The sequence below is a fragment of the Allobosea sp. CS1GBMeth4 genome (assembly GCF_900185715.1).
GTDB lineage: Bacteria > Pseudomonadota > Alphaproteobacteria > Rhizobiales > Beijerinckiaceae > Allobosea.
On record NZ_FYAS01000011.1, the window covers coordinates 115,344 to 159,280 of the forward strand.

Sequence of the window (43,937 nt, forward strand, 5' to 3'; positions counted from 1 at the left end):
ACGATCGGCGCCGATTGCGTGATCCGCGAAGGCGTGACGATGAATCCGGGTACCGAGGGCGGCGGCATGAAGACCGTCATCGGCGATCGCGGTCTGTTCCTCGCCAACTCGCATGTCGGCCATGACAGCGTGATCGGCCAGAGCGTGATCTTCTCCAACAATGTGATGTGCGCGGGCCACGTCACGGTCGGGGATTTCGTCATCGTCAGCGGCGGGACTGGCCTGCATCAGTTTGTGCGCATCGGCGACCATGCCTTCATCGGCGGCGGCGCGGGCGTGATGCTCGACGTCATTCCGTTCGGCATGGTGCGGGACAACCCCGCCCATCTGGCGGGTCTCAACCTTGTCGGGCTCAAGCGGCGCGGCTTCTCGCGCGAGCAGATCCACGAACTGCGCCGCGCCTACCGCCTGCTCTTCGCGGATGAGGGCACCCTCGCCGAGCGCGTCGAGGATGTCGCCGGAGAATTCGCGGAGCATCCGCTGATCCACGAGATCCTGGACTTCATCCGCGCCGGCGGCGACCGCGGCATCTGCGTGCCGCACGACGTGACCTCTCCGGAACGGTGAACGGCCCGGCCGACACGGCGGCCCCGCGCGGCCACCGCCGGCTCGCCGTCGTGGCGGGCCGAGGAGAATACCCGCTGCGCGTCGTCGAAGCAGCGCTGGCGCAGGGGGCGGAGGTCTATGTCGCGGCGCTCGCCGGCGCGGCCGATCCGTCGGACTATGCCGCCTACGATGTCGCGGAGTACCGGCTCGGGCAGCTCGGGCGGTTTCTGGACGAGATCAAGCGTCGCGGAATCGGCGAGATCGTCATGATCGGCGGGCTGCCGCGGCCGAGCTTCGGCGCGCTGGCGCCGGAATTGTCGACGCTGAAATACCTGCCGCATTTCGCCCGCGCCTTCCAGGGGGGGGACGACCATCTGCTGCGCGGCGTCGTCAGCTTCTTCGAAGGCCAGGGGCTGCGCGTGCTCGGGCCGGCCGACCTCGCTCCCGATCTCGTCGCGCCCGCCGGAGCGCTCGGGCGCCACAGGCCGACCGCCGGCGCGCGAGCGGCGATCGCGACTGGCTTCGAGCTGCTGGCGGCGCTCTCGCCCTTCGATATCGGGCAGGCGGCGATCGTCGCCGACCATCGCATCGTCGCCGTCGAGGCGGCCGAAGGCACCGATGCGATGATCGAGCGGATCGGCGCTCTCGTCGAGGCCGGGCGCCTCAAGCTCGGCAAGGGCGACGGCGTGCTGGTCAAGGCGCCGAAGCTCGGACAGGATCTCAGGGTCGACATGCCGGCGATCGGCCCGGACACGGTGACGCGCGCGGCGGCGGCCGGGCTCGCCGGGATCGCGGTCAGGGCCGGCAGTGTTCTGGTCGGCGACCGGGCCAGGCTGGCGACGCTGGCCGACGCTTCCGGCCTGTTCGTCGAGGGCGTGGCGTGACCCGGCCGTTCAGGCTCTTCATCGTCGCGGGCGAAGCATCGGGCGATGCGCTCGGGGCACGCTTCGTGGCGCGGCTGCGCGAGGTTCTGGGCGCTCGCCCGCTCGAATTGTCGGGCGTCGGCGGCGAGGCGCTGATCGCCGAGGGACTCCACAGCGTCTTCCCGCAGGAGGACATCGCCGTCATGGGCTTCGGCCCCGTCGTCGCGCGCCTGCCGCTGCTGCTGCGCCGGATGTCGGACGCGGCCCGTGCCGCTGCCGCCTTCGCGCCGGACCTGCTGCTCACCATCGACTCGCCCGACTTCAGCCTGCGCGTCGCGAAGAAAGTCCGGCGGTTGTCGCCCCATGTGCCGATCGCGCACTGGGTCTGCCCGAGCGTCTGGGCCTGGCGGCAGGGGCGGGCCCGGCGGATGAAGCCCCATGTCGACCGGATCCTGGCGCTGCTGCCCTTCGAGCCGGCTGCGCTGGAGCGGCTCGGCGGGCCGCAGACGGTCTATGTCGGCCATCCACTGATCGAACGGCTCGACGCCTACCGGCCCGGCCCGGCGGAGACGGCCCGGCGGAACGACACGCAATCCCCGACGATCCTGATCCTGCCCGGCAGCCGGCGCTCCGAGATCCGGCATCTGCTGCCGCCCTTCGGCGAGGCTGTCGCACTGGTCGCCGAACGGCTGCCGGGAGCGCGCTTCGTGCTGCCGGCCGTGCCGCGCCTGGTGGAGGCGATCACGCAGCTCGCCGCCGACTGGCGCGTCAAGCCGGAGATCGTGACCAGCGAGGCGGCGAAGCTGGCGGCGTTCCGCGAGGCGAGGGCGGCGCTGGCGGCATCGGGAACCGTGACGCTCGAACTGGCGTTGGCGCAGGTGCCGACGGTCGCGGCCTATCGCGGCGCCGCCTGGGAGGCGGCGCTGGCGCGGCGTCTCGTCAAGCTGCCGAGCGTGATCCTGCCCAATCTGATCATCGGCGAGAACGTGGTGCCGGAATTCATCCAGGACGAGGCCTCGCCGCGGGCCCTGGCCGATGCGGTCCTGGCCGCCATCTCCGGCGGCCCGGCCCGCGAGCGCCAGCTCGACGGCTTCGCCAGGGTCGAGCAGAGCATGCGCAGTGCCGGCCCGAGCCCGGCGGCGAACGCCGTCGCCGCGGCGCTCGCCCTCGTGCCGGACCGGGGCGGTTGAGACCCGGCTACTCGACGACCGCGCCCGAGGCCTTGGCGATCGGCGCCCATTTTGCCAGCTCGGCCTTGACGTGCTCGCCGAGCGCTTCCGGCGTCGAGCCGACGATCACCGCGCTGACATCCTCCAGACGCTGCTTCACATGGGCGTCCTTGAGCGAGTCGTTCGCGGCGGCGTTGAGCCTGTCGACGATCGGACGCGGCAGCTTGGCCGGTCCGAACAGCGCGTTCCAGGTATAGGTCTCGTAGCCCGCGAGGCCGCCCTCGGCGATGGTCGGCAGGTCCGGGAAGGAGGGGACGCGGTCCCTGGTGGTGACGCCGATGGCGCGCAACTGGCCGCTGCGGATGAACTGCGCCGAGGAGGGCAGATTGTCGAACATGATCGGGACGGCGCCGGAAACGACATCGTTCAGCGCCGGCCCGGCGCCACGATAAGGCACATGATTCATGCTCACGCCGCCGAGCGACTTGAACAGCTCGCCGGAGAGATGCAGCGGCGTCCCGACGCCGGACGAGGCGTAGGAGTACTTGCCCGGATTGTCCTTCAGCAGCTTCAGCACCTCCGGCACGGTCTTGGCCGGGAAGCTCGGATGCACGACCATGACGTTGGGCACCACCGCCAGCAGCGAGATCGGCGTGAAGTCCTTGACGGCATCGAAGGTCACGGTCTTCAGGATCGCCGGGTTGAGCGCATGGGTCGAGATCGTGCCGAGCAGCAGGGTGTAGCCGTCGGGCTGGGCGCGGGCCACCGCGGTCGAGCCGATATTGCCGCCGGCGCCGGCGCGGTTGTCGATCACGATCGACTGGCCGAGCAACTCGCCCATCTTCTGGCCGACGAGGCGGGCGACGATGTCGGTCGATCCGCCGGCGGCGAAGGGCACGATCAGCGAGATCGGCCGCGTCGGGAACTGCGCCTGCGCAAGGGCGGAACCGGCCGCTCCGGCGAGGGGCAGGGCGGATGCGCCGGCCAGGAAACCGCGGCGGCTGAGACCTTCGGCTTTCGACATGAATGCGAACCTCTGTTTCGGGGTCGGCACAGTAGCGCGTCGATCCGACGCGTCATGCGCGCGGAATGCATCAATCCCGCGAAACAATGAAGGCCGCGACGGGGCGTCGCGGCCTTCATTGGTCGGGATCGGATTGCGTCAGCGGCGGCCGATCGGAGTGTAGTCGCGCCGGGGAGCGCCAGTGTAGAGCTGGCGCGGGCGGCCGATGCGCTGGGACGGATCCTCGATCATCTCCTTCCACTGCGCGATCCAGCCGATGCTGCGCGCCAGGGCGAACAGCGCCGTGAACATCGAGGTCGGGAAGCCCATCGCCTTCAGGGTGATGCCCGAATAGAAATCGATGTTCGGATAGAGCTTCTTCTCGATAAAGTACTCGTCGTGCAGGGCGATGCGCTCGAGCTCGATCGCGACGTCGAGCAGCGGATCGTCCTTGATGCCGAGCTCGGCCAGAACCTCATGCGTGGTCTTCTGCATGATCTTGGCGCGCGGGTCGTAGTTCTTGTAGACCCGGTGGCCGAAGCCCATCAGGCGGAACGGATCGTTCTTGTCCTTGGCCTTGGCGATGTATTTCGGGATGTTGTCGACGCTGCCGATCTCCTCGAGCATCTTCAGGGCCGCCTCGTTGGCGCCGCCATGGGCTGGGCCCCACAGGCAGGCGACGCCGGCGGCGATGCAGGCGAAGGGGTTGGCGCCGGAGGAGCCGGCGAGCCTGACCGTCGAGGTCGAGGCATTCTGCTCATGGTCGGCGTGCAGGATGAAGATGCGGTCGAGCGCGCGCGACAGCACCGGATTGACCTTGTAGTCCTCGGCCGGCACGGCGAAGCACATGCGCAGGAAGTTCGAGGTGTAGTCGAGCGAGTTCAGCGGATACACGAAGGGCTGGCCGATCGTGTACTTGTAGGCCATCGCCGCCAGCGTCGGCATCTTCGCGATCATCCGCATCGAGGCGATCATGCGCTGCTGCGGGTCCGAGATGTCGGTCGAGTCATGATAGAAGGCCGACATGGCGCCGACCGAGGCGACCAGGACCGCCATCGGATGCGCATCGCGGCGGAAGCCCTGGAAGAAGCGGGCCATCTGCTCGTGCACCATGGTGTGGCGCGTCACGCGATAGTCGAAATCCGCCTTCTGCGCGGCGGTCGGCAGTTCGCCGTAGAGCAGCAGATAGCAGGTCTCGAGGAAGTCGCCATGCTCGGCGAGCTGCTCGATCGGGTAGCCGCGATAGAGCAGGACGCCCTCGTCGCCGTCGATATAGGTGATCTGCGACTCGCAGCTCGCCGTCGAGGTGAAGCCGGGATCGTAGGTGAACATCCCGGTCTGGGCATAGAGCTTGCCGATGTCGATGACCGACGGCCCGATCGAACCCGCTTTGACCGGCATGTCGACGGACTTGCCCTCGACGGTCAGCTGGCTGGTGTTTCCGCTCATGGATCCGATCCTTTCAGGCTCGTTCTTCAGTCATGTCCCGGTCGGACGGAAACGCCGGCCGCTTTTCGCATTCGGGCGTCATCCGAAACTCCCACGATGACGGCTCCATGACGGGAAGGTCCGAGGTCGGCAGGCGGGAAAGGTTCATCAGACTGATTTTGAAGCATTTTTTGTGCCGGCCCGGCAGGGGTGGTCGCCGGGCCGCAGCGCGTTGCTAGACCAATTCCGCGAGGCGTTCAACCGAGCGGTCATTAGCCTTTCCGACGCCTCAGGCCGCATCGGCGAGGCGCGCCAGCACCTCCTCGCGGCCGAGCACGGCCATCACGTCGAACAGGCCGGGCGAGGTGGTCTTGCCGGTCAGTGCCGCGCGCAGGGGCTGCGCCACCTGGCCGAGCTTGACGCCGCTCTCCTCGGCGAAGTCGCGGATCGCGCTCTCCAGTGGCGGCGGCGCCCAATCCGACACCGCCGAGAGCTTCTCCGCCAGTTTCGGCAGGCGCTGGCGGGCCGCGTCGTCGAGCAGAGCCGCTGCCTTCGGCTCGAGAGCCAGCGGGCGCGTGGCATAGAGATAGGAGGCGCTGTCGATGAGCTCGATCAGCGTCTTGGCACGCTCCTTCAGACCCGGCATTGCCGCCATCAGCTTCGCCTCCAGCTCCGGAGACGGCTCTGCGCCGATCCCGCGCGCCGGGCCGATCTCCGGCCAGATCGCCTTCAGCGCGGTCATCAATTCGTGATCCTCCGACTGGCGCATATAGAGGCCGTTGAGGTTCTCGAGCTTGGCGTAGTCGAAGCGGGCCGGCGAACGGCCGATCGAGGACAGGTTGAACAGCGAGACCATCTCCTCGGTCGAGAAGATCTCCTGGTCGCCATGGCTCCAGCCGAGGCGCAACAGATAGTTGCGCAGCGCGACCGGCAGATAGCCCATCGAGCGATAGGCATCGACGCCGAGCGCGCCATGCCGCTTCGACAATTTGGCGCCGTCCGGCCCGTGGATCAGCGGAATATGCGACATGCTCGGCACCGTCCAGCCGAGCGCCTGGTAGATCTGCGTCTGGCGGGCGGCATTGGTCAGGTGGTCGTCGCCGCGGATGATGTGCGTGACGCCCATGTCGTGATCGTCGACGACCACGGCGAGCATGTAGGTCGGGTTGCCGTCGGAGCGCAGCAGCACGAGATCGTCGAGGTTCTCGTTCTGCCAGACGACACGGCCCTGGACCTCGTCCTCGACCACGGTCTCGCCGGTCTGCTCGGCCTTGAGGCGGATCACCGGCTTGACGCCTTCCGGTGCGGTCGCCGGATCGCGGTCGCGCCAGCGCCCGTCATAACGCAGCGGCTTGCCCTCGGCGCGCGCTTTCTCGCGCATCTCCTCGAGCTCCTGCGGCGTCGCATAGCAGTAATAGGCCTTGCCGGCGGCGAGCATCTGCTCGGCCACCTCGCGATGGCGCGCGGCGCGCTGGAACTGATAGACGGTCTGCCCGTCCCAATCGAGGCCGAGCCAGGACAGGCCGTCCAGGATCGCGGCGATGGCGGACTCGGTCGAGCGTTCGCGGTCGGTGTCCTCGATGCGCAGCAGCATCTTGCCGCCATGGCGACGGGCATAGAGCCAGTTGAACAGCGCGGTGCGGGCACCGCCGATATGCAGGAATCCGGTTGGCGACGGCGCGAAGCGCGTGACGACCGTATCGCTCATGAAAGGAGGCTCCGGCGGAACGGGTGAGCGTGAGGCGAGGGCGACTTCGATGCGGGCCTCGGCCGGGGCTGACATCCGGCGCCGCCGCTGTAACATGGCTTGCCAGCCGCCGTTAAGAGCCTCCTGCGGGGAGGGGGCGCGATCGACGCGGCTGCGACGGGGGGACGGGATGCTCTCCTACGGGCCGGACGAGCGCCGTAGCCGGGTGCGTGCCGGCGCGCTGGCGCTGCCGGCGCGCCGGCGTCGCGTCGCCCTGGTCCCGGCCCTTCCGCTGCACGAATGGGGCGGCCGCCTCCGCCGGGCGCTCGCGACCGAGCACGAGCGGCGCCGCCTGTTCAACTGGCTGCCGGTCTGCATGGGCGCCGGCGTGCTGCTCTATTTCCTCGCCGACCGCGAGCCGGGCCCGGCCGGGCCCTTGACCGGCCTGGCGCTTTGCGCGCTGGCCGGGCTGCTGACGCGCCGGCGCCGCATGGTGACGGCGGTCTGCATCGCCGCCGCGGCGACCTTCGCCGGCTTCGCCGCGGCGACCTTGAGGACGGCGAGCGTCGCGGGCCCGGCGCTGGCGCGGAACCATGTCGGCAGGCTGACCGGCTTCGTCGAGACGCTCGAGCAGCGCGAGAAGGGGGTGCGCATCGTCGTCCGGGTCACCGATCTGCCGGGCGTCGAGCCGGCGCAGCGGCCGCGGCGGGTGCGCGTCAGCACGCCGATGACGACGCTGAGGCCCGGCGACCATATCAGCGCGACGGCGCGGCTCCTGCCGCCGCCCGGGCCGGCGCGCCCCGGCGGCTACGACTTCGCCCGCGACGCCTTCTTCCAGGGCATCGGCGCCGTCGGCAACATCGCCGGCAAGGTCGCGCTCGCGCCGGCGCCGGTCCCGATGCCGCGCCGGCTCGCAATCGCCGTGGCGATCGACCAGGCCCGCAACGGGCTGACCGAACGGATCGCGACCAGCGGAGGCGGGCAGGCGGGGGCGATGGCGGCGGCGCTGGTCACCGGCAAGCGCGGGCTGATCAGCGAGGAGACCAACAACGATCTGCGCGCCGCCGGCATCTACCACATCGTCTCGATCTCGGGCCTGCACATGGTGCTCGCCGCCGGCACGATCTTCTGGCTGGCGCGGGCGCTGCTCGCGCTGTCGCAGACGGCGGCGCTGCACTGGCCGGTGAAGAAGCTCGCGGCGCTCGCCGCCATGCTCGGCGCGACCGCCTATTGCATCTTCTCCGGCGCCGAGGTCGCGACGGAGCGCTCGCTGATCATGACGCTGGTGATGCTGGGCGCGATCCTGGTGGACCGGCCGGCGCTCAGCATGCGCAACCTCGCGCTCGCGGCGATGATCGTGCTGCTGCGCGAGCCGGAGGCGCTGCTCGGGCCGAGCTTCCAGATGTCGTTCGGAGCGGTGGCGGCGCTGATCGCCTTCGCCGAGCGCTGGCAGGAGCGGGCGCCGGATGCGGCCGCGGCCTCCTGGCCCTGGCCGCTGCGGCCGCTCTGGCTCTCCGCCATCGGCATCCTGACCACGACCATGGTCGCGACCGCTGCGACGGCGCCCTACGGCGTCTACCATTTCCAGACCTTCAACCCGTTCGGCCTGCTCGGCAACGCGCTGGCTCTGCCCTTCGTCTCGCTGATGGTGATGCCGGCCGCGGTCTTCGGCGTGCTCGCCTATCCCTTCGGGCTCGACTGGCCGGCCTGGGCGTTGATGGGTTGGGCCTCCGGCCTGGTGCTCCAGCTCGCGCACTGGGTCGCCGGCATCGAGCGCTCGACACTGGTGCTGCCGGCCTTCGGCCCGCTGGCGCTGCTCCTGTTCTCGCTGGCGCTGCTCTGGCTGACCCTGTGGACGACGGCGCTGCGTTTCCTCGCCGCCTTGCCGCTGGCCGGCGGGCTGGCGCTGGCCTCGGCGCCGTCCCGGCCGGACATCCTGATCGAGCGCGACGGCTCGGGCGTGCTGGTGCGCGGAGCGGAGGGCAAGATGGTGCTGGCCGGCAAGCCGAGCCGCTTCGTGCTGACGCAATGGCTGCACGCCGATGGCGATGCGCGCTCGCCGGACGACGCGGCATTACGCGAGGGGGCGGCCTGCGACGCCCGCGGCTGCGTCATCCGCCTGGCGGATGGCCGCAGCGTCGCCTATACGCGCGACCGTATCGCCCTGGTCGAGGACTGCCGCCGGGCCGATCTCGTGGTGACCTCGCTCTACTGGAGCGCGCCCTGCGCGGCCCGGCTGATCGACCGCAGCGCGCTGATCCGCGATGGCGCGACGGCCTATCATGCCGCCCGCGGCGGCTGGCGCGCCTATACGGCCGACGAGGTCACGCGCTTGCGCCCCTGGACCCGTGCCCGGCCCGAGACGCGGCCGGACACCCAATCCGCAGCCGCGCCGTCTCCGGTCACAGCAGAGCCGGCGCAGGATTCAGACGCGCTTCAGTAGCGCCGCATCAGGTTGACGAGCCGGCCCTGGATCTTGACCCGGTCGGGCCCGAGCACGCGCGTCTCATAGGCGGGGTTCGCAGCTTCCAGCGCGATCGAGGAGCCGCGCTTGCGCAGCCGCTTCAGCGTCGCCTCCTCATCGTCGATCAGGGCGACGATGATGTCGCCGGTATTGGCCGAGTCCTGCTTGCGGATCACGACGGTGTCGCCGTCGAGGATGCCGGCCTCGATCATCGAATCGCCGCGGACCTCGAGGGCGAAATGCTCGCCGCCGCCGAGCATGTCGGCCGGGAGGGATACGCTGTGGCTGCGATCCTGGATCGCCGAGATCGGCGTGCCGGCGGCGATGCGGCCCATGACGGGGATCGAGACGGTGGAGCGCCCGCTCTCCTCGCCGCCGCTCTGGCGCGGCTTCGCCAGGCCGGGCGCCGGCACCGGCGGGGTCTGGCCGAGCCCGCCCTGGACGACGGAGGGGTTGAAGCGGCCGCGCTGCGCCTGCGGTCCGCCGATTCCATCCGGCATCTTGATGACCTCGAGGGCGCGCGCCCGGTTCGGAAGCCGCCGAATGAAGCCGCGCTCCTCCAGCGCCATGATCAGCCGGTGGATGCCGGATTTCGAGCGCAGGTCGAGCGCGTCCTTCATCTCGTCGAAGGAGGGCGGTACGCTGGTTTCGCGCAGGCGCTCATGGATGAAGCGAAGCAGTTCGAACTGTTTGCGTGTCAGCATGGTCGCGCCGTTCGCCTCTCGGGCTGGAATCGAAACAAAGCGCGAACACCATACCCGTTCGCCTTGTGTTCCGCAAGGGTATCGATGCGATAAGAGCCTGTTCCATCCCAGGATTGTCATCCCGGGCGACCGAAGGGAAACCCGGGCTCCATTCCGGAGCCTGCCCAATAAAGGTTCGGGAATGGAGTCCGGATCGGCGCGGCGTCGCCGCTTGTCCGGGATGAGGCCGTCGGGATGTGACGTCTGCTATCGCTATCTCAACCGGATGACGCGGCAGGGATCGCCGGCCCTGGCCGGCTCGGCGAAGGCGGGGCGGATCAGCAGGGCCTCGGCGCGCGCCAGGTTCGCCAGCATCGAGGAGTCCTGCTTGGCGAAGGGCCTGACGCGCCGCTCGCCGTCGTGCACCTCGAAGGTCGCGCGCAGATAATCCTGGCGCTCGTCATTGCCCCGCAGGTCGGCAGCGAGGATGGCGGGCTCGCTGCGGTCGCGCTCGGGATCGGCGATGCCGAGCAGGGCCTCGACCAGCGGCATCGCGAAAAGATGGCCGCAGACGATCGAGGAGACCGGATTGCCGGGCAGGCCGAGCGCGACCATGGCGCCGAGCCGGCCCATCATCATCGGCTTGCCCGGACGCATCGCGATCTTCCAGAAGCCCAGTTCCATGCCCTGCGCCTTCAGCGCCGCCTGGACGAGATCATGCTCGCCGACCGAGGCGCCGCCGAGCGTGACGAGGACGTCGGCGCCGGCCCGGCGCGCCGCCTCGATCTTGCCGGCGAGGTCGGGGTGATTGTCACGGGCGATGCCGAGATCGAGCACGGCGCCACCGGCCTGCTCGACCAGCGCCGCCAATGCGAAGCTGTTGGAGGCGACGATCTGGTCGGGGCCGACCGGCTCGCCCGGCAGGACGAGCTCGTCGCCGGTGGCGAGGATCGCGACCAATGGCTTGCGGCGGACGGCGAGCGCGGGGTGTCCCGCCGCCGCGGCGAGGCCGAGCGCGGCGCTGTCGAGCCGGCGGCCGGCCGCGAGCAGGACCTCGCCGGTCTCGAAATCGAGCCCGGCCGGGCGGACGAACTGCCCCTTGCCCGCCGGCCTGGCGACACGGATGAGCGGCCCGCCCACGCCCTCGGCGTCTTCCTGGATCAGGATCGCGTCGGCGCCGTCGGGGATGGGGGCGCCCGTGAAGATACGCACCGCCTCGCCCGGGCCGACCGAGCCGGCAAAGCCGCGGCCGGCGGCGGCTTCGCCGACGACCCTCAGCTCCTGGCCAGCCTCCAGATCGGCGGCGCGGGCGGCATAGCCGTCCATGGCGGAATTGGCGAAGGGCGGCTGGGTCCGCAGCGCCGCGACGTCCGCGGCCAGGACGCGGCCGGCGCATTGCGACAATGGCAGCATCTCCCCGGGCGTCGGGCCGGGCACGCTGTCGAGCAGGGCCCTGAGGGCGACGGGGACGGGGGTGAGGCTCACGCTTCGCGTCCCGCGAGATCGTAGCGTCCGGACTTGCCGCCGGATTTGTGCACGAGCCTGACGCCCTCGATATGCATGGCGCGGTCGACCGCCTTCACCATGTCGTAAACGGTGAGGCAGGCGACGCTGACGGCGGTGAGCGCTTCCATTTCGACGCCGGTCTTGCCGGTGAGCCTGACCTCGGCACGGACGCGCACGCCCGGCAGCGCTTCGTCGATCGCAAGGTCGACCGCGATCTTCGAGAGCAACAGCGGGTGGCAGAGCGGGATCAGCTCATGGGCGCGCTTGGCCGCCATGATGCCGGCGATACGGGCAGTGCCGAGCACGTCGCCCTTCCTGGCCTCGCCGGCGCGGACGATCGCCAGCGTCTCAGGCAGCATCACGACCTGGCCTTCGGCGACGGCGACCCGCGCGGTCTCGGCCTTGTCGCCGACATCGACCATATGGGCCTCGCCCTTGTGGTCGAGATGGGTGAGGCGGCTCACGCCGCCACCTCGGCGGCCTGACCGGTCAGGAGCTGCCGGGTCGCGGCCGTGACGTCGGCCTGGCGCATCAGGCTCTCGCCGACCAGGAAGGTGTCGACGCCGCAGGCCTGCAGGCGGGTGATGTCGGCATGGCTGAAGATGCCGCTCTCGCCGACCAGAAGCCGGTCCTTCGGCACACGCGGCGCCAGCCGCTCGGTGACGGCGAGGTCGAGCTCGAAGCTGCGCAGGTCGCGGTTGTTGATGCCGACGAGGCGGGTGTCGAGCGCGAGCGCGCGCTCCAGCTCGGCCTCGTCATGGACCTCGGCGAGCGCCGCCATCCCCAGCGCCTTCGCCGTGGCGACGAGGTCGCGCGCGGCGGCGTCGTCGAGGGAGGCCATGATGATCAGGACGCAGTCGGCGCCCCAGCTCCTCGCCTCGAACACCTGGTAGGGCTCGAACATGAAGTCCTTGCGCAGGGCCGGCAGTCCGGAAGCGGCGCGTGCCCCGGCGAGATATTCCGGCCGGCCCTGGAAGGAGGGGGTGTCGGTGAGGACCGAGAGGCAGGCGGCGCCGCCTTCGGCATAGGCCCGCGCCAGCGCCGGCGGATCGAAATCGGCGCGGATCAGGCCCTTGGAGGGCGACGCCTTCTTGATCTCGGCGATCAGGGCCGGCCGGCCGGCGCGATGCTTCTCCTCCAGCGCCCTGATGAAGTCGCGCGCCGGCGGCTGGGCCGCGGCGCGCTTCTCGATCTCGGCCTGGGGAACCGCCCGGCGGGCGGCGGCGATCTCCTCGCGCTTATAGGCCTCGATCCGCTTCAGGATGTCCGACATGAACCGCCTCACGCATTGGAGCTGGCGACCAGGGTCGCGAGCGCGGCCCTGGCCTTGCCATTGTCCAGCACCGCATAGGCCTGCGCCAGCCCCTCGCCGAGCGCAGCCGCCCTGCCGGCGACGACGAGCGCCGCGGCGGCGTTGAAGGCGGCGATGTCGCGGAAGGCGTTCTTCGCGCCGCCGAGCACGTCCTGCAGCGCCTGGGCATTCTGCGCCGGCTCGCCTCCGCGCAGGTCCTCGGGCTTCGCGCGGGCGATGCCGACATCCTCGGGCGCGATGGTGAAGCTCTCGATCCTGCCGTCCCTGAGCGCGACGACGCGGGTCGGACCGGTGGTGGTGATCTCGTCGAGCCCGTCGGAGCCGTGCACGGCCCAGATCGTCTCCGAGCCGAGCGATCGCAGCACCTCGACCATGGGTTCGAGCCAGGTCTCGGAGAAGGCGCCGATCAGCTGCCGCCTGACGCCGGCCGGGTTCGAGAGCGGGCCGACCAGGTTGAAGATGGTGCGGGTGCCGAGCTCGGTGCGCACCGGCGCGACATGGCGCATCGAGGCGTGGTGGGCCGGCGCGAACATGAAGCCGACGCCGGCCTGTGCGATGCAGCGCTCGATGCCGGCCGGCTCCAGCCCGACCTTGACGCCGAGCGCGGTCAGCACGTCGGCGGCGCCGGAGCGCGAGGAGGCGGCGCGGTTGCCGTGCTTGGCGACCGGCACGCCGCAGGCGGCGACGATGATCGAGGCCAGCGTCGAGACATTGTAGGAGCCCGAGGCGTCGCCGCCGGTGCCGACGATGTCGATGGCGTCGGCCGGGGCCTCGACCGGGAGCATGCGCGCCCGCATCGCGCTGACGGCGCCGGCGATCTCCTCGGTGGTCTCGCCGCGCACGCGCAGCGCCATCAGGAAGGCGGCCGCCTGGGCGTTGGTGACCTCGCCGGAGAGCATGGCCTCGAATGCGTCGCGGGCCTCCTCGCGCGACAGCGAGGCGCCGGTCGCGACCTTGGCGATGAAGGGTTTGAAGTCGTCCATGGGAACTCGATCGATCAGGCTGTCGCGGAAAGGGCGGCTTTGTCGGATTGGCGCGACCATCGCTCGGCGAGATCGAGGAAATTGCGCAGGATCGTCGCCCCATGCTCCGAGGCGATGCTCTCGGGGTGGAACTGCACCCCATGCACCGGCAGCTCGCGATGCGACAGCGCCATGATCAGCCCGTCGCCGGATTCGGCCTCGATCGACAGTTCGGCCGGGCAGCTTTCCCTGCGGACGACGAGCGAGTGATAGCGGGTCGCCTCGAACGGGCCGTTGATGCCGTGGAACAGGCCGCGCGCCCGGTGCGTGATGGTCGAGACCTTGCCATGCATCGGCAGGGGCGCGCGCACCACCTCGCCGCCGAAGACCTGGCCGATCGTCTGCAGGCCGAGACAGACGCCGAAGATCGGCTTCCTGTCGGCGCCGCGGCGCACGAGATCGAGGCAGATGCCGGCCTCGTTCGGGGTGCAGGGACCGGGCGAGAGCACGATCGCGTCGTGATCGCCCGCGAGGGCATCCTCGACCGAGAGCGTGTCGTTGCGGCGCACGTCGACCCCGGCCCCCAGCCCGCCGATCAGGTGGACCAGGTTCCAGGTGAAGCTGTCGTAATTGTCGATCAGCAGGATGCGCATCGCCTCGAGGCCGTCCCCAACCCGGTTCTCAGGGCTGCACATGCCCCCGAACGCGCGCGCGGGTCAAGCGCGAGGGCGCGGAGCTGTCGCTCCGCGCCCTCGACAGCTCGTCGTCGATATCGACGAACGAGGTTACTTCACGCGGCGATAATGCGCCGTCATGAACTGGGCCCACTCGCCGTCCTCGCCCCTGGCGCGCGAGGACAGGACGTGATGGTCCGGACCCTTGATCTCGAGGATATCCTGATAGGCCGCGGTCTTGCCGGGCCTGGTGAAGTCGGGCCCCTCGGTGTCGAGCGTCAGCACCGCGCCCGAGGCGTCGCGCGTGCCGCTGTAGACCCATTGATTGCTCATCATCGAGCCGATGAAGGAGCCGACATAGCGCTCCTTCTGCGGGTCGTAGCCGAGCGTCATGCGGGTGGTGGCCGGGCTGCCGTCCGGCATGGTGCCGGCGCCGTCGCCGACGATCCAGAGCCCGCCGAAGGACGAGAAGGACTGGGTGCCGGTCGACTTCATCGGCGGCTGGTCGGGACCCATCAGGCATTCGGCCTCATAGGTCCAGTCGCCGACGAGCTGATGCAGCCATTCGTGTTCTGCCTGGGGCTTGGCCGGCATGCAGCCGGTCATGTCGCCGGCCTGCGGCTTGTCGAGTTCCGCTGCGTTGGTCATGGCTTTCCTCCTTTGCTTGCTGCTCTTGAACGGACTGTCGAACGCGCTGCGGTCAGGCTGCGGCAGCAACCAGCTGCGGCCGTTCGGCCGCCTGCCTGAGGGCGGCGAGGCCCTGCTCGAAATCGCGGCCGACCATGCGGTCCATGTTGAAGATCGTGCCCATCAGCTTGCCGATGAACGGGGCGGACCCCTGCATGCGCCAGGTCACCAGCGTGCCGCCTTCGCTCGCGGCGAGGGTGAAGGTGATCCGGTTGCTGCAGGCCATCGGCCGGGTCATGTCGAGCGTCACGGCGAGCTTCGTCGGCGCCTCGACCTCGACGATGGCGAGCTCGCCGCTGCCGACCTGGCCGTTGCCGTCGAAGGCGTAGACCGCGCCGACCCCGGAGGTCGCGCCGTTGAAGCTGCGCTTCATCGCCGGGTCCTTCTTCTCATAGGGCGACCAGGCGCCCCATTCGCGGAAATCGGCGAGCAGGGCGAAGATCCGCTCCGGCGTCGCCCGGATGGTCGCGGAGCGGCTGACCTCGAAGACTTCGGGCTTGCGTGCGGCGACAATGAGGACGCCGGCGACGATGGCGAGCACGGCGATGGCGATAAGGGCGAGCATGGCTTTACTCCTCGCGGGCGCTTCGGGGCGGTTTCCGCCCGTCCGCTGCAAGGACGTTCGCATCCCGGGCCATCCGACAGGCGTCTGGAAAATTTTTTCGCGCCGTCGCCCGCCGGCTGTCGGTTGGCCTCGTGGTCTTCGTCGCGGTTCAGCCGGCGACGGCCTGGCCGCTCTCGCGCATCAGCCGGTCGATGTGCTGGCGGATATGGGCGGCTTCGCTGGCCGAGCCCGCGAGCGCGATGGCGCGGTCGAAGGCGGTGCGCGCCTCCTGGCCGCGGCCGAGCTGCATCAGCAGCCCGCCCTTGAGGCCGAAGAAGTGGAAATAGCCCGCGAGCGGCTGCTCCAGCGGCTCCACCATCGCCAGGGCGGCCTGCGGCCCGCGCAGCTTGGCGACCGCGACGGCGCGATTGAGCGTGATCACCGGCGAGGGCTGCATGTGCTCCAGCGTGGCGTAGAGCAGGTCGATCTGGCCCCAGTCGGTCTCGTCCGGGTGCGCGGCGCGGGCATGGACGCCGGCGATGGCGGCCTGGAGCTGGTAGGGGCCGGGCCGGCGATGGCGCATCGCCTTGTCGACCAGCGCCAACCCCTCGGCGATCGCCGCGCCATCCCAGAGCGAGCGATCCTGGTCTTCGAGCAGGACGATCTGGCCGTCGGCGTCGAGCCTCGCCGGGGCGCGGGCATGCTGCAGCAGCATCAGCGCCAGCAATCCCATGATCTCCGGCTCGGTCCGGAACAGGCGCAGCAGCAACCGCGTGAGCCTGATCGCCTCCTCGCTGAAGGGGCGGCGGCGATCGGCCTCGGCCCCGCTCGCCGAGTAGCCCTCGTTGAAGACGAGATAGAGCATCGCCGCCACGGCGGCGAGGCGCTCGGCCCGCTCGACCGGGCCGGGCGTCTCGAAGGGCACGTCGGCGGCGGCGACCCGGGCCTTGGCGCGAGTGATGCGCTGCTCCATCGCGCTCTCGCCGACGAGGAAGGCGCGGGCGATCTGCTTGACGCTGAGGCCCGAGACGATACGCAGCGCCAATGCGACCTGTTGTGTCGCCGGTAGGTCGGGGTGGCAGCAGATGAACAGCAGGCGCAGGATGTCGTCGCGGTAATGGCCGCCGTCGAGCCGCTCGGCGACCTCGCTCTCGGCGTCGCCGAGATCGGAGAGCTTGTCCTCGTCCGGCAGAGCCTCCTGCTTCTTCTGCCGCCTGACCTGGTCGAGCGCGACATTGCGGCCGACGAAGATCAGCCAGGCGGCGGGATCGCGCGGCGGGCCGTTCTGCGGCCAGGTCCGCAGCGCCCTGAGGCAGGCCTCCTGATAGGCCTCCTCGGCGATATCGAGATCGCGGAAATAGCGCAGCAGGGCGCTGACCGCCTGGGGGCGGGCCGAGGTCAGCGCCGCATGGATCCAGGCGATCTCGGCCATGATCAGACCCCGGCCGGATAGTAGACGGCGAGCGGGCGGATCTCGAAAGCGCCGCCCGGATTGGCCTCGCCGAGCTCGCGCGCGATGCCGAGCGCCTCGTCGAGATCGGCGACGTCGACGATGTAGAAGCCGAGGAACTGCTCCTTGGTCTCGGCGAAGGGGCCGTCGAGGATGAGCGGCGGGTCGCGGTCCTTGCGCAACGTGGTCGCGGCCGTGGTCGGCAGCAGCCGCGCGACCGGGCCGAGCTTGCCCTCCCCGGCGAGGCGCTGGCGCACCTTTTCGAGGCGCCCCATGACCTCGTCGTTCTGCTCCTTCGTCCAGGCCGTGACGACCTCTTCGGAGTGATAGCAAAGGATGGCGTAATGCATGCGCAGCGCTCCGGTTCAGGCCAAGGACGTTCGGCCGGGCCGGCAGCCGACAGGGCCGGGCGGAAAAAATCAAGCGGCGTCGACCTTCGTTCCAACCGAGTCATCCCGGGCGGGCGAATCCCGACCCGTGACCATGCCTGAGCCTATCGACGAAGGGCCAGGCATGGATCCCGGATCTCCGCTCCGCTGCGTCCGGGATGACCGAAGACCGGTTTGGCGTATCACACCGCCGGCGGGTTGAGCCGGGCGAAGCCGTCCTGGCGATGATAGGGGAAGGCCGGGTAGGGCGGCACCGTCGCGCTCACGGCGTCCAGCCGGGCGATCTGCTCCTTGTCCAGGGTCCAGCCGATCGCACCGAGATTGTCGCGCAATTGCGTCTCGTTGCGTGCGCCGATGATCACGGAGGCGACGCTCGGGCGCTGCAGCAGCCAGTTGATCGCGAGCTGCGGCACGGTCCTGCCGGTCTCCTCGGCGAGATCGTCGAGCACGTCGACGACGGCGTAGAGCTTTTCGTCGTCGACCGGCGGGCCGAAATCAGCGGTCTGGTGCAGGCGGCTGCCCTCCGGCAGCGGCTGGCCGCGCCTGATCCTGCCGGTGAGCCGGCCCCAGCCGAGCGGGCTCCAGACGAGCGCCCCGACGCCCTGGTCGAGGCCGAGCGGCATCAGGTCGAACTCGTAGTCGCGGCCGACCAGCGAATAATAGACCTGATGGGCGACATAGCGCGGGAAGCCATGCTTCTCGGCGAGCGCGAGCGACTTCATCAATTGCCAGCCGGCGAAGTTGGAGACGCCGACCTGGCGGACCTTGCCGGCGCGAACCAGCGCGTCGAGCGTCGAGAGCACCTCTTCGACCGGCGTGAAGGCGTCGAAGGCGTGGAGCTGGAGCAGGTCGATATGATCGCTGCCGAGCCGGCGCAGCGCAGCCTCGGTGCCGTCGATCAGGCGACTGCGCGAGGAGCCGGCCTCGTTCGGGCCATCGCCCATCGGCAGGCTCAGCTTGGTCGAGATCAGGACCTTGTCGCGCCGGCCCTTGATCGCGGCGCCGAGCACCTCCTCGGAGGCGCCGTTCGAATAGACGTCGGCGGTGTCGAACAGGGTGACGCCGGCCTCGAGGCAGATGTCGACGAGGCGGGTCGCCTCCCTGGCGTCGCTGGTGCCCCAGGCACCGAAGAGCGGGCCCTGGCCGCCGAAGGTGCCGGCGCCGAAGCTGAGGGCGGGAACCTTGAGGCCGGAGCGGCCGAGATATCTGTAGTCCATGATTGAATTCCTTCTCCGAAGCCGTTGCGAATCCTTGCTTATGAACAGGAGGCGGGAACGGTCTGGAGCGCTACCCGCCCGCGCTTGTCGAGGCGCAGGCTGATCAGCGCCAGCGCGAGGCTCGCCAGCGGCACCAGGGCGGCGACCCAGGTCACCGCGGCGAGCCCCGGCCCATGGTCGATGGTGACGCCGCCGAGCCAGGCGCCGAGGGCATTGCCGAGATTGAAGGCGGCGATGTTGAGGCTTGAGGCGAGGTTGCGCCCGGCGGGGCCGGCCTTGTCGAGCACGCGCATCTGCAAGGGCGCGACGGTGGCGAAGGCGGCGGCGCCGATCAGGCCGACGAAGATCGTGACCGCGACCGGCGAGCGCAGCGTCGCCGTCATGGCGAAGAGGACGATCGACAGGGCGGCGGTGGTCGCGAGCAGGGCGACGGGCAGGTTGCGGTCGGCGAGCTTGCCGCCGAGCATGTTGCCGACGATGAGGCCGAGGCCGAACAGCAGCAGGATCGGCGAGACCGCCTCCTGCGGAAAGCCGGTGATCTCGACCAGGATCGGCTGGATATAGGTGAAGACCGCAAAGACGCCGCCGAAGCCGAGCACGGTCATGGCGAGGCCGAGCAGGACCTGCGGGTCGGTGAGCGTCGCGAGTTCCCGACGCAGCGGGGCGACCTCCACGGCGCCTCTGTCGGCCGGGACGAAGCGGGCCAGCACCAGCATGGCGACGACGCCGATCGCGGCGATGGTCCAGAAGGTGGCGCGCCAGCCGAAATGCAGGCCGAGCCAGGCGCCGGCGGGAACGCCGAGCAGGGTCGCGATTGTGAGGCCGGTGAACATCACGGCGATGGCCGAGGCCTTCCTGTCCTCGGGGACGAGGCTGGTCGCGACGACCGAGCCGACGCCGAAGAAAGTGCCGTGCGCGAGCGAGGTGACGATGCGGGCCGCCATCAGCAGGCCGTAGCTCGGCGCCAGCGCGCAGGCGATGTTGCCGAGGGTGAAGATGGCCATCAGCAGGATCAGCACCTGCTTGCGCGGCAGCTTGCGGGTGGCGAGCGTGAGCACGGGCGCGCCGACGAAGACGCCGAGCGCATAGCCGGAAATCAGGAGACCGGCCGTCGCGACCGAGACCTGCAGGTCGCCGGCGACCTGCAGCAACAGGCCCATGATGACGAATTCGGTGGTGCCGATGCCGAAGGCACCGGCGGTGAGGGCATAGACGGCAATGGGCATGGCAGGCTCCGCGCCAGAGGTGGAGCCTGCCAGATGGTGCAATGCAGCGGATTGAACTAGAATGCCGTCCGTAACATCACTTGTGACTTGAGTTCACCATGGCAGCCCTGCTCAGCAACCGCTCCGGCGAGATGGAGGTGTTCGCGGCCGTGGTCGAGCGCGGCGGCTTCTCCGCCGCCGCCAAGGTCTTCGGCCTGAGCCCGTCGGCGGTCAGCAAGCTGGTGACGCGGCTGGAGGCCCGGCTCGGCGCCCGGCTGGTCAACCGCTCGACGCGCAAGCTGCAATTGACCGCGGAGGGCCAGGCCTTCCACCAGCGTTGCGTCACCATCCTCTCCGACATCGCCGAGGCGGAATGCGAGGCGGCGGCCGGGCGGGCGCCGCGCGGGCGGGTGCGCGTCAATGCGAACGTCGCCTTCGGCAACCATGTGCTGCTGCCGCTGGTGCCGGCCTTCCTGGCCGAGCATCCCGAGCTCTCGCTCGATCTCGTCCTGACCGACCAGGTCGTCGATCTGCTGGAGGAGCGGGCCGACATCGCGATCCGGGTCGCGCCCGGCCCCCTGCGAGGCAACCAGCTGATGGCGCGCAAGATCGGCGAGAGCGGCGTCGCCGTCATCGCGTCGCCCGCTTATCTCGCCCGCCATGGCGAGCCGAAGACGCCGGCCGAGCTCGAGAAGCACAATCTGATCGGCTTCAATTTCGCCCGCTCGGTCGAGGGCTGGCCCTTCCGAGTCGACGGCGAGCTGACCTCGGTCGCAGCGGTCGGCAATCTTCTGGTCGGCGATGGCGAGATCGCGCGCCAGCTCGCCGTCGCCGGCATCGGCCTCGCAAGGCTCGGGCGCTTCCATGTCGAGGCCGAGATCGCCGCAGGCCGGCTCGTCACGGTGCTCGACGACTTCAACCCCGGCGACACCGAGGCGATCCACGCCGTCTATCTCGGGCAGGGCGGCTTCGTGCCGGCACGGATGCGCGCCTTCATCGATTTCCTGGCACGGAATGTGAAGATCCGGGCCTGAGCTTATCCGCTGTCATTCCGGGGCAGGCCGGAGGCCTGAGCCCGGAAACCATGAACACCGCTGTTTCCGTCATGGTCGGGCTTGTCCCGACCATCCACGTCTTCCTTCGCGCAATGCGGTGTTCAAGACATGGATGCTCGCCACAAGGGCGAGCATGACGAACTGGAACAGCGTCGTGGTCATGGGTTCCGAGCTCGCCGCTTTGCGGCGCCCTGGAATGACGGATGAAGCCTCAGCTCAGCAGCAGGCTGTCGTCGGAGAGCTCCTCGCCGCGGACCTGCTTGAACAGGCGTAAGAGGTCCGGCACGTCCATCGCCTTGCGGCGCTCGCCGGCGATGTCGAAGACGATCTTGCCCTCGTGCAGCATCACGGTGCGGCTGCCATGGTCGAGCGCGTCGCGCATCGAATGGGTGACCATCAGCGCGGTCAGCTTCTGTTCCTCGACGATGCGCCGGGTCAGGTCGAGCACGAAGGCCGCCGTGCGCGGGTCGAGCGCGGCGGTATGCTCGTCGAGCAGCAGGGTCCTGGTGCCCGCCAGCGTCGACATCAAGAGGCTGACCGCCTGGCGCTGCCCGCCCGATAGCAGGCCCATGGAATCGCCGAGACGGTTCTCGAGGCCGAGCCCCAGCATCGCCAGCCTGTCCCGAAACAGGGCCCGACGTGGCTTGTCGAGCGCTGCGCCGAGGCCGCGGGCGCGGCCGCGCGCCTGCGCCAGCGCCATGTTCTCCTCGATGGTCAGGCGCTCGCAGGTACCGGCCATCGGGTCCTGGAAGACGCGCGCGATCAGGCTGGCCCGCTTCGGCGTCGGCCAGCGGGTCACGTCGATACCGTCGACTTCGACCGTGCCGCGCTCGGCCCTCGCGTCGCCGCTGAGGACGTTGAGCAGGGTCGACTTGCCGGCGCCGTTCGAGCCGATGACGGTGATGAACTCGCCGTCGGCGACGCTCAGATCGAGGCCGCGCAGCGCCCGGTTCTCCAGCGGCGTGCCGCGGCCGAAAGTGACATGGACGTCCCGGACGCTGATCATGGTGCGCTCCGCCTGAAGATTCCGCGCAGCGGATTGGCGACGCTCGGCAGCATGAGCGCGATGCCGACCAGCACGGCCGTGACGAGGTTGAGGTCCGAAGCGCGCAGCCCGAGCCAGCCGGCATTCAGGGCCAGCGCGATGGCGAGCCGGTAGGCGATGGCACCGATCAGGCAGGAGAACACGGCGACGACGATCGAGCGCGAGCGGAAGATCGTTTCGCCGAGGATGACGGCGGCGAGGCCGGCGATGATGGTGCCGGTGCCGATGCTGACATCGGCGAAGCCGGCCGTCTGCGCGAACAGGGCGCCGGCGAGCGCGACGAGGCCGTTGGAGAGGGCGACGCCGACATAGATGTGCATGTCGGTGCGGATGCCCTGCGCCCGCGCCATGCGCGGATTGGCGCCGGTCGCGCGCATGGCGAGGCCGAACTCGGTCTTGAGGAAACGGGCGAGCAGGGCGCCGATCACGACGACGATGATCAGCAAGGCGAGCACGCGCAGGGTCGGGCGGCCGGGCAGCCCGAGGGCGGCGACGAGCGGATTCAGCCAGGCGAAGAGGTCGATCACCGTCGGCCGGTTCATCAGCGGGATGTTGGGCACGCCCATCACCCGCAGATTGATCGAGAACAGCGCGGTCATCGTGAGGATGCCGGCGAGGAGATGCAGGATGGCGAAGCGGATGTTGAGCCAGGCGGTGACGGTGCCGGCGAGGCAGCCGGCGACGATCGCCGCCAGCGTGGCGAAGACGGGGTTGACGCCGCCCGCGATCATCGCCGCCGCGACGGCGGCGCCGAGCGGCAAGGTGCCGTCGACCGTGAGGTCGGGAAAGTCGAGCACGCGGAAGGTGATGTAGACGCCGAGCGCCACGAGAGCGAACACCAGTCCGATCTCGATGGCGCCCAGGGTGGCGATGAGGCTCATCGGTCGCCCTGCTTGTTCTGGTCTGGAATGGGGAGGCGGCCGGTCGCGGCGGTGCGGGACACCGCCGCGCTGTCAGGTCAGTTGATCACCTGCTTGGCGCGGGCCTGCACGGCGGCCGGGATCGTCACGCCCATGGCGGCGGCGGCCTTGGCGTTGACGACGAGATTGCTGCCGCTGGCGTTCCTGACCGGGATCGTGCCGGGCTTCTCGCCCTTGAGGACGCGCACGACGACCGCGCCGGTCTCGACGCCGACCTGGAAATAGTCGAAGCCGATCGAGGCGACCGAGCCCTTCTGCACCGACTCGGTGTCGCCGGTGAAGACCGGCAGCTTGTTGTCGGCGCCGACGGCGAGCACGGTGCCGAGCGCCGAGATGATGGTGTTGTCGGTCGGCAGGTAGATGGCGTCGACCTTGCCGACCAGGTTCTGCGCGGCGGCGGAGACATCGGCGGTGCGGCCGGCCGAAGCCTCGACGATCTGCAGGTTGCGGGCCGGCGCCAGCGCCTTGACCGCGTTGAGCAGCGCGACGCTGTTGGCCTCGCCGGGATTGTAGACGACGCCGATCTTCCTGGCGGAGGGGACCAGCTCCTTGATCAGGTCGAACTGGGCTTCCAGCGGCGAGAAATCCGAGATGCCGGTGACGTTGCCGCCGGGCGCCTGGCGGTCCTTGACGATCTGGGCGGCGACAGGGTCGGTGACGGCGGTGAACACCACGGGAATCGTCTGCGTCGCCGTCACCACCGCCTGGGCGGACGGCGTGGCGATCGCGACGATCACGTTCGGGTTCTCGCCGGCGAATTTCTGGGCGATCTGCGCCGCCGTCGCCGGCGAGCCCTGCGCCGATTCATAGCGGAAGGTGAGGTTGGCGCCGTCCTTGTAGCCGGCCTCCTCCAGCGCCTTCCTGACGCCGTCGCGGGCGGCATCGAGCGCCGGGTGCTCGACGATCGCGGTGACGGCGACCGTCACCTTCTGGGCCTGCTGCGCGAATGCGGCCGTTCCGGCCAGGAGCGCCAGAGCGAGACCGCTGCCGATCGTGGTTGCGCGCAAACGCATGTTTCCCTCTCCATCGGTTACCGGGCCCTGCCCGGGGCCAGCGTCGACATCCGCGGGCGTCAGGGGCGATCGTGACTGATGCCTTGGCCGTCCCGGGCGAGCTCAGGGCGCGGCGATCTCGGCTGCCGCCACTATGCGCGGGCGGATGCGGCGCGCAAGGGAGCAGGCGGCATGCGCCCACGGAGCCTGCGCATGCGAGGCGCGCGGGATCACTGCCCCCGCCGGCTGCGGGCGGCGAAGCGTACGGCTTCCTCGGCCGCTTTGAACAGCGCCTTGGCCTTGTTGATGCATTCGAGCTGCTCGGAGGCGGGGTTCGAATCGTAGACGATGCCGGCGCCGGCCTGTACCTGCATGCGGCCGTCCTGGACGACCGCGGTACGCAGGACGATGCAGGTGTCCATCTCGCCATTGGCGCCGAAATAGCCGATGCAGCCGCCATAGGCGCCGCGCCCGTCCTTCTCCAGCTCGTCGATGATCTCCATGGCGCGCACCTTGGGCGCGCCGGAGACGGTGCCCGCCGGGAAGCCGGCGGCGAGTGCCGAAAGCGCGTCGTGCTCGCCGGAGATGCGTCCCTCGACGTTCGAGACGATGTGCATCACCTGGCTGTAGCGCTCGATGAAGAAGGAATCGGTGACGCCGACGCTGCCGATCTCCGCGACCCGGCCGACATCGTTGCGGCCGAGATCGAGCAGCATCAGGTGCTCGGCCCGCTCCTTCGGGTCGGCCAGCAGCTCCTCGGCGAGGGCGGCGTCGGCGGCGGGCGTCGCGCCGCGCGGCCGCGTGCCGGCGATGGGCCGGATCGTGACCTTGCCCTCGCGCAGCCGCACCAGAATCTCGGGACTGGAGCAGACGATCTGAAAGCGCTCGAAATCGAGATAGCAGAGGAAGGGCGCCGGATTGACGCGCCGCAGCGCCCGGTAGAGCGCGAAGGGCGGCAGCGCGAACGGGGCCTCGAAACGCTGCGAGAGCACGACCTGGAAGATGTCGCCGGCGCGGACATAGTCCTGCGCCTGCGCGACCATGGCGTGGAACTCGGCCTCGCTGGTGTTGGAGACCGGCTCCGGATGCGGGATGGCGGCGACGTCGATGCCGGCTTCGGCGGGCAGGGGGCCTTCGAGCGCGGCCACGACCGCGTCGAGCCGCTCCCTGGCCTGCTCATGAGCCACACGGGCCGAAAGGCCGGCCTGCGGGCGCACAGGCGTCACCACGGTGATCTCGTCGCGGATGGAATCGAACACCACCATCAGCGTCGGCCGCGTCAGGATCGCGTCGGGCACGCCAGGTCCGGTCGCCTTCGGCTCCGGCAGGCGCTCCATCAGCCGCACCATGTCGTAGCCGAGATAGCCGAAGACGCCGGCGGCCATCGGCGGCAGGCCGTCGCGATCGGGGATCGCGCTCTCGGCGAGCAGGGCGCGCAGCGAGTCGAAGGCCGGGCGGGGATCGGCGACGAAGTCCGCCCCCCGCGCCGGCTGGCACAGCGAGGCCTGCCCGCGATGGCAGCGCCAGATCAGGTCCGGGTCGAGCCCGATCATCGAATAGCGGCCGCGCACGGCGCCGCCCTCGACGGATTCGAGCAGGAAGGCGGGGCCGCGATGGGTCTGGCGCAGCTTGAGGAAGGCCGCCACCGGCGTCTCGCAATCGCCGACCAGCGAGAGCGTCAGCAATTGCGGCTCGCCCGCCGCGTAGGTGGCGGCGAAACGGGCGAAGTCGGCGGCCGGATCCATGCGCCCGGCTTCAGTTCTGGTTGCCGCCGGTGGCATTGCGCAACGCGGCCTGGTTGACGGTGACGCCGAGGTCGCTCTGCAGCTTGGCGAGATACTGGGCGAGAAGGTCCTCGCTGATGCTCGACGAGAACACGCGCACGAAATTCTCGGCCTCCTCGGCGGTGCGCACATAGGGGCTGACCGTCGCCGTCCTGACCTGGAAGACGACCCGCCCGAGGTTCTCGACCGCGGCCGAGCCGGCCTTGCCCGCGGGCGTGCCGAAGACCAGCGAGACGACGTTGCGCGGCAGCGCCTCGCTCTGGTCCTGGCGGCCGAGCGTCGCATCCTCGAACGCCAGGCCCTGGGCGAAGGCGATCGCGTCGAGCTTCTCGCCGGCGTCGAGCTTCTGCACGATCTCGCGGGCCCTGGCCGAGAGGCGGGAGGCGACCTCGTCGGCGCGCCATTGCTTCTCGACCTCGGCCTTGACCTCGTCGAAGCCGCGCTCGCGCGGCGGATCGATCCTGGTCACGTCGAACCAGACATAGCCGCCATTGTTCGGCAGGCGCACCGCCTCGTTGTCGACGCCGATGTCGGAGCGGAAGACCGCCTGCAGGGTCGTGTCGCCGCCCGGCAGGGAGGTCTCCTGCGTGCCGTCGGCCTTGCCGAGGCTGGAATCGGCCGGCCCGAACGTCCGCAGCGCCAGGCCGAATTCCTTGGCGATCTCCGGCAGAGGCTTGGCCGAGGCGCGCTGGTCCTCGATCTTGTCGTGCAGATCGCTCATCTGCTCGGCGGCGCGCGAGACGGCGACATCGCGGCGAACCTCGTCGGCGACTTCCTCGAAGGCCTTGAGCCGGGCCGGCTCGATCGTCGGGACACGCAGCAGCACCACGCCGAAGCCGCCCTGCACGGGATCGCTGACCGCGCCCTGCGCAAGCGCGAAGGCGGCGTCGCGCACGGCCGGGTCGAACAGGCCCTCGCGGGTGAAGGTGCCGAGCGTCAGATCCGCCTCGGCGACGTTGCGGCTGGCGCCGACCGCCTCGAAGCTCTCGCCGGCGTCGATCCTCGCCTTGGCGGCCCTGGCCTCTTCCATGGAGGGGAAGGCGATCTGCTGGACGGTGCGGCGCTCGGGCGAGCCGAAACGCTGGGCCTTGACCTGCTCGTAGCGGGCGCGGGCGTCCGCATCGCTGACCTTGCCGGGATCGGCGAGATTGGCCGGCGTCAGGACGAGCACGCCGGCCGTGCGGTATTCGGGGGCGCGGAAGGCGGCCTTGCGCTCGTCGAAATATTTGCGCAGTGCCTCCTCGCTCGGAGCGGCGATCTCGCCGGCGGCGCTGTCGGGCAGGGTGATATAGGCGATCTCGCGCTGCTCATGGCGCAGGCGATGGCCGAGCTCCTGCAGCGCGGCCGGGGCCGTGACCGCGCCCACCACCATCTCGGCGAGCTCCTGGCGCATCGTCGCGGCGCGCTGTTCGCGCACGAACTGCTGTTCATTCATCCCGATGGCGCGCAGCAATTCGTTGAAGCGGGCCGGATCGAACTGGCCGGCTGCGTTCTTCAGGTTCGGATCGTTGAACAGGAGGTTGCGCACCGTCTCGTCTGAGACGGCGAGACCCATCTTGGCGGCGGTCTGGTCCAGCGTCGCCTCGGTGACGAGACGGGACAGCACCTGCTGATCGAGGCCGAGCGCCCGCGCCAGCTCGGGGCTGATCGGCCGGCGCTGCCGGCGCGTCTGCTGCTGCACCTCGTTCTGATAGGCTGCGCGCACCTGCTCGAGGCCGATCTCGGTCTTGCCGACGACGGCGACGGCGTTGCGGCCATAGCCGCGGAAGATGTCGCCGATGCCCCAGATCGCGAAGGAGATGATCAGGAAGCCGAACATCACGGCGATGATGAGCCGGCCGATCAGGCTCTGTCCCGCCTTGCGGATGCCCTGCATCATCATGGTCTGGTCTTCCCGTCCTCTCGCGGCCGAACCGCCGCGCGCCGCTTATAGGAAGAGCGACGCCCGGCGGCAATCGCCGCGGTGGGCCTCGATTGCGATCGAGGGACGGCGTTGCTAGAGCGCAGGAGACAAGATCTGGAGAGCAGCCGTGACGCGAACGATCAAGCCGCTGGTGGCGGGCAATTGGAAGATGAACGGGCTCAAGGCCGACCTCGCCATCGCAGCCGAGATCGCCAGAGACAATGATGCCGGCCTGCGCCGTGCCGTCGACCTCGCGATCTGCCCGCCCGCGACCCTGCTGTACACGCTGAGCGCCTCGCTGATCGGCGCGCGCATCGCGACCGGCGGGCAGGATTGCAGCACCCAGGCGAGCGGCGCCTATACAGGCGAGGTCTCCGCGGCGATGTTGGCCGATGCCGGTGCGAGCTATGTGATCGTCGGGCATTCCGAGCGCCGCACCCTGCACGGCGAGAGCAATGCGGCGGTGAAGGCCAAGGCCGAGGCGGCGCTGGCGGCGGGGCTGACCCCGATCGTCTGCGTCGGCGAGACCCGGGAGGAGCGCGAGGCGGGCAGGGCGCTCGCCGTGGTGAAGAAGCAATTGCGCGGCTCGGTCCCGGAGGGGGCGGCAGCGTCGCTGGTGATCGCCTACGAGCCGGTCTGGGCGATCGGCACCGGCCTGACGCCGACGGCGGCCGACGTCGCGGAGATGCATGCGGCGATCCGCGCCGAGCTCGGCCGCATCCTCGGCAAGGCGGGCGCGGCGGGGCTCAGGCTGCTCTATGGCGGCTCGGTCAAGCCGAGCAATGCCGCCGAATTGATGAACGTCGCCAATGTCGACGGGGCGCTCGTCGGGGGCGCCAGCCTCAAGGCCGCGGATTTCCTTGCGATCGCGCGCGCCTGCGCCTGATCGCGACGGAGATCGAAATCGCCGGTGGCATGGGCGGAAAGCCCATGCTATGGGCAGCGCGTCCCGCGGGATGCCGCCATCTTGGCAGGCGCCTGCGCCATACCCATTTCGTGAGCCATGCAGAACGTCCTCATCGTCATTCACCTGCTGATCGTGATCGCGCTGGTCGGCGTCGTGCTGCTGCAGCGCTCCGAAGGCGGCGGCCTCGGCATGGGCTCCGGCAGCGGCGGCATCAGCGGCTTCATGACCGGCCGCGGCCAGGCCAACGCCCTGACCCGCGCCACCGCGATCCTCGCCGGCCTGTTCTTCATCACCTCGATGGCGCTCGCGGTGATGGCGACCCACGGCCGGGCCCAGCGCTCGATCATCGACGGTGCTCCGGCGCCGGCCGGGACCACCGCTCCGGCGGCTCCGAGCGGGCCGTCCGCGCCGAATGCCGGCGGGGTGCTCGATCAGCTCAGGCAGATGCAGAACCAGGGCGGCTCACAACCGCCGCAGCCGGGAACGCCGACACGGTGACCGGGACGAGGCGATAAGTGGAGCATGTTCCGGTCGCGAAACCGGTACCCACTTTCGCGGAACACGCTCGAGCAGGGGCCGGGAAACCGGCCCTTCTCTTTTGTGGACAAGCACGAGGCGCAGGACCGGCCTGCACCGACCCGCTTGGCGCGCTTTCGGTTCGATCGAGATCGGTCGAACGATCGGAATTCGCGCCGATTTGAACTTCCGGAGCATGTTCCAATCGCAAGAGTGGTTCCCACTTTTGCGGAAGATGCTCTGGCGAATCGAACTCTAGGCGTTAAAGGTGAACTCCCATGACGCGGTATGTCTTCATCACCGGCGGCGTGGTGTCCTCGCTCGGCAAGGGCCTGGCGGCGGCGGCTCTCGCAGCTCTCCTGCAGGCGCGCGGCCACACGGTCCGCCTGCGCAAGCTCGACCCCTACCTCAATGTCGATCCGGGCACGATGAGCCCGTATCAGCATGGCGAGGTCTTCGTCACCGATGACGGCGCCGAGACCGATCTCGACCTCGGCCATTACGAGCGCTTCACCGGCCGGCCCTGCAACAAGGGCGACAACATCACCACCGGCCGCATCTACATGGACATCCTGACCCGCGAGCGCCGGGGCGACTATCTCGGCGCCACCATCCAGGTGATCCCGCACGTCACCAACGCGATCAAGGAATTCGTCCTCTCCGGCAATGACGGCTACGACTTCGTGCTGGTCGAGATCGGCGGCACGGTCGGCGACATCGAGAGCCTGCCCTTCCTCGAATCGATCCGCCAGATCAGCCAGCAACTGCCGCGCGGCCAGTGCATCTTCGTGCACCTGACGCTGCTGCCCTATATCCCGACCGCCGGCGAGCTGAAGACCAAGCCGACGCAGCACTCGGTCGCCGAGCTGCGCTCGATCGGCATCCAGCCCGACATCCTGCTCTGCCGCACCGACCGCGAGATCCCGCCGGAGGAGCGGCGCAAGCTCGCGCTGTTCTGCAATGTCCGCGAGACGGCGGTGATCGAGGCGCGCGACGTCGCCTCGATCTACGACGTGCCGCTCTCCTACCATGCCGAGGGCCTGGACACCGAGGTGCTGGCGGCGTTCGGCATGGACGACAAGACCGCCCCCGACATCGGCAACTGGCGCCGGATTTCCGAGCGGATCAAGAACCCGGAGGGCGAGGTCACCATCGCGGTGGTCGGCAAGTACACCGGAATGAAGGACGCCTACAAATCGCTGATCGAGGCGCTGACCCATGGCGGCATCGCCAACCGGGTCAAGGTGAACCTCGACTGGATCGAGTCCGAGGTGTTCGAGAAGGAGGACCCGGCGCCGTTCCTGGAGCATGTCCACGGCATCCTGGTGCCGGGCGGCTTCGGCCATCGCGGTGCCGAGGGCAAGATCAAGGCGGCGAGCTTCGCACGGCAGCGCAAGGTGCCCTATTTCGGCATCTGCTTCGGCATGCAGATGGCAGTGATCGAGGCGGCGCGTTCGCTCGCCGGCATCGAGGACGCGAACTCGACGGAGTTCGGCCCGACCCGACAGCCCGTCGTCGGGCTGATGACGGAATGGATGCGCGGCAACGAGCTGGAGCAGCGCGCCGCCGGCGGCGATCTCGGCGGCACGATGCGGCTCGGCGCCTATCAGTCGAAGCTCTCGGCCGACACCAAGATCGCCAAGATCTACGGTGCGACGGAGATCTCGGAGCGGCATCGCCATCGCTACGAGGTCAATATGGGGTATCGCGAGGCGCTGGAGGCCAAGGGCCTGCGCTTCAGCGGCGTCTCGCCCGACGGGCTGCTGCCGGAGACGGTGGAGTATCCCGACCACCCCTGGTTCATCGGCGTGCAATACCATCCCGAGCTGAAATCGCGCCCGTTCGAGCCGCACCCGCTGTTCGCGAGCTTCATCGAGGCGGCCGTGGTGCAGAGCCGCCTGGTCTGACCGCCTTCTGCGGCGATTGCCGTCCTGAGTGCCGCAAGGCGCGCTTCGCATTCCTTGTCGGAAGGTGAGGCGCGCGATGCCGTTTCCACCCGCACTGCGACAGTCTGGCGCATCGGCGCAGCTGACGTATAGTGACGTCCGCAGGCGTCGTTACAGGCAGGGGCGGGCGGCATGACGATCTCGATGACCGGGTTGCCGGCATTTCTCCTTTATTTCTGCGTCGGATTCGCGCTGATCGCCGGCTTCGCGGCGGTCTATCTGCGCCTCACCGCCCATGACGAGATCGCGTTGATCCGTGGCGGCAATCTTTCCGCCGCGATCGCCTTCGGCGGCAATCTGGTCGGCTTTTCCGTGCCGCTCGAGAAGGCGATCGAGCAGGCGGCCAGCATTCCCGATCTGGTGATCTGGGCGCTGATCGCCATGATCATCCAATTCGGCGCCTATGGCTTCGCGCGGCTCGCCATTCCCGAGCTCTCGCGGAAGATCGAGGAGGACAGGATTCCCTCGGCCGCGATGCTGGCGGTGATCGCAGTGCTCAGCGGCACGCTCGCCGCCGCCAGCATGACCGAATGAGGAGGCGTCGATGAAGCGCTCGACCCAGATCGGCCTGGCCGCCGCGGGCGTGGTGCTGGTGGCGACCTACTGGTCGCTCTCCGGCGGAGAAACCGAGGATTCGCTGATCTACAGCAATCTCTCCGAATGCCGGGCCGCCAACCAGCTCAGCGCGAGCCAGTGCGAGCAGCGCTTCAGCGAGGCCTCGGCCAACCATCTGCGCGACGCCAAGAAGTTCAGCAGCGTCGCGGCCTGCGAGCAGGAATTCGGCTCGGGCGGCTGCCAGAGCGCGGTCTGGAACGGGGCCCAGGTCGTGATCCCGGCGCTCGCCGGCATCATGCTGGCGAGGCAGTTCATGTCCGGCGGCGGGGCCGCGCAGCCATTGCTGCCGCCGACCGGGGCGGCCTGCCCGCCCGGGACGCGCCAACCGGGCTCCGGCCGGCCCGAATGCGAGCAGCCGGCGAGGAGTTCCTCGTCCTCCTCCTCGGGCGGCTACTATGGCGGCAGTAGCAGCCGCGCGCGTGCCTACACGACGACTTCGGGGCAGCCGCTGGTGGCGCGCAACATCTCGTCCACCGGCATGGCGAGCACGCCGAGCGTCGCCTCCCGCGGCGGCTTCGGCTCGACGTCGCGGTCGTTCTTTTCCTCGTCCTCGTCCTGAGACGGCCGAGATGCGCCGCCTCCGTCCATCGCCGCGGCCAGACTGGCAGGCAGAGGTCGAGCGCCTCGGCTTCGGCTTCCACACGCTCGACGGCGCGACCTATTGGGACGAGAGCGTCGCCTATTCCTTCTCGCTGAAGCAGATCGAGGAGGATATCGAGGCGCCGACCGGCGAGATCGAGGGGCTCTGCTTCGCCTTCGTCGAGCGCGCACTGAAGGACGAGGCGATCCTGCGCCGGCTCGCCATCCCGGAGGCGCAATGGAGCCTGATCAGCGACAGCTGGCAGCGCGGCGATCGCAATCTCTATGGCCGGCTCGACCTCGCCTATGACGGCGCGGGTCCGGCCAAGCTGCTCGAATACAACGCCGATACGCCGACCGCGCTGTTCGAGGCCGCCGTCGTGCAATGGGACTGGCTCGAGCAGGCGATGGCGCGCGGGCTGGTCTCGCGCGGCTGCGACCAGTTCAACTCGATCCACGAGCGGCTGATCACCGCCTTCGGCCAGCTGCGCGAGCCGAAGCCGGAGCGCATGCACTTCACCTGCGTCGACGAGGCGCCGGAGGACAGGGGCACGGTCGATTATCTGATCGACTGCGCGAGCCAGGCCGGCATCGACGCCCGCTTCACCCTGATCGAGGAGATCGGCCTGCTCGCCGACGGGCGCTTCTGCGACGGCGCCAGCTTGCCGATCGAGATGCTGTTCAAGCTCTATCCTTGGGAGTGGCTGTTCCGCGAGCAGTACGCCTCGGCACTCGCCGGCTCGCGCTGCCAGTTCGTCGAGCCGCCCTGGAAGGCGCTCGTCTCCAGCAAGGGGCTCTTGCCCTATCTCTGGGAAATGGCGCCGGGCCATCCCAATCTGCTGCCGGCCTATTTCGAAGGCGATCCGCGCTGTGCCGAACTGGGCGGATCGCATGTCCGCAAGCCGATCTATTCGCGCGAGGGCGCCAATGTGACGCTGATCGAAGGCGGGGCCGTGCGCGACAGCGACGACGGGCCCTACGGCGCCGAAGGCTTCATCCTGCAGGCGACCGCGATGCTGCCGAATTTCGACGGCAATTATCCGGTGCTCGGCTCCTGGCTCGTCGCCTCGCAGGCTTGCGGGCTCGGCATCCGGGAGGATACGACGCCGATCACCAAGAACACCTCGCGCTTCGTGCCGCATCTGATCGAGCCGTAGCGCCAACCTCAGCGGCTCGCCATGACCAAGCCTTCCGAAGCGCGCGGCCTCGACCATCTCGTGATCGGCGTCGCAGACCTCGACGCGGCCGGCCTGCTCTACGAGCGGCTGGGCTTCCGCGTCGGGGCCCGCAACCGCCATCCCTGGGGCACGGAAAACCGGATCGTCCAGTTTCCCGGCGCCTTCCTCGAACTGGTCACGGTCGGCGACGCAGGGCTGATCCCGCCTCATGCGCCGCGGCATTTCTCCTTCGGCGCCTTCGTGCGCGACGCATTGGCGCGCGGCGAGGGCATGTCGATGCTGGTGCTGGAGAGCCGCGACGCCCCCGGCGATGCCAGCCGCTTCCGCGCCGAGGGCATCGGCGATTTCGAGCCGTTCTTCTTCGAGCGGCAAGCCCGCCGGCCCGATGGCAGCGAGGTCCGTGTCGCTTTCACGCTCGCCTTCGCGCAGAACGACGCGGCGCGCGAATGCGGCTTCTTCCTGTGCCAGCAGCTCGAGCCGCAGAACTTCTGGAATGCGGCCTTCCAGCGCCACGAGAACGGTGCGAGCGGGTTGGCCGCGGTGTTCATGGTCGCCGTCGACCCGGCCGCGCAGGTGAAATTCCTCGGCGCCTTCTCGGGCGCGGAGAGCTTCGCGACGCCGGAGGCGGGGCTGCGTCTGCCGCTGCCGCGCGGGCGGCTCGAGGTGCTGACGCCCGAGGGGGCGGCAGCGATGCTCGGCGCCGGCATCGCGGTGGAGAAGGCTCGCTTCGCCGGCTTCGCCGTCACCGTGCCGGATCTGGACGCCGTGCGGTCGCGCCTCGACGCGCACGGCATCGACCATCGCCAGGAGGGGGCGCACATCGTCGTGCCGCCCGGCGCGGCGCTCGGATGCGCCATCGTCTTCGAGCTGGGCTGACGCGCGAAGGCGGCCGCTCAGACGGCGCGGGGTTCGGCGCCGGCATGGGCCGGACCTTCGGGCAGGTTCGCCAACAGGCCGAGCAGGGCGCGGTCATGCAGCACGACCATGCGCTCCTTCGGCTTCAGCCAGATCACCGCGTCGGCCACGGTCTCGGCGTCGATCAGCTTGGCCTGGGCGACAGCGCGGTCGGGCTCGATCTCGCCACGCCGGCGCGGCTGGACCTGCGGCAGCATCGCCTCATGGGTCGCGCGCAGCATCGGATCGGCGTGGAGCGCGGCGAGCCCGTCGGCATCGTCGTAGCCGGCCTGGGCGAACTCCGCCTGCAGCGCGTTGGCGCGCAGGGCGATCGCCGGCGGATCGCCTTCCTCCGGGGTCATGAGCAGCCCACGGCGCTTGAGCCAGAGGCCGAGCGCCAGGTGTCCCGAGGCCCATGACAGCGGGATCGCCAGCACGAGGCCGACGATGGTCGGCGACATCCAGGCGAACAGCGAGGTCGCGATCATGAAGGCCGAGAGCCCGGCGACGAGGCCGAGCAGCGTGTGGGTGCGATGCCGACGGACGATGTCCCTGAACGGAATCGAGCCGTCGTCGCGGCGCTGCGGGTTCCAGCCGGTGTCGCGGCCGACCAGGATCTGGAAGACCGAGCCGGACTGGATCACCATCATGATCGGCGCGAAGAAGGCCGAGAACAGGATTTCGAGCAGGGCCGAGAGGACGAGGCGGATGCCGCCGCCGCAGGCGCGGCGGAGCTTGCGGTCGAACAGCGTCAGCAGCAGGCCGAACAGCTTCGGAGCCAGCAGGATCGCCATGGTGAGCCCGAACAGGTTGAGCGCGCGCTCCGGGTCGAAGCGCGGCCAGATCGGAAAGAGCCGGAACTCCTCGGTGAAATATTCCGGCCGGGCGTAGTTGACCTGCAGGACGATCAGGATGCCGACCACGAGCTGCATCAGCCAGAAGGGCGAGGCGAGATAGGCCATCATGCCGGTGGCGAAGTGCTGTCGGGTCGCGAGGGTGAGGCCCTTGGCCCCGATGATGCGCGAATGCTGCAGATTGCCCTGGCACCAGCGCCGGTCGCGGGCGGCGATGTCGATCAGCGAGGGCGGGCTCTCCTCATAGGAGCCGGTCAGGTCCGGCAGCATGTAGACCGACCAGCCGGCGCGCCGCATCAGCGCCGCCTCGACGAAATCATGGCTGAGCACATGGCCGCCGAAGGGCGGCTTGCCCTTGAGGTCGGGCAGGCCGCAATGCTCGGCGAAGGCGCTGGTGCGGATGATCGCGTTGTGGCCCCAGTAATTGCCGTCGCGGCCGGACCAGATCGCGAGGCCCGTCGCGATCACCGGGCCGTAGACCCGTGCCGCGAACTGCTGCAGGCGGGCGAAGAAGGTGTTGCGGTTGATGATCAGCGGCAGCGACTGGATGATGCCGGCGTCGGGATCCGCCTCCATCGCCGCGGCGAGGCGCACGATGCAGGTGCCGGTCATCAGGCTGTCGGCGTCGAGCACGACCATATGGGCGTAATGCCCGCCCCAGCGCATGACGAAATCGGCGATGTTGCCGGCCTTGCGGTGATGGTTCTTCGGCCGGTGGCGGTAATAGATGCGCGCGTCGGGCCCGAGCCGCTGGCGCAGGGCGAGGAAGGCGCGCTCCTCCGCCACCCAGATGTCGGGATTGGTGGTGTCGGAGACGATGAAATAGTCGAAATGGGCGCCGAGCCCCGTCGCTTCGATCGACTCGCGGATCGCCGCCACCGCGGCGAAGGTCCGCGCGGTCGATTCGTTGTAGATCGGCATGACCACGACGGTCTTCCGGGTCAGCGTCTCGGCGCGCGGGCTCTGCATCAAACGGAAGAGCAGGGCGAAGAAGCCGATCACGGCGCTGGTGAAGGCGAGCGCGATCCAGGAAAAGTTCACCGTGAACAGCACGAGAAGCACGTACTGCAGGAAGGTCGTGCGGCTGACCGACACGACGTGATACATCTCCCAGGCGCCGTAGGCGGTGAGCAGCAGGGCGCCACCGAAGACGAAGAGCCGCACCAGCCAGGGCGTGCGCCAGGCGTCCGGCGCGGCCGGCTTGCGCGCCTCCGAGGGCCGCCAGCTGCGGAAGGACTGGACCGGCATCTCCAGCCGGTTCTCGGGCGGCGTCGCCTCGACCGGCACCGGGCAAGCCGCTCCCGACACGGTCTCGGCCTGGCGGGCAAGTGCGTCCACGGTCACCAGGTCCACCGATTGAGCAGGGTTTCCGAGACCGGCTGGCCGCCGGCGTCGAGCACGAGCCTCAACTCGGAGAGCGTCTCGCTGCCGGGGTCGACTTCGAAGGCGACGCGCATGGTCCGGCGCTCCGGATAGGGCCAGAGCCGCAGGTTCTGGATCGAGCCCGGCGTCGCGGTGATGGTGGCGCGCGTCGCGGCCACGAGCGCGGCATCGCCGAGCTTGTCGCCGGTGAAGTCGACGAGAAAGCGGCGGCGGCGCGCCTGCGAGCCGCGGCCCTGGCGGATGCGGGTGGCGACGGCGAGAGGCGGCCGTTCCGGCGGCTGCCAGCACCAGGCCTGGCGGTAGGCGATGGTCGTCTCGCTGCCGGCGGCGATCGGCTGGCGCGGACGCCAATAGCTGATGATGTTGTCGTTGAGCTCGGACTCGCTCGGGATCTCGATGAGCTGCACCGAGCCCGGCCCCCAGTCGCCGAGCGGCTCCATCCAGACGCTCGGCCGGAGCTCGAAGCGCTGGTCGTCGTCGACGAAGGCATTGGGGTCGCGCTCGCGCTGGATCAGCCCGAAACCGCGCGGATTGGAATCCTGGAAGGAAGAGACCTGCAGGCTGGCGGGATTGCTGACCGGCCGGTAGATCCACTCGCCGTTGCCGGTGAACATCTGGACGCCCGAGACCTCGTGGACCGCCGGCCGCAGATCGTCGAAGCCGCGCCGGCTCTGCGGGCCGGAGAGATAGGTGCCCATCACGCAGCCGAAGCCGACATGATCGAGATTGGCGCGGGCGAACAGCGTCATCTCGACATCGACCAAAGTGATGTCGCCGGGACGCAGCGTCATACGCACCGCGCCGGTGACGCTCTCCGAATCGAGCAGCGCGTGGATGACGAGTACGCCGGCGGCCGGGCTCGGCCGCTCGATCCAGTAGGCGCGGAAGAACGGGATCTCCTCGCCGCGCTGCTCGCCGGGGCGCAGGATCAGCGCCCGGGCCATCGCCCCGAAATTCTGGCCGCGGGCCAGCGAGCGGAAGAAGGTCGCGCCCTGGAAGAGCGCGAGCTCATAGGGCCGCTCCAGCCCGGCGGAGACGCGGAAGCCGGAGAACTGCAGGTCGAGCCCCGCAGGCGGCGGGGCGACGCGGCCATAGTTGAACTTGCCGGGATCGAAGGCGACCCGCCTGACGACGTCGTCCTCGACCGTGAACAGGTTGACCGGAGAGGAGAAGACATAGCCGCGGTGGAGCGGCTCGACCGTGAAACCGCGATTCTCGCCGGCCCAGATCATGCCCGAGGGCTGCGCCCTGATCCCGACATACTGGTCGAAGGGCAGGGTGGCATAGCCTTCCGGCAGGTCGGTCGCGACCAGCGGAACCATCGGGCGGCGCGAGAGGACGCGGGCGGCCTCGACGACGAGGGCGGGGTCGAAGCGCTGCCCTTCGGCGATGACCGATTGCACCAGCCCGGCCCAGCTCGCCGGGGCCTGCGCCGCGGCGGGGGCGACGGCGAGCCGCGGCGCGATGGCGCCGGTCGCAGCGAGGCTCAAAAATCGACGGCGATTCAAGGATTTCGACATCAGGTCCAACTTGGGCCGGCAAAGCTCTGCCGCCATGCGCTTCTAGAGCATTTCGCGGCGCGCTGAAAAGCATGGCGCAAGGCCAAAGGCGAAAAAATGGACGCCTTGCATGCAGGAACGCCATGCCAAAAGCGGGGTCAAGCTATGTCGATTGTTGGGCGCCGGGCCGATGACGGTGCGCTCGCCGGGCTTTGCCAAATCGGCTCCCTATCGGCTATCCAGCGCCGATGCGGCGCGCGCCGCCAACCGGGACGGCGGCCGCGAGCGGCCGCGCTTCCCCGCGGAAGATGTGACAGGACGACCATGACGGACATGCAGCCCGCCCGGACCTGCCTCGCCATCGTGCTGGCGGCGGGCGAGGGGACCCGGATGAAGTCGGCGCGGCCGAAGGTGCTGCACGAGATGGCCGGCCGTTCGCTGCTCGGCCATACGCTGGCGGCGGTGACGGCCGCCGGCGCCGATGCGATCGCCGTCGTCGTCGGACCCGACCGGCCGGACGTCGAGGCGGAGGTACGCAAGCATGCCCCGCACGCCGCGGTCTTCGTCCAGAGCGAACGGCGCGGCACGGCGCATGCGGTGCTCGCGGCGCGCGAGAGTTTGACGGCCGGCCATGGCGACGTCCTGGTCGCTTTCGCCGATACGCCGCTGGTGCGCCCCGAGACCTTCGCGGTCCTCCGTAACGCCGTGCGGGACGGGGCTGCCGTGGCCGCCCTCGGCTTCGAGGCGCGCGATCCGACCGGCTATGGCCGCCTCGTCACGCGGGACGGCGAGCTGCAGGCGATCGTCGAGCACAAGGACGCCGACGAGGCGACCCGCGCCGTCACGCTCTGCAATGCCGGGCTGATGGCGCTCGACGGCGTGCAGGCGCTGTCGATCCTGGAGGCGATCGGCCACGCCAATGCGCAGAACGAGTACTATCTGACCGACGCCGTCGCGGTGGCGCGGCACAAGGGATTGCGGGCGGTGGCGCGCGTCGCGCCCGAGGCCGAGGTGCAGGGGGTGAACGACCGCGCCCAGCTCGCCGCGGCGGAAGCCGATTTCCAGCGCCGCAAGCGGCTGGCGGTGATGATGGCGGGTGCGACGCTGGTCGCGCCCGAGACGGTGTTCTTCAGCCACGACACCGTCGTCGGCCGCGACGTCGTGATCGAGCCCAACGTGGTCTTCGGTCCCGGCGTCCGGATCGCGGACAATGCCGTGATCCACGCCTTCTCGCATCTCGAGGGAGCGAGCGTCGGGCCGGGCGCCTCGATCGGACCCTATGCGCGGCTGCGTCCCGGGGCCGAGCTGGCGAAGGGCGCCAGGGTCGGCAATTTCGTCGAGATCAAGGCGGCGGCGATCGGCGAGGGCGCCAAGGTCAACCACCTGACCTATATCGGTGACGCCGAGATCGGCGCGAGGGCCAATATCGGCGCCGGCACGATCACCTGCAATTACGACGGTTTCTCCAAGGCCAAGACGATCATCGGCGAGGGCGCCTTCATCGGCTCCAACTCGGCCCTGGTCGCGCCGGTCAGGATCGGGGCGGGCGCCTATGTCGGCTCGGGCTCCGTCATCACCCGCGACGTCCAGCCCGACGCGCTCGCCGTCGCGCGCGGGCGGCAGATCGAGCGCGAGGGCTGGGCCGCGGCCTTCCGCGCCGCGGCCAGGGCCCGAAAGGCTGCGCAGTAGGCGCGGCCACGGCCCATTTCAGTCACAGTTCGACATTCAACGTGATTTCGCATTTGCGCCGTCGCGCATTATGGCGATGCGCATCGACATCAACGGACGAGGCACATCCATGTGCGGGATCGTGGGCATTCTCGGCAAGCAGGCCGTCGCGGGCCAGGTCGTCGAGGCGCTGCGGCGGCTCGAATATCGCGGCTATGATTCAGCCGGCGTCGCGACGCTCGAAGGCGGCCGGCTGAGCCGCCGCCGCGCCGAGGGCAAGCTCAGGAATCTCGAGGTGCGCCTGTCGAACGAGCCGCTCGAGGGGCTGATCGGCATCGGCCATACCCGCTGGGCGACGCATGGCCGGCCGAACGAGACCAACGCCCATCCGCATGCGACCGAGAAGCTCGCGGTGGTCCATAACGGCATCATCGAGAATTTCCGCGAGCTCAAGGCCGAGCTCGAGGCCGACGGCTACGGTTTCGAGACGCAGACCGACACCGAGGTCGTCGCGCAATTGGTCACCCGCGAGATGGATCGCGGGCTGGGGCCAGTCGAGGCGATCGCGCGGTGCCTGCCGCGCCTGCGCGGCGCCTTCGCGCTGGCTTTCCTGTTCCAGGGTGAGGAAGACCTGCTGATCGGCGCCCGCAACGGCCCGCCGCTCGCGGTCGGCGTCGGCGACGGCGAGATGTATCTCGGCTCGGACGCGGTCGCGCTCTCGCCCTTCACCAATCTGATCGCCTATCTGGAGGACGGCGACTGGGTCGTCCTCAACCGCCGCGGCGCGACCTTCTACGACCGCAGCAACACCCAGGTCGAGCGGCGCGCCCGCCAGGTCGCCGCCGGCGCCCTGCTGGTCGACAAGGGCAATCACCGCCATTTCATGGCCAAGGAGATCCACGAGCAGCCCGAGGTCGTCGGCCACACGCTGACGCATTATCTCGATATGGCCGCCGGGACCCTGCAGCCGCTGGAAGGCGTCGACTGGACCAAGCTGTCGCGCATCTCGATGTCGGCCTGCGGCACCGCCTATTATGCCGGTCTGACCGCCAAGTACTGGTTCGAGAAGCTGGCGCGCCTGTCGGTCGAGATCGATGTCGCCTCCGAATTCCGCTATCGCGAGCCGCCGATGCCGGCCGACGGGCTGTCGCTGTTCATCTCGCAATCGGGCGAGACCGCCGACACGCTCGCCTGCCTGCAATATGCCCGCAAGCAGACGCAGACGATCCTCTCGGTCGTCAACATGCCGACCTCGACCATCGCCCGCGAGAGCGACGTCGTGGCCCCGACGCTCGCCGGGCCGGAGATCGGCGTCGCCTCGACCAAGGCGTTCACCTGCCAGCTCACCGCACTCGCCTGCCTGGCGCTGACGGCGGCGCGCGCCCGCGGCGTGATCTCCGCCGAGCAGGAAGCGCAGCATGTCCAGAACCTGATTTCGCTGCCCGGGCTGATGGCCAAGGTGCTGGAGCTCGAGCCGCAGGCGGAGGCGCTCGCCCGTGAACTCTCCAAGGCCAAGGACGTGCTCTATCTCGGCCGCGGCACCGCCTACCCGCTGGCGCTGGAAGGCGCGCTGAAGCTCAAGGAAATCAGCTACATCCACGCCGAAGGTTATCCGGCGGGCGAGCTGAAGCACGGCCCGATCGCGCTGATCGACGAGGCGATGCCGGTCATCGTCATCGCCCCGCATGACGGGCTCTTCGAGAAGACCGCCTCGAACATGCAGGAGGTCGCGGCGCGCGGCGGCCGGATCATCCTGATCACCGACGCCAAGGGCGCGGCCGAGGCGGGGATCGTGCCGGAGGCGACGATCATCATGCCGGAGATGGACCCGCTCTTCGCGCCGATCGTCTATGCGCTCCCGATCCAGATGATCGCCTATCAGACCGCCGTCTTCATGGGCAAGGACGTCGACCAGCCGCGCAATCTGGCGAAATCCGTCACGGTCGAGTGACCTCGTCGCCGTCGGGTTCCGGCCGGCTCGCGACATAGCTGCCGGCCGCGAGCAGGCCGGCGCCGCTCAGCCAGAGCGCGATCGGCGGGGCATCGGTCGCCGCCACGATCACGAAGCTCAACGCCATCGAGCCGCAGGCGATGTATTTCGTCCTGCGGGCGATCGCGCCCGTGCGGCGCCAGCGCAGCACTTCCGGACCGAGCCGGGGATGGTTGACGAGCCAGCTCTCGAAACGTGGCGAGGAGCGCGAGAAGCACCAGGCGGCCGCGATCAGGAAGATCGTGCCCGGCATCACCGGCAGGATCACCCCGATGATGCCGAGCAGAACGCAGAGCCAGCCGACCGCAAGATAGAGCGGCCGATGCCAGCGGCGTTTAGATCTGGACGGTTCGGACACGAGGCCTATCGACGAATGGGGAGCTGGAGCATTCCGGAGAACTCGTTCGCTGGAATGCTCCAGCTCTTTGGGTCTACGCAATTCCGGACGCAAACCCGCTACGCAGTTTTGCTGGAATTGCCCTAGCCAGCCGCCTGCACTCGACTATCGTTCGATAGTGCGGCGCAATATGGTCAGGCCGCAAGAGCGATGGAGACCCGGATCGTCGATGACTGCCGCACGCACGCCCGATCCGCGTCTCGTCGTCCAGCCCGATCTGTTGCGGCCGACCTTCGGCACCAGGCTGCGGCGCTACTTCCTCACCGGGCTCGTGCTGGCCGCTCCACTCGCGATCACCGCTTCGGTGACCTGGTGGTTCATCAACCTGGTCGACGGAATGGTGAAGCCGCTGGTCCCGGCCCGGTTCTGGCCCGACAGCCATCTGCCGTTTCCACTGCCGGGATTCGGCGTCGTCATCGCCCTGGTCGGGCTGACGCTGCTCGGCTTCCTGGCGGCGAACCTCGTCGGGCGCACGCTGATCGGCGCGGGCGAGGCGATCCTGCACCGCATGCCGGTGGTGCGCGGGCTCTACAAGGGCGTGAAGCAGATCTTCGAGACGATCTTCGCCCAGTCCGGCACCTCGTTCCGCAAGGTCGGCATGGTGCAGTTTCCGCAGCCGGGCATGTGGTCGATCGTCTTCATCGCGCAGGAGGCGGCGCCCGAGATCGCCGGCAAGCTGCCCGACGGAGAGGAGCAGATCGGTGTCTTCCTGCCCTGCACGCCGAACCCGACGACCGGCTTCTTCTTCTACCTGCCGCGACGGGAGGTGGTGGAGCTCTCGATCTCGGTCGAGGACGGCGCCAAGCTGATCATGTCCGCCGGGCTGATCCAGCCCGGCGAAACGGCGCCGCGCGCCGCGGTCGAGGACCGCACCTAGCTCAGGGCTTCAGCGGCAGCCAGATCTCGACGACGCCGTTGCCGGTCGCGCCGTCGAAGCGCTCGTCCATCAGCTCGAGCGTCACGCCCATGGCGGGCTCGCGGCCCGAGGCGGGCAGCCAGTCGCGCCAGATCGATTCAAACGTTTGTTTGATGCCGGTGACATGGCCGCTGTGCTCGAAGACGGCGTAGCTCTGCTCAGGCACGCTCAGGCGCGTGAATTCCTCGGGCAGGTTGCCGAAGGACGAGACCTCGGCGCCGGCGATATAGTCGAAGGTCCCGTCATCTTCGCAATTATAGCTCGCTCCATAGGCGACATGGCCTTTCTGGCCGGGGATATGGCCGAAATGGGGAGAGATCCTCTGCCAGAGCAGCGGGATGCCCTGCGTGTTGTCGACCGAGAAACGGCCGCTGAAGCCGGCGATCAGCAGCGGCTTGCCGGTGACGAAGCGGGGTTCGGCGAGGGGCGTTCGGGATGCGGCGTGCATGGACAGAGGCTCCACGAGAGCGAGGGAGGAGAGGTCGCGCCGCGCGCGCAGCTCTTCCGGCGTGATGCCGAACTGCTCGCGGAAGGCGCGGGTGAAGGCCTCGTGAGAGCCATAGCCCCAGTCGAGCGCGACCTGGAGGATGTCGGGCGCGCCGCTCGCCAGCTGGCGCGCCGCTTCCGAGAGTCGGCGCTCGCGCACATAGCGCATCACCGAGCGGCCGGTCGCCACGCCGAAGGCACGGCTGAGATGGAAGCGCGAGACGCCGCTCACCCAGGCGATCTCATCGAGCGAGAGCTCGGAGGCGAAGCGGCTTTCGATGCACCAGAGGGCTTTCTTGATCGGATCCATGGCTCCCTCACGAAACGCCGGCACCATGGCGGAGGCAAGACGCGCCCGCTTGATCGGGATTGCTGTTTGGCTAGAGCCCGTTCCGATCAGCTTGCACCGCAAGCTGATCGGTAAAACGGTCTCTACACCGAAGCGAGAGACGGATTCACCGATCAGATTGATCCAATCTGATCGGATCCGGCTCTAGGTTCTGGACTCATAAGCCCTGAGCCAGAGTCGGGTTGATGCGAGGGTGACAGCTGCGAGGAAGTTTCTGGCGAGCTTGTCGAAGCGGGTCGCGACGCGCCGGAAGTGCTTGAGCTTGCAGAAGT

Annotated in this window: 40 protein-coding genes and 1 pseudogene (1 of these 41 only partly in view); 16 read left to right on the forward strand and 25 right to left on the reverse strand. The window is 69.4% G+C overall.

Annotation, left to right across the window (positions count from 1 at the left end; translation table 11 throughout):
* The 3 genes in view from lpxA to lpxB are tightly spaced (each overlapping or abutting the next) and all read left to right on the forward strand, a layout consistent with a single transcriptional unit that may run on beyond the window.
* Window positions 1-567: the 3' portion of an acyl-ACP--UDP-N-acetylglucosamine O-acyltransferase gene (gene lpxA, locus CS1GBM4_RS06250; RefSeq protein WP_186417834.1), read on the forward strand. 243 nt of this gene lie to the left of the window's left edge; the window shows 567 of its 810 coding nt (coding positions 244-810); its start codon lies off the left edge, out of view; it ends in the stop codon at window positions 565-567.
* Window positions 564-1,430: a UDP-2,3-diacylglucosamine diphosphatase LpxI gene (lpxI, locus tag CS1GBM4_RS06255; RefSeq protein ID WP_186417835.1), complete on the forward strand. Its 867-nt coding sequence runs from the start codon at window positions 564-566 to the stop codon at window positions 1,428-1,430. Before lpxA ends, lpxI begins: the two co-directional genes overlap by 4 nt.
* Window positions 1,427-2,599 (forward strand): lipid-A-disaccharide synthase, encoded by a 1,173-nt coding sequence (gene lpxB / locus CS1GBM4_RS06260; protein ID WP_186417836.1) that lies wholly within the window; start codon window positions 1,427-1,429, stop codon window positions 2,597-2,599. Before lpxI ends, lpxB begins: the two co-directional genes overlap by 4 nt.
* Before the next feature lie 7 nt (window positions 2,600-2,606).
* Here the strand turns inward: lpxB and CS1GBM4_RS06265 are convergent, their stop codons facing one another.
* From CS1GBM4_RS06265 to gltX, 3 genes are all read right to left on the reverse strand, one after another.
* Window positions 2,607-3,602 carry a tripartite tricarboxylate transporter substrate binding protein gene (locus CS1GBM4_RS06265; RefSeq protein WP_186417837.1) on the reverse strand — a complete coding sequence of 332 codons (996 nt, stop codon included), beginning with the start codon at window positions 3,600-3,602 and terminating at the stop codon, window positions 2,607-2,609.
* 138 nt (window positions 3,603-3,740) lie between these two features.
* The gene (gene gltA / locus CS1GBM4_RS06270) at window positions 3,741-5,030 is read right to left on the reverse strand and encodes a citrate synthase (protein WP_186417838.1); all 1,290 of its coding nucleotides are present in this window, start codon (window positions 5,028-5,030) and stop codon (window positions 3,741-3,743) included.
* A 268-nt stretch (window positions 5,031-5,298) separates the two neighbouring features.
* Window positions 5,299-6,717, reverse strand: a complete 1,419-nt coding sequence (gene gltX / locus CS1GBM4_RS06275; RefSeq protein WP_186417839.1) for a glutamate--tRNA ligase — start codon at window positions 6,715-6,717, stop codon at window positions 5,299-5,301.
* Between the two features lie 169 nt (window positions 6,718-6,886).
* Here gltX and CS1GBM4_RS06280 point away from each other — a divergent pair, with 169 nt between their 5' ends.
* Entirely contained in the window at window positions 6,887-9,139 is a 2,253-nt protein-coding gene (locus CS1GBM4_RS06280; RefSeq protein ID WP_186417840.1) for a ComEC/Rec2 family competence protein, read from the forward strand.
* On the opposite strand, the gene lexA is transcribed toward CS1GBM4_RS06280, so the two are convergent.
* From lexA to CS1GBM4_RS06340, 12 genes are all read right to left on the reverse strand, one after another.
* Window positions 9,133-9,864 carry a transcriptional repressor LexA gene (lexA, locus tag CS1GBM4_RS06285; protein WP_186417841.1) on the reverse strand — a complete coding sequence of 244 codons (732 nt, stop codon included), beginning with the start codon at window positions 9,862-9,864 and terminating at the stop codon, window positions 9,133-9,135. The genes CS1GBM4_RS06280 and lexA overlap by 7 nt on opposite strands.
* Window positions 9,865-10,116: 252 nt before the next feature.
* A complete protein-coding gene (gene glp, locus CS1GBM4_RS06290; RefSeq protein ID WP_186417842.1) occupies window positions 10,117-11,328 on the reverse strand; it encodes a gephyrin-like molybdotransferase Glp in 1,212 nt (403 codons plus the stop codon).
* A complete protein-coding gene (moaC, locus tag CS1GBM4_RS06295; RefSeq protein WP_186417843.1) occupies window positions 11,325-11,813 on the reverse strand; it encodes a cyclic pyranopterin monophosphate synthase MoaC in 489 nt (162 codons plus the stop codon). Before moaC ends, glp begins: the two co-directional genes overlap by 4 nt.
* Window positions 11,810-12,622, reverse strand: coding sequence for an indole-3-glycerol phosphate synthase TrpC (gene trpC / locus CS1GBM4_RS06300; protein ID WP_186417844.1), 813 nt, complete (start codon window positions 12,620-12,622; stop codon window positions 11,810-11,812). The genes moaC and trpC overlap by 4 nt, the downstream gene beginning before the upstream one ends.
* Before the next feature lie 8 nt (window positions 12,623-12,630).
* Entirely contained in the window at window positions 12,631-13,644 is a 1,014-nt protein-coding gene (trpD, locus tag CS1GBM4_RS06305; RefSeq protein WP_186417845.1) for an anthranilate phosphoribosyltransferase, read from the reverse strand.
* A 14-nt stretch (window positions 13,645-13,658) separates the two neighbouring features.
* The gene (locus tag CS1GBM4_RS06310) at window positions 13,659-14,318 is read right to left on the reverse strand and encodes an aminodeoxychorismate/anthranilate synthase component II (protein WP_244607082.1); all 660 of its coding nucleotides are present in this window, start codon (window positions 14,316-14,318) and stop codon (window positions 13,659-13,661) included.
* Window positions 14,319-14,408: 90 nt separating this feature from the next.
* Window positions 14,409-14,945, reverse strand: coding sequence for a DUF1579 domain-containing protein (locus tag CS1GBM4_RS06315; protein WP_244607083.1), 537 nt, complete (start codon window positions 14,943-14,945; stop codon window positions 14,409-14,411).
* Window positions 14,946-14,997: 52 nt separating this feature from the next.
* Window positions 14,998-15,549 (reverse strand): SRPBCC family protein, encoded by a 552-nt coding sequence (locus CS1GBM4_RS06320; RefSeq protein WP_186417846.1) that lies wholly within the window; start codon window positions 15,547-15,549, stop codon window positions 14,998-15,000.
* Window positions 15,550-15,697: 148 nt separating this feature from the next.
* The gene (locus CS1GBM4_RS06325; protein ID WP_186417847.1) at window positions 15,698-16,960 is read right to left on the reverse strand and encodes an RNA polymerase sigma factor; all 1,263 of its coding nucleotides are present in this window, start codon (window positions 16,958-16,960) and stop codon (window positions 15,698-15,700) included.
* A gap of 2 nt (window positions 16,961-16,962) precedes the next feature.
* Window positions 16,963-17,328 carry a YciI family protein gene (locus tag CS1GBM4_RS06330; protein WP_186417848.1) on the reverse strand — a complete coding sequence of 122 codons (366 nt, stop codon included), beginning with the start codon at window positions 17,326-17,328 and terminating at the stop codon, window positions 16,963-16,965.
* Between the two features lie 221 nt (window positions 17,329-17,549).
* Entirely contained in the window at window positions 17,550-18,584 is a 1,035-nt protein-coding gene (locus CS1GBM4_RS06335) for an aldo/keto reductase (protein WP_186417849.1), read from the reverse strand.
* Window positions 18,585-18,622: 38 nt separating this feature from the next.
* Entirely contained in the window at window positions 18,623-19,810 is a 1,188-nt protein-coding gene (locus tag CS1GBM4_RS06340) for an MFS transporter (protein WP_186417850.1), read from the reverse strand.
* Between the two features lie 98 nt (window positions 19,811-19,908).
* Between CS1GBM4_RS06340 and CS1GBM4_RS06345 the strand changes: the two genes are divergently transcribed.
* Window positions 19,909-20,823, forward strand: coding sequence for a LysR family transcriptional regulator (locus tag CS1GBM4_RS06345; RefSeq protein WP_186417851.1), 915 nt, complete (start codon window positions 19,909-19,911; stop codon window positions 20,821-20,823).
* Window positions 20,824-21,055: 232 nt separating this feature from the next.
* Here the strand turns inward: CS1GBM4_RS06345 and CS1GBM4_RS06350 are convergent, their stop codons facing one another.
* From CS1GBM4_RS06350 to CS1GBM4_RS06370, 5 genes are all read right to left on the reverse strand, one after another.
* Window positions 21,056-21,850 carry an ABC transporter ATP-binding protein gene (locus CS1GBM4_RS06350; RefSeq protein WP_186417852.1) on the reverse strand — a complete coding sequence of 265 codons (795 nt, stop codon included), beginning with the start codon at window positions 21,848-21,850 and terminating at the stop codon, window positions 21,056-21,058.
* On the reverse strand, window positions 21,847-22,770 hold the full coding sequence (locus CS1GBM4_RS06355) for an ABC transporter permease (RefSeq protein ID WP_186417853.1): 924 nt from the start codon (window positions 22,768-22,770) through the stop codon (window positions 21,847-21,849). Before CS1GBM4_RS06355 ends, CS1GBM4_RS06350 begins: the two co-directional genes overlap by 4 nt.
* A gap of 77 nt (window positions 22,771-22,847) precedes the next feature.
* Window positions 22,848-23,822, reverse strand: a complete 975-nt coding sequence (locus CS1GBM4_RS06360) for an ABC transporter substrate-binding protein (protein ID WP_186417854.1) — start codon at window positions 23,820-23,822, stop codon at window positions 22,848-22,850.
* A 209-nt stretch (window positions 23,823-24,031) separates the two neighbouring features.
* Window positions 24,032-25,546 (reverse strand): anthranilate synthase component I, encoded by a 1,515-nt coding sequence (gene trpE, locus CS1GBM4_RS06365; RefSeq protein WP_186417855.1) that lies wholly within the window; start codon window positions 25,544-25,546, stop codon window positions 24,032-24,034.
* A 10-nt stretch (window positions 25,547-25,556) separates the two neighbouring features.
* Complete coding sequence (locus CS1GBM4_RS06370; protein WP_244607084.1) at window positions 25,557-27,467, reverse strand: peptidylprolyl isomerase; 1,911 nt, start codon at window positions 27,465-27,467, stop codon at window positions 25,557-25,559.
* Between the two features lie 148 nt (window positions 27,468-27,615).
* On the opposite strand from CS1GBM4_RS06370, the gene tpiA reads away from it, so the two are divergent.
* The 7 genes from tpiA (at window position 27,616) to CS1GBM4_RS06405 (ending at window position 34,105) form a co-directional block, all read left to right on the forward strand.
* Window positions 27,616-28,374: a triose-phosphate isomerase gene (tpiA, locus tag CS1GBM4_RS06375; protein WP_186417856.1), complete on the forward strand. Its 759-nt coding sequence runs from the start codon at window positions 27,616-27,618 to the stop codon at window positions 28,372-28,374.
* A gap of 117 nt (window positions 28,375-28,491) precedes the next feature.
* Entirely contained in the window at window positions 28,492-28,893 is a 402-nt protein-coding gene (gene secG, locus CS1GBM4_RS06380; protein ID WP_186417857.1) for a preprotein translocase subunit SecG, read from the forward strand.
* A 296-nt stretch (window positions 28,894-29,189) separates the two neighbouring features.
* Entirely contained in the window at window positions 29,190-30,818 is a 1,629-nt protein-coding gene (locus tag CS1GBM4_RS06385; RefSeq protein WP_186417858.1) for a CTP synthase, read from the forward strand.
* Between the two features lie 171 nt (window positions 30,819-30,989).
* On the forward strand, window positions 30,990-31,391 hold the full coding sequence (locus tag CS1GBM4_RS06390; protein ID WP_186417859.1) for a DUF350 domain-containing protein: 402 nt from the start codon (window positions 30,990-30,992) through the stop codon (window positions 31,389-31,391).
* 10 nt (window positions 31,392-31,401) lie between these two features.
* Window positions 31,402-32,031 carry a DUF1190 domain-containing protein gene (locus CS1GBM4_RS06395; RefSeq protein WP_186417860.1) on the forward strand — a complete coding sequence of 210 codons (630 nt, stop codon included), beginning with the start codon at window positions 31,402-31,404 and terminating at the stop codon, window positions 32,029-32,031.
* A 10-nt stretch (window positions 32,032-32,041) separates the two neighbouring features.
* Window positions 32,042-33,208, forward strand: coding sequence for a glutathionylspermidine synthase family protein (locus CS1GBM4_RS06400; protein ID WP_186417861.1), 1,167 nt, complete (start codon window positions 32,042-32,044; stop codon window positions 33,206-33,208).
* Window positions 33,209-33,229: 21 nt separating this feature from the next.
* Window positions 33,230-34,105 carry a VOC family protein gene (locus CS1GBM4_RS06405; protein ID WP_186417862.1) on the forward strand — a complete coding sequence of 292 codons (876 nt, stop codon included), beginning with the start codon at window positions 33,230-33,232 and terminating at the stop codon, window positions 34,103-34,105.
* Window positions 34,106-34,122: 17 nt separating this feature from the next.
* Here CS1GBM4_RS06405 and mdoH read toward each other — a convergent pair whose 3' ends face one another.
* Entirely contained in the window at window positions 34,123-36,285 is a 2,163-nt protein-coding gene (mdoH, locus tag CS1GBM4_RS06410; protein ID WP_280177684.1) for a glucans biosynthesis glucosyltransferase MdoH, read from the reverse strand.
* Window positions 36,286-36,317: 32 nt separating this feature from the next.
* A complete protein-coding gene (locus CS1GBM4_RS06415; protein WP_244607085.1) occupies window positions 36,318-37,880 on the reverse strand; it encodes a glucan biosynthesis protein D in 1,563 nt (520 codons plus the stop codon).
* Between the two features lie 109 nt (window positions 37,881-37,989).
* Between CS1GBM4_RS06415 and CS1GBM4_RS06420 the strand changes: the two genes are divergently transcribed.
* The 3 genes from CS1GBM4_RS06420 (at window position 37,990) to glmS (ending at window position 41,478) form a co-directional block, all read left to right on the forward strand.
* Entirely contained in the window at window positions 37,990-38,187 is a 198-nt protein-coding gene (locus CS1GBM4_RS06420) for a hypothetical protein (RefSeq protein WP_186417863.1), read from the forward strand.
* The gene (gene glmU, locus CS1GBM4_RS06425; protein ID WP_186417864.1) at window positions 38,184-39,548 is read left to right on the forward strand and encodes a bifunctional UDP-N-acetylglucosamine diphosphorylase/glucosamine-1-phosphate N-acetyltransferase GlmU; all 1,365 of its coding nucleotides are present in this window, start codon (window positions 38,184-38,186) and stop codon (window positions 39,546-39,548) included. Before CS1GBM4_RS06420 ends, glmU begins: the two co-directional genes overlap by 4 nt.
* 109 nt (window positions 39,549-39,657) lie before the next feature.
* Window positions 39,658-41,478, forward strand: coding sequence for a glutamine--fructose-6-phosphate transaminase (isomerizing) (glmS, locus tag CS1GBM4_RS06430; RefSeq protein ID WP_186417865.1), 1,821 nt, complete (start codon window positions 39,658-39,660; stop codon window positions 41,476-41,478).
* On the opposite strand, the gene CS1GBM4_RS06435 is transcribed toward glmS, so the two are convergent.
* Entirely contained in the window at window positions 41,465-41,875 is a 411-nt protein-coding gene (locus CS1GBM4_RS06435; RefSeq protein ID WP_186417866.1) for a YbaN family protein, read from the reverse strand. The genes glmS and CS1GBM4_RS06435 overlap by 14 nt on opposite strands.
* A gap of 208 nt (window positions 41,876-42,083) precedes the next feature.
* On the opposite strand from CS1GBM4_RS06435, the gene CS1GBM4_RS06440 reads away from it, so the two are divergent.
* Window positions 42,084-42,791 carry a DUF502 domain-containing protein gene (locus tag CS1GBM4_RS06440; RefSeq protein ID WP_186417867.1) on the forward strand — a complete coding sequence of 236 codons (708 nt, stop codon included), beginning with the start codon at window positions 42,084-42,086 and terminating at the stop codon, window positions 42,789-42,791.
* A 1-nt stretch (window position 42,792) separates the two neighbouring features.
* Here CS1GBM4_RS06440 and CS1GBM4_RS06445 read toward each other — a convergent pair whose 3' ends face one another.
* On the reverse strand, window positions 42,793-43,626 hold the full coding sequence (locus CS1GBM4_RS06445) for an AraC family transcriptional regulator (RefSeq protein WP_186417868.1): 834 nt from the start codon (window positions 43,624-43,626) through the stop codon (window positions 42,793-42,795).
* A gap of 183 nt (window positions 43,627-43,809) precedes the next feature.
* Window positions 43,810-43,937, reverse strand: a pseudogene (locus CS1GBM4_RS06450) (IS5/IS1182 family transposase); the annotation flags it as partial.

What these genes read in the sequence shown, in the direction of transcription:
- CS1GBM4_RS06265 (WP_186417837.1), bottom strand. Translation starts at nt 3,602, where the DNA reads ATGTCGAAAGCCGAAGGTCTCAGCCGCCGCGGTTTCCTGGCCGGCGCA.
- gltA (WP_186417838.1), bottom strand. Translation starts at nt 5,030, where the DNA reads ATGAGCGGAAACACCAGCCAGCTGACCGTCGAGGGCAAGTCCGTCGAC.
- gltX (WP_186417839.1), bottom strand. Translation starts at nt 6,717, where the DNA reads ATGAGCGATACGGTCGTCACGCGCTTCGCGCCGTCGCCAACCGGATTC.
- CS1GBM4_RS06280 (WP_186417840.1), top strand. Translation starts at nt 6,887, where the DNA reads ATGCTCTCCTACGGGCCGGACGAGCGCCGTAGCCGGGTGCGTGCCGGC.
- lexA (WP_186417841.1), bottom strand. Translation starts at nt 9,864, where the DNA reads ATGCTGACACGCAAACAGTTCGAACTGCTTCGCTTCATCCATGAGCGC.
- trpC (WP_186417844.1), bottom strand. Translation starts at nt 12,622, where the DNA reads ATGTCGGACATCCTGAAGCGGATCGAGGCCTATAAGCGCGAGGAGATC.
- trpD (WP_186417845.1), bottom strand. Translation starts at nt 13,644, where the DNA reads ATGGACGACTTCAAACCCTTCATCGCCAAGGTCGCGACCGGCGCCTCG.
- CS1GBM4_RS06310 (WP_244607082.1), bottom strand. Translation starts at nt 14,318, where the DNA reads ATGTGCAGCCCTGAGAACCGGGTTGGGGACGGCCTCGAGGCGATGCGC.
- CS1GBM4_RS06315 (WP_244607083.1), bottom strand. Translation starts at nt 14,945, where the DNA reads ATGACCAACGCAGCGGAACTCGACAAGCCGCAGGCCGGCGACATGACC.
- CS1GBM4_RS06320 (WP_186417846.1), bottom strand. Translation starts at nt 15,549, where the DNA reads ATGCTCGCCCTTATCGCCATCGCCGTGCTCGCCATCGTCGCCGGCGTC.
- CS1GBM4_RS06325 (WP_186417847.1), bottom strand. Translation starts at nt 16,960, where the DNA reads ATGGCCGAGATCGCCTGGATCCATGCGGCGCTGACCTCGGCCCGCCCC.
- CS1GBM4_RS06330 (WP_186417848.1), bottom strand. Translation starts at nt 17,328, where the DNA reads ATGCATTACGCCATCCTTTGCTATCACTCCGAAGAGGTCGTCACGGCC.
- CS1GBM4_RS06335 (WP_186417849.1), bottom strand. Translation starts at nt 18,584, where the DNA reads ATGGACTACAGATATCTCGGCCGCTCCGGCCTCAAGGTTCCCGCCCTC.
- CS1GBM4_RS06340 (WP_186417850.1), bottom strand. Translation starts at nt 19,810, where the DNA reads ATGCCCATTGCCGTCTATGCCCTCACCGCCGGTGCCTTCGGCATCGGC.
- CS1GBM4_RS06345 (WP_186417851.1), top strand. Translation starts at nt 19,909, where the DNA reads ATGGCAGCCCTGCTCAGCAACCGCTCCGGCGAGATGGAGGTGTTCGCG.
- CS1GBM4_RS06350 (WP_186417852.1), bottom strand. Translation starts at nt 21,850, where the DNA reads ATGATCAGCGTCCGGGACGTCCATGTCACTTTCGGCCGCGGCACGCCG.
- CS1GBM4_RS06355 (WP_186417853.1), bottom strand. Translation starts at nt 22,770, where the DNA reads ATGAGCCTCATCGCCACCCTGGGCGCCATCGAGATCGGACTGGTGTTC.
- CS1GBM4_RS06360 (WP_186417854.1), bottom strand. Translation starts at nt 23,822, where the DNA reads ATGCGTTTGCGCGCAACCACGATCGGCAGCGGTCTCGCTCTGGCGCTC.
- trpE (WP_186417855.1), bottom strand. Translation starts at nt 25,546, where the DNA reads ATGGATCCGGCCGCCGACTTCGCCCGTTTCGCCGCCACCTACGCGGCG.
- CS1GBM4_RS06370 (WP_244607084.1), bottom strand. Translation starts at nt 27,467, where the DNA reads ATGATGATGCAGGGCATCCGCAAGGCGGGACAGAGCCTGATCGGCCGG.
- secG (WP_186417857.1), top strand. Translation starts at nt 28,492, where the DNA reads ATGCAGAACGTCCTCATCGTCATTCACCTGCTGATCGTGATCGCGCTG.
- CS1GBM4_RS06385 (WP_186417858.1), top strand. Translation starts at nt 29,190, where the DNA reads ATGACGCGGTATGTCTTCATCACCGGCGGCGTGGTGTCCTCGCTCGGC.
- CS1GBM4_RS06390 (WP_186417859.1), top strand. Translation starts at nt 30,990, where the DNA reads ATGACGATCTCGATGACCGGGTTGCCGGCATTTCTCCTTTATTTCTGC.
- CS1GBM4_RS06395 (WP_186417860.1), top strand. Translation starts at nt 31,402, where the DNA reads ATGAAGCGCTCGACCCAGATCGGCCTGGCCGCCGCGGGCGTGGTGCTG.
- CS1GBM4_RS06400 (WP_186417861.1), top strand. Translation starts at nt 32,042, where the DNA reads ATGCGCCGCCTCCGTCCATCGCCGCGGCCAGACTGGCAGGCAGAGGTC.
- CS1GBM4_RS06405 (WP_186417862.1), top strand. Translation starts at nt 33,230, where the DNA reads ATGACCAAGCCTTCCGAAGCGCGCGGCCTCGACCATCTCGTGATCGGC.
- CS1GBM4_RS06415 (WP_244607085.1), bottom strand. Translation starts at nt 37,880, where the DNA reads ATGTCGAAATCCTTGAATCGCCGTCGATTTTTGAGCCTCGCTGCGACC.
- CS1GBM4_RS06420 (WP_186417863.1), top strand. Translation starts at nt 37,990, where the DNA reads ATGCAGGAACGCCATGCCAAAAGCGGGGTCAAGCTATGTCGATTGTTG.
- glmU (WP_186417864.1), top strand. Translation starts at nt 38,184, where the DNA reads ATGACGGACATGCAGCCCGCCCGGACCTGCCTCGCCATCGTGCTGGCG.
- glmS (WP_186417865.1), top strand. Translation starts at nt 39,658, where the DNA reads ATGTGCGGGATCGTGGGCATTCTCGGCAAGCAGGCCGTCGCGGGCCAG.
- CS1GBM4_RS06440 (WP_186417867.1), top strand. Translation starts at nt 42,084, where the DNA reads ATGACTGCCGCACGCACGCCCGATCCGCGTCTCGTCGTCCAGCCCGAT.
- CS1GBM4_RS06445 (WP_186417868.1), bottom strand. Translation starts at nt 43,626, where the DNA reads ATGGATCCGATCAAGAAAGCCCTCTGGTGCATCGAAAGCCGCTTCGCC.